This window comes from Fructobacillus papyrifericola (assembly GCF_018437235.1).
Taxonomy (GTDB): Bacteria; Bacillota; Bacilli; order Lactobacillales; family Lactobacillaceae; genus Fructobacillus; species Fructobacillus papyrifericola.
Genome location: NZ_JAAMFJ010000002.1, coordinates 1 through 57,671, shown reverse-complemented (window position 1 = coordinate 57,671; position 57,671 = coordinate 1). Strand labels below are relative to the sequence as shown.

57 protein-coding genes (1 of these 57 running past the window's edge) are annotated in these 57,671 nt (G+C 49.1%); 45 read left to right on the top strand and 12 right to left on the bottom strand.

Annotated elements, in window-relative coordinates:
- Together G6R28_RS03725 and G6R28_RS03720 are read left to right on the top strand one after the other, a co-directional pair.
- Positions 1-71, top strand: the end of a protein-coding gene (locus G6R28_RS03725; protein WP_213792903.1) for a PTS sugar transporter subunit IIC. 1,108 nt of this gene lie to the left of the window's left edge; only the last 71 of its 1,179 coding nucleotides appear in the window; its start codon lies off the left edge, out of view; it ends in the stop codon at positions 69-71.
- Between the two features lie 81 nt (positions 72-152).
- Positions 153-410 (top strand): hypothetical protein, encoded by a 258-nt coding sequence (locus G6R28_RS03720; protein WP_213792902.1) that lies wholly within the window; start codon positions 153-155, stop codon positions 408-410.
- 28 nt (positions 411-438) lie between these two features.
- Here the strand turns inward: G6R28_RS03720 and G6R28_RS03715 are convergent, their stop codons facing one another.
- The 10 genes from G6R28_RS03715 to G6R28_RS03670 form a co-directional block, all read right to left on the bottom strand.
- Complete coding sequence (locus tag G6R28_RS03715; protein ID WP_213792901.1) at positions 439-984, bottom strand: hypothetical protein; 546 nt, start codon at positions 982-984, stop codon at positions 439-441.
- Between the two features lie 21 nt (positions 985-1,005).
- Positions 1,006-1,518, bottom strand: a complete 513-nt coding sequence (locus G6R28_RS03710; protein ID WP_213792900.1) for a shikimate kinase — start codon at positions 1,516-1,518, stop codon at positions 1,006-1,008.
- Positions 1,511-2,371: a prephenate dehydrogenase gene (locus tag G6R28_RS03705; protein ID WP_213792899.1), complete on the bottom strand. Its 861-nt coding sequence runs from the start codon at positions 2,369-2,371 to the stop codon at positions 1,511-1,513. The genes G6R28_RS03710 and G6R28_RS03705 overlap by 8 nt, the downstream gene beginning before the upstream one ends.
- Before the next feature lie 4 nt (positions 2,372-2,375).
- Positions 2,376-3,650, bottom strand: a complete 1,275-nt coding sequence (gene aroA / locus G6R28_RS03700) for a 3-phosphoshikimate 1-carboxyvinyltransferase (protein WP_213792898.1) — start codon at positions 3,648-3,650, stop codon at positions 2,376-2,378.
- 9 nt (positions 3,651-3,659) lie between these two features.
- Positions 3,660-4,829: a chorismate synthase gene (aroC, locus tag G6R28_RS03695; protein WP_213792897.1), complete on the bottom strand. Its 1,170-nt coding sequence runs from the start codon at positions 4,827-4,829 to the stop codon at positions 3,660-3,662.
- Positions 4,830-4,851: 22 nt separating this feature from the next.
- Complete coding sequence (locus tag G6R28_RS03690) at positions 4,852-6,291, bottom strand: MFS transporter (protein WP_213792896.1); 1,440 nt, start codon at positions 6,289-6,291, stop codon at positions 4,852-4,854.
- The gene (gene aroD, locus G6R28_RS03685) at positions 6,291-7,055 is read right to left on the bottom strand and encodes a type I 3-dehydroquinate dehydratase (protein ID WP_213792895.1); all 765 of its coding nucleotides are present in this window, start codon (positions 7,053-7,055) and stop codon (positions 6,291-6,293) included. The genes G6R28_RS03690 and aroD overlap by 1 nt, the downstream gene beginning before the upstream one ends.
- Positions 7,052-7,933: a shikimate dehydrogenase gene (gene aroE, locus G6R28_RS03680; RefSeq protein WP_213792894.1), complete on the bottom strand. Its 882-nt coding sequence runs from the start codon at positions 7,931-7,933 to the stop codon at positions 7,052-7,054. Before aroE ends, aroD begins: the two co-directional genes overlap by 4 nt.
- A gap of 393 nt (positions 7,934-8,326) precedes the next feature.
- A complete protein-coding gene (locus G6R28_RS03675) occupies positions 8,327-9,067 on the bottom strand; it encodes a sulfite exporter TauE/SafE family protein (RefSeq protein WP_213792893.1) in 741 nt (246 codons plus the stop codon).
- Positions 9,068-9,495: 428 nt separating this feature from the next.
- Positions 9,496-10,011, bottom strand: coding sequence for an NUDIX domain-containing protein (locus tag G6R28_RS03670; protein ID WP_213792892.1), 516 nt, complete (start codon positions 10,009-10,011; stop codon positions 9,496-9,498).
- A gap of 141 nt (positions 10,012-10,152) precedes the next feature.
- On the opposite strand from G6R28_RS03670, the gene tgt reads away from it, so the two are divergent.
- From tgt to G6R28_RS03500, 34 genes are all read left to right on the top strand, one after another.
- Positions 10,153-11,370 carry a tRNA guanosine(34) transglycosylase Tgt gene (tgt, locus tag G6R28_RS03665; protein WP_213792891.1) on the top strand — a complete coding sequence of 406 codons (1,218 nt, stop codon included), beginning with the start codon at positions 10,153-10,155 and terminating at the stop codon, positions 11,368-11,370.
- 46 nt (positions 11,371-11,416) lie between these two features.
- Entirely contained in the window at positions 11,417-11,749 is a 333-nt protein-coding gene (gene yajC, locus G6R28_RS03660; RefSeq protein ID WP_213792890.1) for a preprotein translocase subunit YajC, read from the top strand.
- Positions 11,750-11,923: 174 nt separating this feature from the next.
- Positions 11,924-12,109, top strand: a complete 186-nt coding sequence (locus G6R28_RS03655; RefSeq protein ID WP_213792889.1) for a hypothetical protein — start codon at positions 11,924-11,926, stop codon at positions 12,107-12,109.
- A gap of 178 nt (positions 12,110-12,287) precedes the next feature.
- Positions 12,288-14,024 carry an ABC transporter ATP-binding protein gene (locus tag G6R28_RS03650; protein WP_213792888.1) on the top strand — a complete coding sequence of 579 codons (1,737 nt, stop codon included), beginning with the start codon at positions 12,288-12,290 and terminating at the stop codon, positions 14,022-14,024.
- The gene (locus G6R28_RS03645) at positions 14,017-15,789 is read left to right on the top strand and encodes an ABC transporter ATP-binding protein (protein ID WP_213792887.1); all 1,773 of its coding nucleotides are present in this window, start codon (positions 14,017-14,019) and stop codon (positions 15,787-15,789) included. The genes G6R28_RS03650 and G6R28_RS03645 overlap by 8 nt, the downstream gene beginning before the upstream one ends.
- An 82-nt stretch (positions 15,790-15,871) precedes the next feature.
- A complete protein-coding gene (locus tag G6R28_RS03640) occupies positions 15,872-17,107 on the top strand; it encodes a glycosyltransferase family 4 protein (RefSeq protein ID WP_213792886.1) in 1,236 nt (411 codons plus the stop codon).
- Positions 17,108-17,109: 2 nt separating this feature from the next.
- Positions 17,110-18,177 carry an LTA glycolipid anchor biosynthesis glycosyltransferase, IagA/BgsA family gene (locus G6R28_RS03635; RefSeq protein WP_213792885.1) on the top strand — a complete coding sequence of 356 codons (1,068 nt, stop codon included), beginning with the start codon at positions 17,110-17,112 and terminating at the stop codon, positions 18,175-18,177.
- Positions 18,178-18,187: 10 nt separating this feature from the next.
- A complete protein-coding gene (locus tag G6R28_RS03630; protein ID WP_213792884.1) occupies positions 18,188-19,216 on the top strand; it encodes a lysylphosphatidylglycerol synthase transmembrane domain-containing protein in 1,029 nt (342 codons plus the stop codon).
- 1 nt (position 19,217) lies between these two features.
- Complete coding sequence (locus G6R28_RS03625) at positions 19,218-19,472, top strand: DUF1797 family protein (RefSeq protein WP_213792883.1); 255 nt, start codon at positions 19,218-19,220, stop codon at positions 19,470-19,472.
- A gap of 24 nt (positions 19,473-19,496) precedes the next feature.
- Positions 19,497-21,611 (top strand): LTA synthase family protein, encoded by a 2,115-nt coding sequence (locus G6R28_RS03620; protein ID WP_238479332.1) that lies wholly within the window; start codon positions 19,497-19,499, stop codon positions 21,609-21,611.
- A gap of 103 nt (positions 21,612-21,714) precedes the next feature.
- Positions 21,715-23,727 carry an excinuclease ABC subunit UvrB gene (gene uvrB, locus G6R28_RS03615; RefSeq protein WP_213792882.1) on the top strand — a complete coding sequence of 671 codons (2,013 nt, stop codon included), beginning with the start codon at positions 21,715-21,717 and terminating at the stop codon, positions 23,725-23,727.
- 65 nt (positions 23,728-23,792) lie between these two features.
- The gene (uvrA, locus tag G6R28_RS03610; protein ID WP_213792881.1) at positions 23,793-26,669 is read left to right on the top strand and encodes an excinuclease ABC subunit UvrA; all 2,877 of its coding nucleotides are present in this window, start codon (positions 23,793-23,795) and stop codon (positions 26,667-26,669) included.
- 231 nt (positions 26,670-26,900) lie between these two features.
- Positions 26,901-27,593: a KxYKxGKxW signal peptide domain-containing protein gene (locus G6R28_RS03605; protein ID WP_213792880.1), complete on the top strand. Its 693-nt coding sequence runs from the start codon at positions 26,901-26,903 to the stop codon at positions 27,591-27,593.
- 120 nt (positions 27,594-27,713) lie between these two features.
- Complete coding sequence (locus tag G6R28_RS03600) at positions 27,714-31,382, top strand: DUF1542 domain-containing protein (protein ID WP_213792879.1); 3,669 nt, start codon at positions 27,714-27,716, stop codon at positions 31,380-31,382.
- A gap of 304 nt (positions 31,383-31,686) precedes the next feature.
- The gene (locus G6R28_RS03595; protein ID WP_213792878.1) at positions 31,687-33,006 is read left to right on the top strand and encodes an APC family permease; all 1,320 of its coding nucleotides are present in this window, start codon (positions 31,687-31,689) and stop codon (positions 33,004-33,006) included.
- Between the two features lie 138 nt (positions 33,007-33,144).
- Positions 33,145-33,744, top strand: coding sequence for an aggregation-promoting factor C-terminal-like domain-containing protein (locus G6R28_RS03590; protein ID WP_238479330.1), 600 nt, complete (start codon positions 33,145-33,147; stop codon positions 33,742-33,744).
- Between the two features lie 105 nt (positions 33,745-33,849).
- On the top strand, positions 33,850-34,401 hold the full coding sequence (locus G6R28_RS03585) for a YqeG family HAD IIIA-type phosphatase (RefSeq protein WP_213792877.1): 552 nt from the start codon (positions 33,850-33,852) through the stop codon (positions 34,399-34,401).
- Between the two features lie 6 nt (positions 34,402-34,407).
- Positions 34,408-35,571 (top strand): ribosome biogenesis GTPase YqeH, encoded by a 1,164-nt coding sequence (gene yqeH, locus G6R28_RS03580; protein WP_213792876.1) that lies wholly within the window; start codon positions 34,408-34,410, stop codon positions 35,569-35,571.
- Entirely contained in the window at positions 35,571-35,885 is a 315-nt protein-coding gene (yhbY, locus tag G6R28_RS03575; protein ID WP_213792875.1) for a ribosome assembly RNA-binding protein YhbY, read from the top strand. Before yqeH ends, yhbY begins: the two co-directional genes overlap by 1 nt.
- 10 nt (positions 35,886-35,895) lie before the next feature.
- Entirely contained in the window at positions 35,896-36,486 is a 591-nt protein-coding gene (gene yqeK / locus G6R28_RS03570) for a bis(5'-nucleosyl)-tetraphosphatase (symmetrical) YqeK (RefSeq protein ID WP_213792874.1), read from the top strand.
- A gap of 11 nt (positions 36,487-36,497) precedes the next feature.
- A complete protein-coding gene (gene rsfS, locus G6R28_RS03565; protein ID WP_213792873.1) occupies positions 36,498-36,860 on the top strand; it encodes a ribosome silencing factor in 363 nt (120 codons plus the stop codon).
- A gap of 62 nt (positions 36,861-36,922) precedes the next feature.
- Positions 36,923-37,684: a class I SAM-dependent DNA methyltransferase gene (locus G6R28_RS03560; RefSeq protein WP_213792872.1), complete on the top strand. Its 762-nt coding sequence runs from the start codon at positions 36,923-36,925 to the stop codon at positions 37,682-37,684.
- Complete coding sequence (locus G6R28_RS03555) at positions 37,681-38,868, top strand: nucleotidyltransferase (RefSeq protein WP_213792871.1); 1,188 nt, start codon at positions 37,681-37,683, stop codon at positions 38,866-38,868. Before G6R28_RS03560 ends, G6R28_RS03555 begins: the two co-directional genes overlap by 4 nt.
- Positions 38,869-38,871: 3 nt before the next feature.
- Positions 38,872-39,444 (top strand): YceD family protein, encoded by a 573-nt coding sequence (locus tag G6R28_RS03550; RefSeq protein WP_213792870.1) that lies wholly within the window; start codon positions 38,872-38,874, stop codon positions 39,442-39,444.
- A 104-nt stretch (positions 39,445-39,548) separates the two neighbouring features.
- On the top strand, positions 39,549-40,238 hold the full coding sequence (locus tag G6R28_RS03545) for a response regulator transcription factor (RefSeq protein WP_213792869.1): 690 nt from the start codon (positions 39,549-39,551) through the stop codon (positions 40,236-40,238).
- Between the two features lies 1 nt (position 40,239).
- A complete protein-coding gene (locus tag G6R28_RS03540) occupies positions 40,240-41,355 on the top strand; it encodes a sensor histidine kinase (RefSeq protein WP_213792868.1) in 1,116 nt (371 codons plus the stop codon).
- A 75-nt stretch (positions 41,356-41,430) separates the two neighbouring features.
- Positions 41,431-42,384 (top strand): membrane protein insertase YidC, encoded by a 954-nt coding sequence (gene yidC, locus G6R28_RS03535; RefSeq protein WP_213792867.1) that lies wholly within the window; start codon positions 41,431-41,433, stop codon positions 42,382-42,384.
- A 25-nt stretch (positions 42,385-42,409) separates the two neighbouring features.
- Entirely contained in the window at positions 42,410-43,183 is a 774-nt protein-coding gene (locus G6R28_RS03530; protein ID WP_213792866.1) for a TrmH family RNA methyltransferase, read from the top strand.
- Between the two features lie 50 nt (positions 43,184-43,233).
- Positions 43,234-43,470, top strand: coding sequence for a preprotein translocase subunit SecG (gene secG, locus G6R28_RS03525; RefSeq protein ID WP_213792865.1), 237 nt, complete (start codon positions 43,234-43,236; stop codon positions 43,468-43,470).
- A 66-nt stretch (positions 43,471-43,536) separates the two neighbouring features.
- Positions 43,537-45,969: a ribonuclease R gene (rnr, locus tag G6R28_RS03520; protein ID WP_213792864.1), complete on the top strand. Its 2,433-nt coding sequence runs from the start codon at positions 43,537-43,539 to the stop codon at positions 45,967-45,969.
- 22 nt (positions 45,970-45,991) lie between these two features.
- Positions 45,992-46,456, top strand: coding sequence for an SsrA-binding protein SmpB (gene smpB / locus G6R28_RS03515; protein ID WP_213792863.1), 465 nt, complete (start codon positions 45,992-45,994; stop codon positions 46,454-46,456).
- Positions 46,457-46,681: 225 nt separating this feature from the next.
- Complete coding sequence (gene rny, locus G6R28_RS03510) at positions 46,682-48,238, top strand: ribonuclease Y (protein WP_213792862.1); 1,557 nt, start codon at positions 46,682-46,684, stop codon at positions 48,236-48,238.
- Positions 48,239-48,377: 139 nt separating this feature from the next.
- Positions 48,378-48,749 carry a DUF948 domain-containing protein gene (locus G6R28_RS03505; protein ID WP_213792861.1) on the top strand — a complete coding sequence of 124 codons (372 nt, stop codon included), beginning with the start codon at positions 48,378-48,380 and terminating at the stop codon, positions 48,747-48,749.
- 11 nt (positions 48,750-48,760) lie between these two features.
- Positions 48,761-49,060 carry a hypothetical protein gene (locus tag G6R28_RS03500; RefSeq protein ID WP_213792860.1) on the top strand — a complete coding sequence of 100 codons (300 nt, stop codon included), beginning with the start codon at positions 48,761-48,763 and terminating at the stop codon, positions 49,058-49,060.
- A gap of 50 nt (positions 49,061-49,110) precedes the next feature.
- On the opposite strand, the gene rnhC is transcribed toward G6R28_RS03500, so the two are convergent.
- Positions 49,111-50,070 carry a ribonuclease HIII gene (rnhC, locus tag G6R28_RS03495; RefSeq protein ID WP_213792859.1) on the bottom strand — a complete coding sequence of 320 codons (960 nt, stop codon included), beginning with the start codon at positions 50,068-50,070 and terminating at the stop codon, positions 49,111-49,113.
- A gap of 83 nt (positions 50,071-50,153) precedes the next feature.
- On the opposite strand from rnhC, the gene G6R28_RS03490 reads away from it, so the two are divergent.
- From G6R28_RS03490 to G6R28_RS03475, 4 genes are read left to right on the top strand one after another with little or no spacing between them, the layout of a single operon-like run.
- Positions 50,154-50,675, top strand: coding sequence for a CvpA family protein (locus tag G6R28_RS03490; protein WP_213792858.1), 522 nt, complete (start codon positions 50,154-50,156; stop codon positions 50,673-50,675).
- A gap of 13 nt (positions 50,676-50,688) precedes the next feature.
- Positions 50,689-53,085: an endonuclease MutS2 gene (locus G6R28_RS03485; protein WP_213792857.1), complete on the top strand. Its 2,397-nt coding sequence runs from the start codon at positions 50,689-50,691 to the stop codon at positions 53,083-53,085.
- Positions 53,086-53,144: 59 nt separating this feature from the next.
- Entirely contained in the window at positions 53,145-53,495 is a 351-nt protein-coding gene (locus G6R28_RS03480; protein WP_213792856.1) for a hypothetical protein, read from the top strand.
- 9 nt (positions 53,496-53,504) lie between these two features.
- Positions 53,505-54,608 carry a metaphase chromosome protein 1 gene (locus tag G6R28_RS03475; RefSeq protein WP_213792855.1) on the top strand — a complete coding sequence of 368 codons (1,104 nt, stop codon included), beginning with the start codon at positions 53,505-53,507 and terminating at the stop codon, positions 54,606-54,608.
- Positions 54,609-54,661: 53 nt separating this feature from the next.
- Here G6R28_RS03475 and G6R28_RS03470 read toward each other — a convergent pair whose 3' ends face one another.
- Complete coding sequence (locus G6R28_RS03470) at positions 54,662-54,985, bottom strand: hypothetical protein (protein ID WP_213792854.1); 324 nt, start codon at positions 54,983-54,985, stop codon at positions 54,662-54,664.
- 290 nt (positions 54,986-55,275) lie between these two features.
- On the opposite strand from G6R28_RS03470, the gene gmk reads away from it, so the two are divergent.
- From gmk to G6R28_RS03445, 5 genes are read left to right on the top strand one after another with little or no spacing between them, the layout of a single operon-like run.
- Positions 55,276-55,875, top strand: a complete 600-nt coding sequence (gene gmk, locus G6R28_RS03465) for a guanylate kinase (protein ID WP_213792853.1) — start codon at positions 55,276-55,278, stop codon at positions 55,873-55,875.
- Positions 55,876-55,888: 13 nt separating this feature from the next.
- The gene (gene rpoZ, locus G6R28_RS03460) at positions 55,889-56,104 is read left to right on the top strand and encodes a DNA-directed RNA polymerase subunit omega (protein ID WP_213792852.1); all 216 of its coding nucleotides are present in this window, start codon (positions 55,889-55,891) and stop codon (positions 56,102-56,104) included.
- Position 56,105: 1 nt separating this feature from the next.
- Complete coding sequence (locus G6R28_RS03455; RefSeq protein WP_213792851.1) at positions 56,106-56,681, top strand: peptidylprolyl isomerase; 576 nt, start codon at positions 56,106-56,108, stop codon at positions 56,679-56,681.
- 50 nt (positions 56,682-56,731) lie between these two features.
- Complete coding sequence (locus G6R28_RS03450; RefSeq protein WP_213792850.1) at positions 56,732-57,124, top strand: CvfD/Ygs/GSP13 family RNA-binding post-transcriptional regulator; 393 nt, start codon at positions 56,732-56,734, stop codon at positions 57,122-57,124.
- 11 nt (positions 57,125-57,135) lie between these two features.
- Positions 57,136-57,507 (top strand): hypothetical protein, encoded by a 372-nt coding sequence (locus G6R28_RS03445; protein WP_213792849.1) that lies wholly within the window; start codon positions 57,136-57,138, stop codon positions 57,505-57,507.
- The last annotated feature ends 164 nt before the right edge of the window (positions 57,508-57,671 follow it).

Below are 57,671 nucleotides of genomic sequence, written 5' to 3'. Positions count from 1 at the left end.
TCTTGGCTCAGCTTGTCTTCTCAAAGATGCTGAAGCTTTACCAACCAGCTGACTTTAAGCAAGATTTGTAAAATGTCTTTTACGAAAAAGCCGTTCATTGGACGGCTTTTTTTGTTATCATAACCCTTAGTAAAGTCGATTAAGGAGTCACGATGTTTCCACTTTTAAAAACAACCTTATTACGGGGCGCCCGCGTTAGCCGGGTACGTCCAGTACGGTCTGGCCGAACGGGCCGTTCCTATAGCCGTCGCTCCTCTGGTTTTGGTGGTGGCTTTGGCCGTTGGATTGCCCGCGGCCTCTTTTGGAGTTTGGGCTGGCACATTGGCGCAGAATTGGCCTCGTTCTTTGGCTTCTTTGGCCTGCTCATCATCATTATTCTTGTCCTCTGGTTTGTTAGAAGACGCCGTTAAAAAAGCGAACGCGTGAGCGTTCGCTTTTTTACTTGATTTGATAGAGGCACCAGATCATTTCGGGCTGGAAGCGTTCGATAATACGATGGGATGCCTTGAGCTTTACTTCTGCGTTTTGGCTGAAGATAGCGTATTGATAATCACCTTTTAGAAAGGAATCGGCAGCCAGTGGTTTAGCCGGGACGTAGTCAACATCGAGGCTGAGCATATTTTGGCTGGCAAAGTCATCTAGCAGTGCGGTGGTCGTCTTGTGGCTGACGGCTTTGCCATTTTGCACTTCGGTGTTTTCAACTAAGAGCATTTCCATGGTGGGCGCTGCCCAAGTCTTTTGAATGGAAAGCTCTTGCCAGTGGGCATAGTGCTGGCTGGTCCAGCTATCACCAGCAGGGCCCTGATAGCCAACGGGAACTAAGAAGTAGTCACCCTTGTACGTAGCCAGATTGGCATAGACGGAGGAAAAGTCGGGGTGGAGCTGAATGGGAAGGCCCCGATAGTGGGGGTCCTCATCTTGTAAGGTACGGGCTGCTAGGTTCGCGTCGGTTTCCTTGGGACCAAGGGTATGGATAAGAGGCATAAACGATTCCTTTCTGTTTAATCAGACGTTTTTTAGTGCTTCAATAATTTCTTTGGCAATTTCTTTCGGTGTTTTCTGGTCGACTTGGATAATTAAATCAGCTGTCTTACCGTATTTTTCCCGCCGAGAATCTTTTAGGGCAATTAAGTCATCCACGCTTTTATCGGCTAAGATGGGGCGCTTATCCCAGTCTTCACCAGATAGGTTGGCGATGGTGGTTTCATCGGATGGCTGTAACCAAATAACTGGCCGGTCGTGTTGGATTAAAATTTCCTGGTTCACGGCCTGGCAGGCAGTGCCACCCCCGGTTGCTAAAATATTTTCACTGTCTAGTTCAGTAATGAGTTGGTTCGCTTCGATTTTTCGGAAGGCAGCTTCACCCATGTTGGAAAAGAATTCAGGGATCGTTTGACCGATTCGATTTTCAATGACTAAATCCAAATCGGAGAAGGGGATATTCAATTGTTTGGCAAGTTCACGGCCAACGGTTGTTTTACCGGAGCCCATGAAGCCGATTAAAATTGGATTATTCATGTTCTTTCTCCATTTGAATGCGATCTTTTTGGGTTGCACTTAGTTGGTTAAAAAGTTTCTTTTCCTGACCGTTTTCGATATACTTTTTCAACTTTTGTACTTCTTTTTCAAAGTCCGTAATTTCGGCTAGGACCTGGTTCGGGTTCGACAGGAAGATGCTGGTCCACATGGTGGGGTCAGCCTTGGCAATCCGGCTAGCATCCAAGAAGCCAGCAGCTGGCTTTCCCCAGTCAACATCCGATTCTCGCTGGTCCTTTGCCACTGTTTCGGCTAAGGCAAAGGCGAGTAGGTGGGGTAGGTGAGAAGAGCTGGCCACAATGTGGTCGTGGCTCTTGGCATCGACCATTCGAAAGTCAAAGCGTGCTGCGGAAAGTAAGTCTTCGAAATCCTGAACTTCTTCTTGGCTGGTATTTTCTTGAATGAGGAAGTAAGTGTGGTCTACCAAGCGCCCTGGGTTGGCATTTGCTGCACCAGAAAGATGAGAACCGGCCATTGGGTGACCAGCCAAGAAGGCGGTTCCTTTTGCCATCAATGTCTGGGCACTCTTTTCAATCTGGACCTTTGAAGAACCAACGTCGGTGACGACGGCACCAGACTTTAAATCGAGCTTAGCAAGTTCTTCTAGGCGTTGGCAGATGACCGCCACTGGGCTAGCTAAGAAAATCCAGTCGGCCTTTTTGGCACCTTCATCGAAAGCAACGGATGCTTCAACAGTGCCAGACTGTATCATTACCTGAAGGTTTTCGGGATTTGGGTCATGCGCGATGATTTTGACATCTGGCTGACTCTCTTTCATTAATTCCGCAAGGCTGGCGCCGATAAAGCCCAAGCCGTCGATAAAGACTGTGGTCATGTTCTTACTTCCTTAGTAGTTGGTTTAGGTCCTTGGTAAAGTTGGGGTAGGATACCGCCATGCAGTCTTCATCTCGGATGTTGACTGCTTGGTCAGTTAAGAGGCTAGCGACTTTTAAAGTCATGGCAATGCGGTGATCACCGTATGATTCGAGTTGCTTGTCTGCCACATGGAGTGGTTCTGTTGAACCAGTAATGATAAGTCCGTCTGGCTTTTCCTCAATTTGAATGCCAAGCTTTTTGAATTCGGTGGCAATCGCGGCCAAGCGGTCGGATTCCTTAACACGTAATTCAGCTGCACCAGAGATAGTGGAGACACCGTCAGCACGGGCGGCAAGAAGAGCCAGGATTGGTACTTCGTCGACCAGAGCGGGGATGTCTTCTTCGGTGATGTTAAATGGCTTTAAAGGTCCAGCCTGAATGGTTAAGTTAGCCATTGGTTCACCGGCTGTGTCGATTGAATCAATTGTTAAGTCAGCGTCCATCTGTTCTAACAACTTGATGATTCCGGTACGGGTGGGGTTCATCCCAACGGATTCGATGGTAATCTTTGAACCAGGAACGATAGCACCAGCCACCAGGAAGAAGGCGGCTGAGGAGATATCTGAAGGAACAAGCACTTCTTGTCCCTTTAGTGGATAACCAGGGCGAATGTGAATCTTATCCCCAGTTTGTTCGATACTTTCTGGTGAGAAAAGAGCTAACATTCGTTCGCTGTGGTCACGGCAAGGAAGTGGTTCTTCAATCACCGTTTCGTCCTCGGCCGTCAAGGCAGCCAATAAAATGGCGGACTTCACCTGGGCTGAAGCAACGGGTAAACGGTAGTTGATACCGTGTAATGCCTGCCCCTTCACCGTCATTGGCAAATGGCCTTCGGTAGCGGCTAGTTCAGCACCCATTTGGGTCAAAGGCGCGATGACACGGTCCATTGGACGCTTGGACAAGGAGGCGTCACCAATCATGCGGCTTTTAAAGTCCTGCCCGGCCAAAAGCCCGGCTAGTAAGCGGGTTGAAGTGCCAGAGTTCTGCATGTTGAGATCTGCTGAGCTAGCTGACAGACCGTTTAAGCCGACGCCGTGCACGATTAATTCGCCGCCTTGTTCGTCGATTGAAACACCCATTTGACGAAAGGCCTGAAGGGTTGCCAAGCAGTCGTTTGAACGAAGAAAGTTTTTAACGTGAGTGTCGCCTTCTGCAATAGCCCCAAAAATGATGGCACGGTGGGAAATTGATTTGTCACCGGGGACCTGGATGCTTCCTTTTAAAGTCGGGGTTGTCATAGGTGCTCCTTAGAAGTTCTTCAATTCTTCGCGGTAGTCTTGAACCTGCTTTTTCAAGCGGTCGATTTGGGAACCGTCGAAGGTTTCTGTGATGGCCTTGGCCAATTCGATGGCCACCACCGATTCAATCACGATGGAGGCTGGCACAATGGCGGTCGTGTCCGAACGTTCCACCGTTGCCTTCTTGATTTCCTTTGAGTTGATGTCTGCGGACTGTAATGGCTTGTAGAGGGTTGGAATCGGCTTCATGGCTGCCTTAACAATGACGGGCATACCGTTTGTCATACCACCTTCGAAACCACCCAAGTGATCGGAATTACGAGTGAAGCCCTTGCCTTCTTCCCAGTCGATTTCATCCATGACTTGGGAACCTGGGCGAACGGCATTCTCAAAGCCGTCACCGATTTCGCAGCCCTTCATGGCGTTGACGCCGACAACAGCACCAGCGACTTTGGCATCGAGTTTGGTATCCCAAGAGGTGTAGGAACCAAGGCCGGCTGGCAAGTTGGTTGCCACAACTCGGATGACACCGCCGAGAGTGTCACCTTCGCGCTTGGCCTGGTCGATTCGGTCGTGGATTTCTTCGACCTTACTTTGGTCCAAGATGCGGAGGTCGTTTTTTTGGATACCCGCTTCGATTCTGGCAACGTCAGTTGAAAGGTCACCAGCGGCTTGGATACCGCCGATTGATTCAACGTGTCCGACAATCTTGACGTCCAATGCTTCTAAGACCTGCTTACAAATGTTTCCAATGGCCACACGCATGGCGGTTTCACGAGCAGAAGACCGTTCCAAGACGTTGCGCATATCCCGATGGCCGTACTTCATACCACCAACAAGGTCGGCATGGCCGGGCCGTGGACGTGAAACAGCACGCAGCGTGTTCTCAGCGTTTGCAGGCGTGACGGGGTCCATGATTTTGGACCACTGGGCGTGGTCGCGGTTCTTAATCGTTAAGGCAATCGGTGAGCCCAAAGTCACGCCGTGACGAACACCCCCGGTGATGATGACTTGGTCATGTTCAATCTTTTGACGGTTACCACGACCGTAGCCACCCTGACGGGCGGAAAGGGCAGCGTTGATTTCGTCAATGTCTAAGTGAAGGCCGGCGGGAATGCCAGTTAAAATACCAGAAAGTTCTGGTCCGTGTGATTCGCCTGCGGTAATGTAGTTGATCATGATGTTTTCCTCTTTTTTTTGATTAGTTGTCTTGTTTCGATACTTGATAAGCCTTTGATTCATTCATCATGGCCTGCCAGATGGCTTGGTTATATGGAATGAGTGCTTTTTTTTGACTGTTCTTAGCAATCTTATCAAGCACTTTTTGTTCACGGGACAAGTCTTCGACGGCGATGTCGTCTTGCTGCTTGAAGCGGATAACATCTTCGACGGCGGTGAAGCGTTGCTCGGATAAGCGAAGTAGCTGCTTATCAATCCGGTCGATTTCCTTGCGGGCGTCCTTTAGTGACTGCGCTTCCTTTGGAAGAAGGGCGTAGAAAACGATGGCGATGGAAAAGGACATGAGGGCCATGGAAGAATCGGCTAGGATGATGTTGATGTTTGGGTTCTTAATCAACAGTCCGGTAATAATTGGCACCGCGAAGGAGGCCAGCGATCCGAAGATGAAGAAGGTTCCCGTCATCAAGCCTTTGTTCTTAGCTGTTAGCGATAGCAAGCTATTTAAGGCAATTTGCATCAAACCGCCGGCGGCTGAGAAACCGAAGACAAGGGTGGAGATGTTAGCCACTGTTTCGATTGAGCTCATTGACAAAGTCACAATGGATAGGAGTGAAAGGGTGTTCAACAATAGGAAGAGTTCTTTTTTAATGTTGAAGCGGCGAAGTACAGTTACTACTGTAAGAACACCAGTAATGGAACCGATACTGTAGAGGGAGAGTAGGAAGTGGGCCACCGACTTCGAGAAGCCAACGCCCGTTGCGTAGATGGTAATCCACTGGGTGAACCAGATCATCACGGCCATTGATGAGAAACCGTAAAGGAGCAAAGCGGCCATTAGAACGGTCTTGCGAATGCCATGTAGAGCAACTGACTGGCTTGGCTTTTCTTCGACTTTGGCCTGTTGAATCTTCTTGATCGGTAAGGTCCAAATGTTGATAAAGTTCAAAGCTAGGATGGCTGCCGGAACCATGAAGGAAAGACCGAACCAGAGGTTGTTATCAGATAGGTAGAGAACAATCAGTGGAAGGATGAACTCACCGGTTGAGATGAAAGCCTTTAGCAAAACCGTGTTTGAGGTACTCTTCTTGGAGATTTCCTCTAGCAGTGGGTAGGTCGCCGAATCCATGGCGGAGTTTGCAACACCAGCTAGGATGGTTAAGCCGTATGCCATAGCCACCGAGGTGTTGATTGGCGTTAGTACCAAGAATAGGAAGTAAGTGGTAATTCCAATTAATAAGGAAGTCTTACGACCAAAGTGGTCGGAGATGAAACCCATTAGGAGGTAAGCAACCAAACGGCCAATTCCAATTCCAGATAGAACGAAGGAAGCGGCGGTTAAGGTACTCGACCAGTTATGAGCAAGTTGGATCAAATTCTGAGTTAGAATGATCATGCCAAAACCGTGAACCAGGTAGTTGGCGTATAGTCCGGCTCGAAGTCGGTTAGTGACTTGTGTATTCATTAGCTATCTCCTTCTAGGGTGTGTTGAATGCTGCGCAGGTTGTTGATTTCAATTTGACCTGGCGCTGATGCCTGTTCTTTAGTTAAGCACGCAAAGGTAATGGCGGAGTGGGTAATATGATTGGCCACTCGTGTCACGGAACCAAGTTGGCCCATGGCCATGGTAACGATTGGTTCAGGGGATTTGCGAGCAGCCTGCTGACTGAAGGACATGAGCTGAAGAACGTCTTCTGTGGTGTGAGGCATCACGGCGACTTTTAAAACATCGGCCTTTGCTGACTGCATCTTGTTGAAGGTGTTCTCTAGTTGTTCAGTACTGGGCGTGTTGTTAAAGTCGTGGAAAGATGCGATGACAATTTTATCAAGTTGATGGATGGCTTTGACTGCTTCTTCCACGATGCATGCCTCACGGTTGATCTCAACGTCGACCATGTCAACTGGTAACTCGGCCAAGCGTTTCAAGATCCGTTCGTAGTCGGCAGGGCGAATGGTTTGTTCGCCACCCTCTTCCTTTGTTCGATAGGTTGCGATAATTGGTGTTTCAGGGAATGCTTGGCGAATGCTAGAAGAGATTTCCACTAAGGTTGCATCGTCTTGCCACTTTTCCAAGAAGTCCACGCGCCATTCGACAATGTCAGGGTTCGCTTCTTGAATAGTGGGCAGTAACTTTGTGAGTTCATCTGGTGTCACCACTGTGATGGGAATGGCCACCTTGGCTGGGCCACTTCCAACTGCAATGTTTCGTGTATAAACGGCTTCTGTCATTTTTCTTTATCCTTTTCGGCCATGGCCTGTTCTACTAAGTCGATGGGCATTTCTTGTCCCGTCCATAGTTTGAAGGCGGCTGCTCCTTGTTCAACCATCATGCCGAGTCCGTTGTAGACGTTTTTAACGCCTGCTTTCTTGGCAACTTCCATGAGCTTTGTGGTGCGTGGGGCGTAAACGGTGTCGTAAATCACGAGGTCTTCTTTTAACCAACTTGGGTCGTTAACCAATGCCTTGCCTTCCAAAGGCTTCATGCCAACACCAGTGGCATCCACGTAGATGTCAGCCCAGGCAAGTGCTGCCTTGAAGGCTTCCCCGTCTTCTAATGTAAAAGTCGAAGCAACAGCACCAGAGTTTTCGTTAATGCTATCCGCAATTTCTTCGGCTTTTTTTAAATGGCCGTCTTTACGGTTGGCAATACGAATATCGCTGGCGCCTTCAATTGCTGATTGAGCGGCGATTGGAATACCAGCGCCACCGGCACCAACGATTAGCATCTTTTTACCAGCAACATCATGCCCCTTCTTTTTAAGGTCGTTGACGAACCCAACACCGTCCGTTGTGTAACCGGTTAAGACGCCGTCGTCGTTGACCACCGTGTTGACGGCGCCGGTCATCTTAGCTGAGATATCCAACTTGTCTAAATGGGGGATGATGGCCTGCTTGTTCGGCATGGATACGTTTGATCCACGCATGTCCAAAGTACGAATGGCTTTGACACCATCGGCTAACTGATGTCCATCAATGTCGAAGGCTAGGTAAGCGTAGTTTAAGTTCAACGCCTCAAAAGCTGTGTTATGCATGGTTGGTGACATGGAGTGGCGAATTGGGTATGCCATCAAGCCGATTAAAATTGTGTGTCCATCGATTCTTGTCATTGTGTCTTCCTCGTATTTTTTTAAATAAAAAAGGCCGACTAGGAAAACCTAGTCGGCCTAAAAATTGTGTGGAAAAAATTCCGAACAAAATTCATCAATCGCTGACTAGGGGTGCACCTAGTCAGCCGAGTTAAAAATGACTCTTACTACTTAGATGCGAACGTGTCGGCACGTCCGCATCAGATCCGGACGTGCTATCTAAAGTAATAAAAGCCGTAGTAACGGTTCATCATGTTTAAGTTGATTGATTTCATGTTCGGGATTCCTTTCCTGAAGTTGTTTTTATTAAAACATGAAAATGAAGAAATGACAAGTTATTTTTAATCAAATACTCATAAAATATCTTATAAGTTTAAATAAAAGCTGCTAACAAGAAAGTTAGCAGCTTTTTTATTAAAAAATCAAATTTAATCCGAAGTAGATAATCACGAAACCAAGCAAGGGCGAGAGGACCTTGTTCAACTTCTTTTGATCAAACAAGCGGAGGACGAGCGGCGTTAAAATTGAGCCAATCACCCCACCTAACATAAGGAAGAGGCCGGCCGTCCAAGAGATGGGAGATCCGGCAACTAAGTGGCTGATCAAGCCAACCACGGCCAGCACCCAGAGAATGTAGGTCGTTGTACCGGCGGCTTTAACGGCTGGTAGGCCGATGATGGAAAGACCAGCAACCGTTGCCGATCCGCCGGAAAGGCCACCAAAGCCGACCATTAAGCCAGAAATTAGGCCAAAGAGCAGGGCGACTTTGGACTCAGAATTCGTCTTTTTATCCTTTTTCTTAGCAAAGACGTTCTTATACAAAACGATGCAACCCATTATGGTTAAGATGACACCAACGGCATGTTGATAGAGCGCAGCCGGGATGAAACGGGCAAGGTAGGTCCCGATTAAAATGCCGGGGACGGCGGCTAAAATTAAGCGATTACCGACCCGGATTTCGACGTTTTGTAATTTTAACTGGGTTAAGAAACCCGAAAACAGGGCGAAAACGGCGATAAAAAGTGAGGTGGGGACGGCCATCTCGGTTGACATGGCAAGAGAAGAAGTCAAAACGCCGAGGTAAAAGGTGGCCCCACCACCCCCGATTAAGGTAACAAAACAGCCGATTAAAAAGCCGTATAAGACAATGATCATATCAGTACTCGATTCCTAAAAAAGTTGATGATTCCTTTGATAGTGTACCAGTACTTTGTTTCCAGTCAAAACAAAAACGACCGAAGTCGTTTTTGCTGTCAGCGTGACAGTCTGGAATCAAAGCATTGGTTTATTGACTACAGGTAAAATTTTTTAGGAATACGGTGGTGGCGGTGATGAATCCGCTACCGGGATTTCGTTTGGAAAGTCTCCAATTGTTTTGATGCATGGTGTAATCAGATGAAAAGAGAATAATCGAGTTACTGGTAGACAGAAATACTAGGAGCTTGTCACGCTTTTGACACCGTCAGTTTAACATCTTTTTAAAAAATAGCAAGTATTTTAAAAATGTTATACAAATAATTCAGATTAGTCTCTTTTTACCCTCTAAAAAAGTCCAAAAAAAACAGCCGTTCGGCTGCCTTTCCTTAATCTTCTTTTTTGCCCGGTTCGCGCAACCAGGGTTGTTCGTTTTCTTCATTAACGGTCAAGATGCGCTCCAGGGTGTTTTGGGCCGCGGGCACAAACATGGTTGGTCGTGGGTTAACGGGAACGAAGGAAACGGCCAGGGTTTCATCGCCGTCGGCCTTGAGCTTTTCGGCTGTCTGGCCCTCGACGAGCTTGACTTCAAAGCCCATTGAAATCGTTTCTTGCGCATCGCCCCAGGAATTCTTGGGGTTGATGTGGGTGGCCATGCCAAGCATGCGCACAACTTCGACGTCGAGGTTGGTTTCTTCCTTGAATTCACGAACGACGGCCTGCATTGGGGATTCCCCGTATTCTAAAAAGCCACCGGGAAAGCCGTAGCCGATTTTGCTATCGCCACGCTTTTCGAGCAAGATGGCGTCGTGGGCCTCGTTCCAGAGAACACCGAAGGCCGAGTTGAAGATCATGCCTTCGTGGCCGACTTTGGCACGCATGCGCGCAATGTAATTTTCTTCCATGTTTGACATCCTTTCGATTGAAAACATTTTCAAGCTGCGGCTATCATAACGCGGATTTTACGAAGAAACAACTGCTTTGTAGGCGGGCAAAAGTCGGTCCGTGCTACAATATAGAAAGAAAACAAATCAAGTAGGTGCAGTATGAAAGAGCAAAAGCCAGCCGTCTGGTACGAACATCTCCACACAGAAAAACACACCGGGGCCCGTCGTGGGCGCTTGCACACGCCGCACGGAGTCTATGAAACCCCCATGTTCATGCCGGTTGGCACACAGGGGGCCGTTAAGGGCGTGAACACCCGCACCCTAAAGGAAATCGGTTCCCAGTTTATCCTGGCCAACACTTACCACCTCTGGGTCCGGCCTGGCGATGAATTGATTGCCGAAGCCGGGGGCCTGCACAAGTACATGGGTTGGGACCAGGCCATCCTGACGGATTCCGGTGGCTTCCAGGTCTTCTCTTTGTCCGATGCGCGAAAGCTCAAAGAAGAGGGTGTGACTTTTCAAAACCACGTAAACGGCGACAAGATGTTCTTGTCACCGGAAGTGGCCATGCGGATCCAAAATAACCTGGGCTCTGACGTCATGATGCAGTTGGACGAAGCGATTCCTTACTTTGAAACCTATGACTACATCAAAAATTCCATGCAACGGTCCCTGCGTTGGGCCGACCGAGCCCAGCAGTACCACAAGAAAACGGACAGTCAGGCACTCTTTGGGATTGTTCAAGGAGCCGGCTTCCGCGATTTGCGCACGGAATCGGCCCGGGAATTGGTCAAGATGGACCTGCCAGGCTATGCCGTTGGTGGCCTTTCGGTCGGGGAATCCAAAAAGGAAATGAACCGGGTCTTGGATTTTACCATGCCCCTTTTGCCTGAAGACAAGCCCCGTTACTTGATGGGTGTTGCCGCACCGGATTCACTGATTGACGGCGTGATTCGTGGGATTGACATGTTCGACTGTGTCTTGCCAACCCGAATCGGTCGCAAGGGGACGTTGATGACCTCAAAGGGCCGGGTGGTGATTAAAAACTCCCGCTATAAGAAGGACTTTTCACCGATCGATCCGGATCTGACCTATTATTCGGACAACCCGATTCGCAAGAACCAGTTTGGCAACCTGGCCCAGTACGATTTGCCAAACTACAGCCCTTACCAGAACCTTTCCCGTTCCTACTTGCACCACCTCTTTAACGCCAACGAGCGTTTGGGGGCGCAAATCGCTTCCGAACATAACCTGCGCTATCTCTTGCACTTGATGGAGGAAATGCGTCAGGCAATTGAAGAGGACCGCCTCTTGGAATTCCGCGAGAAGGTCTTAGAAGACTACGGCTATAACAAAAAGAACGCCCGCCTTTTCTAAAATCTGGTACAATGTATACAATTAATTAAAAGAAGGAAGTAATCGCATGCAAAGTTTTATTCTCCCCCTTGTCCTTGTTATCGTGATGGTTTGGTGGATGTCACGTACACAAAAGAAGCAACAGGCACGCCAAGCTGAAATGAAGAACCAAATGGTAAAGGGCTCTGACGTCATTACCATTGGTGGCTTGCACGGTAAGGTTGACCGCGTCAACGAAGCCGAAAAGACGGTTGACTTGGATTGCGAAGGCGTTATCTTGACTTTCGAGTTGACGGCCATCCGCTCCGTTAAGAATGCTGAAGCAGCAAAGGCTGATGAAGCAACGAAGCCAGCAGACGAAAAGCCTGCTGAAGAAGCTGAAGAAAAGAAGGAAGACTAAGGTCTTTTGGATTGATGAAAAAGTCCTGCCGGTTGGCGGGGCTTTTTTGTTTTTAGGCATTTTGACGGATTTTGTCTAAGATTGTCTGAAAGGGACAAGGCCGGTCTTTTAGGTGCTATAATGCAGACAGAAAGAAGGCTTTTTGCCAGTCAATCCATCAAAAAGGGGGAGACGATGTTGTCGATTTACTTTCGGGCGCTGACCGCGCTCTTCTTAATCTTAGGTGTTTGTTTTGTGCTGATTTTCTATCCGGAAAGTATGGGGCGGCTCTCCGGCTTAGCGACCATTTGCTTACTGAGCACGGCTGCTTTGCTCTTACTCTGTTCGCTCTTTAGCCGAAGCCGTCAAGAAAAGGAATAAAAGTGGAGCGAATGTTTACATTTGACCATGGACTTTCCTCAATCTTTCCGTAAAATGGTGGTAAATGAAGCGAAAGAAAATGGCGGTGGGCCCTGGCCCCAAAATGACGGTTTAACCGTCTCAAGGACTCTTCCAAAAGAAGAGTCCTTTTTCAAACAATGCCGGATAGGAGTTTTCCATGGGATTATTAATAACGTATGCCAAGCCGTACTGGAAGAAAATAACCGTGGCCGTTGTAGCTGTTACGCTGATGGCCTTTTCGACTTTGGCACAGCCACAGTTTCTAGAAAAAATGATGTCGGCCATCATTCAAAACCAGTCGGATGTGATTTTGAAAAACGGGGCCTTTTTGTTGGGCCTGGCCTTGCTTGGTATCTTAGCCGGGATCACCGGCACGTACTTTGCCTCCCAGGTTTCCCAGGGAGTGGCCGCTGACATCCGCTTGGCCGAATACGAAAAGATTCAGTCCTTTTCACTCGAACAGGTCCAGTCCTATAGTTCAGCTAACCTGGTGGTTCGGTTGACCAACGACATTAACCAGGTTCAGCAGCTGGTCATGCAGAGTCTTCAGATGGTTTTGCGGGTGCCCATCCTCTTTATTGGCGCCATCGTTTTGGCCATTTGGACCCTCCCTTCTCTTTGGTGGGTGGTGCTGTTGATGATTGTCCTGATTGTTCTGTCATCCAAGCGCATCTTTGCCATGATGGGCCGTTACTTCGGTAAAATTCAGCACTTGATTGACCAAAACAACACCTTAGCACAGGAAAACCTGGCTGGCGTGCGCGTGGTGAAGTCCTTTAACCAGCAGGGGCAAGAGGAGCAAAACTTTGCCGAAAACACGGCCCAGTTGACGGCGGTCAACACGAAAATCGGCTATCTTTTCAACCTGATGTTCCCAATTTTCATGTTGATTTCCTACGCGGCCATTGCCTCCGCCCTGCTCTTTATTTCGACTTCGATTAAAGAAGCGCCAGATCAACTGGCTAAAATCACCCCCTTTATTACCTATTTGAACCAAATTTTGATGGCCCTTTTGATGTTGGGGATGATTTCGACCTTTGCCTCCCGTGGCTTCGTCTCATTGAAACGAATCGCGGCCGTGATGGGCGAGGAAACGGCTCAAGCTAACGAAGAAGGGCAAGTAGCGATTGAAAAAGACGCCTTCTTGACCAAGGAACTGGTTGTGGATGGTTTGACTTTTACTTACCCGAAGGCGGAAGAAGCAGTTTTGAAGGACCTGTCCTTTACACTGGCGGCGGGACAGACCTTGGGCATCGTCGGTTCGACGGGATCTGGCAAGTCAACTTTGGCCCTCTTGTTGGCCCGGCTCTACCAGGCCGAAAAGGGCCAGGTCTTAGTTGATGGTCAGGCCATCGAAGACATTGCTGAAAGCGACTGGCATCAGGCGGTCGGTATCGTGATGCAAAAACCAGTCCTCTTTTCTGGAACGATTGAGAAGAACTTGAGGATGGGTAATCCAGAGGCTAGTCAAGCAGATTTGGAGGCGGCTGTTTCGGCTGCCCAGGCCGCCGACTTTGTCTTTACCTACCCAGATGGCTTGGAACACGAAATTTCAGAGCGTTCGGCCAACCTTTCCGGTGGGCAAAAGCAGCGCCTATCCCTGGCCCGAGCCCTTGTCAAAAAGCCCCGGCTTTTGATTTTAGATGATGCGACGTCGGCCCTGGACGCCCGTTCTGAAAAGCGGGTTCAAGAAGTCTTGGAGAAGGACTTTGGTCAAACGACAAAGGTCATCATTGCCGAAAAAATTGCCTCCATTATCCATGCCGACCGGATTCTCGTTCTTGATGAGGGTCGGATTGTTGGTTCGGGAAGCCACCAGGAACTCCTAGAAGAGAGTTCCTTCTACCAAGAAATTTACCAAAGTCAGAAGGGAAAGGAGGGCGACCATGAATAAGCTAAAACAAGCCGTTGACTACTTTGTGCGCTACCTGAAGCCCTACTGGAAGGGGCTGCTCTTTGCGGCCGTCTTCACTCTGGCCGGCACTTACGCCCAGATTAAGGCCCCGCTCTACTTAGGGGATGCCGTCTCGGGTCTGACCAAGTACTTGACGGCCTCCTTTACGCCAGGGGCCCACGCCTCTCTGCAGGACTTTTACAAGGCCTTGGTGGGGATGGTGATCTTTTACTTGCTGTCCGAAATTGGCCTGGTGCTATCCGGCCTTGTAATCTCACGGATCTCCTCGGATTCTGTTGGCGAAATGCGCCTCGGCCTCTTTGCCAACCTGCAAAGAAAGACCATTCGCTACTTTGACTCCCATCAGGACGGCAAGATTTTGTCTTTGTTCACCTCGGATTTGGATAACGTCTTCAACGCCATGAACTCGGCCGTCTTTCAGATTTTCTCCCAGGGCGTGCTCTTTTTAGGCATCATCTGGATGATGTTAGAAAAGTCACTGACCATGGCCCTGGTGACCATGGCTCTTTCACCATTCGCCGTTATCGTGGCCCTTTCTATCGTTAACAAGGCCCGTAAGCAAATTGAAAGGCAGCAGCAGGCAACCGGTGATCTAAACGGCTACATTAACGAGCAACTCTCCGGTCAAGCCGTACTCTTGGCCGAAGGTCGGCAGCAGGCTTCCGTGGAAGCCTTTGGACCATTCAACGAAGAAGTACGCAAGGCCAGCCAGAAGGGCCAGTTCTTTTCCGGCCTCTTATCACCTTTGATGCAGGGCTTCTCCTTGTTGAACCTGGCCATCGTGATTTTCTTTGGTTCCTGGCTGGTTCTACACAACGGGATGGACAAGGCGGCTGGCCTTTCTTTGATCGTGGTCTTTGTGACCTATTCGCAGCAATACTTCCAGCCAATTTCACAGTTGACAGCCATTTATAATCCATTACAGTTGGCCATTACCGGTGCCAACCGGATTCGGGATGTGGAAGAGAAGCCAAACGAAGTTAATGGCGGAAAAAAGCAGGCCGGTCCCTTGAAAGAGGGCGTGGTTTTGTCCCACGTCGACTTTGCCTACCAGCCAGCTCGTCCAATCTTAAAGGATGTCTCCATTGACGTGAAAAAGGAGCAGATGGTGGCCCTAGTTGGGCCAACGGGTTCTGGTAAGACGACGGTGATGAATTTGCTGAACCGTTTCTATGATTTGAACGGTGGGAAGATCACCTATGATGGCACACCCTTGCAGGACTTTGACCTGACCTCCTTGCGTAACCGGGTTGGCATTGTGCTGCAGGAATCCGTGGTTTTTTCCAAGTCAATTCGGGAAAACATTGCCTTTGGAAAGCCCGAAGCAAGTTTGGAAGAGGTGAAAGAGGCGGCCAAGCAGGCCAACATTCACGACTTTATCATGAGCCTGCCGGATGGCTATGATACGAAGGTGACGGGGGCGGACAACCTCTTTTCAACCGGTCAAAAACAGTTGCTGTCGATTGCTCGGACGATTTTGACTAATCCCGACCTGCTCATCTTGGATGAGGCGACGGCCAACGTTGATACGGTGACCGAAGAAAGGATTCAGGCGGCCATGGAAAACGTCATGCGGGACCGGACCTCATTTGTGATTGCCCACCGGCTGAAGACAATTTTGTCAGCTGACCAGATTGTTGTTTTGAAGGATGGTCAGGTGATTGAGAAGGGCTCACACGCCCAACTAATCGCTGAAAAAGGCTTCTATTCCGAGCTTTATTACAACCAAATGGTCTTTGATTAACCCGGTCCTTTTTGGCTGAAAGGGGCAAAAATGGTATAATGTTATCATTATGCTTAGTGCGATTTAGCAATGGGGGCAAACCATGAAAATTGGCTTATTCACGGATACCTACTTTCCACAGGTTTCTGGAGTAGCAACGTCCATTCAAACCTTGAAAGACGCCCTGGAAGAACAGGGCCACGAGGTCTACATTTTTACAACGACGGATCCAAAAGTCGACAAGCACACGAAAGAGGAACGGATATACCGTTTCTCTTCTTTACCTTACTTTGGCTTTAAGGACCGGCGTCTGACTTTTCGTGGCTTGATTCAAGCCGTCGAGATTGCTCGGGAACTGGACTTGGACATCGTCCACACCCAAACCGAATTCTCGCTTGGCTTGATTGGGAAGTATGTGGCCCGGCGTCTGAAGATTCCAGCCATTCACACTTACCACACTATGTACGAGGATTACACCCACTACGTGGCCCGGGGCATGCTTTTGAAGCCTTCCGCCGTTTCCCACTTGGTCAAGGCTTACCTCAAGTCGATGAACGGCTGCATTGCACCTTCCGAACGGGTGAAGGAGAGCCTGCTTTCTTATGGTGTTGACGACATTCCCATTCCGGTGATTCCAACCGGTGTGGCCGTCAAGGAACTGGGCGCTGGCAAGGAAGACTTGCACGCCAAACTAGGGATTGAACCGGGCACACCGGTTGCCCTTTCACTTGGCCGTTTGGCCTTTGAAAAGAACATCGCGATGACGATTTCGGCCTTTTCCGAAATCTTGGAAACGATTCCAAATGCCCGGCTCATCATTGCCGGGGATGGACCAGCCAAAAAGTCCCTGCAGGAACAAGTCGAAGATTTGGAGTTGCAGGATTCGATTACCTTCGTTGGCATGGTTGACCACGATCAGGTGGCGGATTACTACCGCCTGGCCACCGTCTTTGTTTCTTCATCGGATTCCGAAACGCAGGGGCTGACTTTTATTGAAGCTTTGGCATCAAACCGGCCCTTTGTGGCCATCCACTCGCCCTACTTGGATCAATTAGTAACGGATCCGGCAATTGGCGAACTGGTTGATGACTACGATGCCTTTCGGGACGCCTTGGCGGCCTATTTGATTCGTCCGCTGACAGAAAAGGACGAAAAGGTCCGCAAGGCAGCCGTGAAAAACGTCGATGCCACGACCTTTGCCAAGCGGGTCATGGCCTTCTACGAAGAAGTGATTGGCGATTATCAGCAAAACGAAGAAGAGGATGACTCCGATCAGTTGAACGACGAGGAAATCGGCTACATCAAACGACTCTTACGAAACCCATTTAGGAGAAATTGACTTTGAAAGTCCTTTTATACTTTGAAAATCAAAAATGGATTGCCCAGTCGGGAATCGGCCGTGCTTTGCGCCTGCAACAGGCCGCACTGGGACCGGTGGCTGACGTCACCGTGACGACCGACCCCAAGTGCCGCGATTACGATGTCTTGCATATCAACACCTACGGGGTGAACTCGATGCACATGGTCAAAAAGGCGCAGAAGATGGGCAAGAAAGTCGTCTATCACGCCCACTCCACTTATGAAGATTTCAGAAATTCCTTCTTTGGTTCCAACCTTTTGGCACCGCTCTACAAGAAGTATTTGGTGGCACTCTACAGTCAAGCCGATGCCCTGATTACACCAACCCCTTATTCCAAGTCACTCTTGGAAAATTACGGCTTAACACAGCCGATTTACCCGGTTTCAAACGGGATTGATATTAGCAAGTACGAACCCGACGAGAAGCGGATTCAAGCATACAAGGAATACTTTGATATTAAGGAAAACCAGCAGGTTGTCATGGCCGTTGGCCTCTTCTTTGAGCGCAAGGGTCTCTTTGACTTTATCGAGCTGGCCAAGCGCCACCCAGAAATCACCTTTATTTGGTTTGGCCACACGAATCTGGCCATTGTGCCCGCCAAGGTTCGGGAAGCCATCGAACACCATCCAGAAAACTTGATTTTCCCTGGTTACATTACCGGTGACATTATTAAAGGTGCCTATGCGGGCGCCGACCTCTTCTTGTATCCTTCTTTTGAAGAAACGGAAGGGATTGTTGTCTTGGAGGCGCTAGCTTCCAAGCAAAATCTGCTGGTTCGCGATATTCCGGTTTACGATGGCTGGTTGGTTGATCAAGAAAACTGCTACAAGGCAGAAGATCTCGAAGACTTTGACCAGCAAATGATGGCCATTTTGGCTGGTAATCGGCCCGATTTGACGGAAGCCGGTTATGAGGTTGCCAAGGGCCGTGACCTTCACCAAGTAGGGGAGGTGCTGAGCCAGGTCTATCGGGCAACCTTGGACGAAAAGGCCCTGCCTTTTAACGAGAATGGCACGGTGGCCCTGCGCCTGACCGACCAAAACGCTTAAGGAGCAGTTTATGTCACGTCGAAATCAGTTATCGGCTCTGGTTGTGCTCTTCACAACCGGCCTGGTGATTTACTACTTGGTTAACGAACTTTCTGGTCGCGGGAAGCAGTTGGAAGCCGCTTTAAAAGTCCTTGACTGGCGTTTCTTGTTGGTTGGTTTTTTCATGATGATTACTTCTCTAATTTTAGAAGCCTTTGCTACGCATGCTTTGTTGAGCAAAAAAGATCGTGAAGAAACTTCCTGGGGGACCCTGATTCGAGTGCCTCTGATGAACCAGTTGGGGGTTGGTATCACGCCCTTTGCAACCGGCGGTCAACCGGCCCAGCTCTATGGGCTAACTCGGGGAAAGATGCCGGCTTCTAGGGCCCTTTCCGTCATTTTGATGAAGTTTTTGGTTTATCAAATCGTGGTCGTGCTGTTCTTTGTGGTCGGCTACTTTGCTGCCGAGAACTTTATTTACCAAAACGTGAACCCGGCCTTTGCCACTTTCATTCCCTTTGCCATTGCCATTCACGCCTTTGTCATCATCGGTATTTTATTGGTGATGTTTTGGCCAGCTTTGTCCTTGAAAGTCGTGGACCTTGGTGCTAAATTAGTCTCAGGACTTTACAAAGGGGAAAGCCTTTCACAAGTTAAAGAAGGGGCCAAGCAGAAGATTTTGAGCTTCCACGAGGAGTCTAAGCGGGTTATCCGTTCTGGTCGGGCGCTGCTCGTTGCAACCATCTATACCGGATTACAGCTCGTTGCTCTCTACGTCGTGCCCTACTTTGTGATTCGGGCCTTCGGTTACGCCTCGGTCAATCCCTGGTTGATTATCGCCATGAACATCATGATTGTCATGGTGATTTCGCTCTTCCCAATTCCGGGTGGGGTCGGCGGTGCCGAACTGTCCTTCCAGTTGCTCTTTACCCCCTTTGTTAAGAATCCGGCGACGCTGGTCTTAGTCATTTTGATTTGGCGTTTGATAACTTACTACTTCGGTCTCTTTGCCGGCATTTTGGCCTACGTCATCCCGGTAAGGAAAGCAAAAGAAGGGTGATATGTCAGAAGAGAAGAGTCAACTACAAGGTATCTTAAAGCGGTTGTTTGCCATGGAAAAGGCAAAGGACGGTCGTTTCCAAAAACGGCGCTTTGATCTATACGGCCTGGAATTGCTCCAGGTAACCTACGATCAGGAAAACCAGGATTGGGACATTTTGGACCACCGCTTAAAAAAGCACTACCACTTCGATAACGTCGATTTGGTGGCCATTGAAATTTACGATTTACTTCGTGACGTACAGCTGACCTTTTAGGTCAGTTTTTGTGAGGATTGAAAGATGTTACAACGATTCATGGATGCGGTGAAGAAGGGCTTGACTTGGTCGAGCATTAAAAAGTCTGGTTCCTGTTGGACCAGCCTAACGGGCTTTTTCATCTTAAACTTGATTCTCGTTTGGTTGAAAACCTACCTGAATTACTTCTTTAACTTCGCGCTTGGGGCTTCTGGTCCAGTCCAGCTGTTCTTGCTGGCCTTAAACCCCATCCCAACGGCCATTATCTTACTGGGGATTGCCCTCTACTTCCGTGGCCGCTTAGCCTACTTCCTCGTTTGGCTCTTTAACTTGATTCAAACGATTTGGCTCTTTTCAAACATGCTTTATTACCGTGAATTCTCGGACTTTCTTTCCTTTGGAATTCTTGGTTCCGGTTCGTCAACGGGGAATAACTTGGGCAAGTCGATTGCCGCCATTATTAGGCCAACGGATTTTTTGGTTTACGTGGACTTGGTGGTTTTGGCCATCTGCCTGCTCTTTAAATTTTGGCCAATCGACAAGAAGGGGCTGGCCAAGCGCTACGCCTTCTTGACGACCTGCCTGGGTGTGGCCTTGATGTTTGTAGACTTTGGCATTGCCTCGGTCGACCGTTCGGGTTTGCTGACGCGTTCCTTTGATAACAACTACATTGTTAAGTATCTGGGTCTAAACGAATACGCGGCCTTTAACGCCTTTCAAACCAAAAAGCAGTCGGATTCCCGTAAGGACGCGACGGCTAAGGATTTGAAGACAGTTCAGAACTTTATTAATCAAAACAATATTCCAGCCAACGCTTCCTACTACGGAACTCTGAAGGGTAAGAACGTGATTGTGATTCACCTGGAGTCCTTCCAGCAGTTCTTGATTGATTACAAGGTCGACGGCCAGGAAGTCACACCAAACCTGAACGCCTTCTACCACGACCAGAACACACTTTCCTTTGACAACTTCTACAACCAGGTTGGCCAGGGAAAGACTTCCGATGCCGAAATGATGCAGGAGAACTCGCTCTACGGTCTGTCAACGGGATCGGCCATGACCAAGTACGGTACGTCAAACACCTTTGAGGCCATGCCGGGCATCCTTGGTCAGCAGGGCTACACGTCAGCTGCCTTCCACGGGGATGTGTCGACTTTCTGGAACCGAAACAACACTTACAAGTCCTTTGGCTACAACTACTTCTTCTCCAAGAATTACTTTCCGAACGCCGACAAGGCCAACTATTCAGTTGGTTACGGTTTGAAGGATAAGATTTTCTTGAAGGACTCGGCTCAGTACCTGGAGCAGTTGCCTCAGCCATTCTATGCAAAGTTGATCACGGTTACCAACCACTACCCATACACCTTGGATAAGGAGAACGCGACTTTCCCAGCCACGCAGACTGGTGATTCGACGGTCGACGGCTACGTTCAAACGGCCCACTATTTGGATGAGGCCTTTGGCGAACTGATGAACTACATGAAGAAGACTGGTTTGTACGATAACTCGACCTTCGTCTTGTACGGTGATCACTACGGTATTTCCGAAAACCACCAGCCGGCAATTGCCAAGTTGCTCGGCAAGGATTCGGTCAACAACTACGATTTGGCCAACTTCCAGAAGGTGCCGTTCATGATTCACAGCAACGGTCTGCAGGGTGGCATTAACCACACCTACGGTGGTGAAATCGACATGATGCCAACCTTGCTGCACCTACTAGGCGTTTCAACGGATGGCATGACCATCTTTGGTCACGACTTGCTTTCCCAGCAAAACCAGCAAACGGTTGTCTTCCGTAATGGCGACTGGGTCACGCCGACCTATACGAAGTATCGCAACGACTATTACGACACACAGACTGGTCAGAAGCTGTCGATGCAGTCTAACCCGGCTTTGAAGGCTACGGCTAAGCGTGTTCAGGCCTATGCCGACAAGTCCCTGTCCTACTCTGACAAAGTCATCACCGGTGACTTGTTGCGCTTCGACAAGACCCGCTTGAACGCTTACACGGTCGACAAGTCTTCTTACGATTACCAGAAGGCCTCGGCTTTGAAGAGCTTAAAGCAGAATCAAAAGTCAAACCCAACGTCACTGTTGGCTAAAAACAACTACCAGAGCACGGTTGGTGACTACCAAACCGACGCACCGGAATTAAAGTAGTTTTAGACAAAACAATTAAAAAGCGAGCAGATGTGTGATATAGAACATCTGTTCGTTTTTTGTTATACTAACACTAAGTGTTTAACGGAATCGGGAGGCAAAAATGGTTGAACCAAAGCGAAATGATGAACAGTTCCAGGTGGTTTCAAAATATGCGCCGACCGGTGATCAGCCAAAGGCCATCGACCACTTGGTCAAGGGCTTGAAGGACGGTGAGAAGGAGCAAATCCTCCTTGGTGCAACGGGGACGGGAAAGACTTTTACCATCTCCAACGTGATTGCTAAAAACAATAAGCCGACCCTGGTCCTGTCCCACAACAAGACTCTGGCCGGTCAACTCTATTCGGAGCTAAAGGAATTCTTCCCAAACAACGCGGTCGAATACTTTGTTTCCTACTATGACTACTACCAGCCCGAGGCCTACGTACCATCGTCTGATACCTTTATTGAAAAGGACTCGGCCATTAACGATGAAATCGATCAGCTCCGTAACTCGGCGACGGCTTCCTTGTTTGAGCGCAACGATACGATTGTGGTTGCTTCGGTTTCCTCAATCTTTGGTTTGGGTGATCCCCACCAGTATAAGAGTCACGTGATCTCCTTGCGGGTAGGCAACGAATACGGACGCAACCAGCTGATGCACGACTTGGTTGACGTGCAGTTTGCTAGAAACGACATCGACTTTCAGCGTGGAACCTTCCGGGTGCGTGGGGATGTCATTGAAATCTTCCCATCGTCACAGGACGAGTTGGCCCTGCGGGTGGAATTCTTTGGCGATGAGATTGACCGAATTCGCCAAATCAACGCCCTGACCGGGCAAGTCGTAGCCGAAAAGGACTACGTCGCCGTCTACCCAGCCAAGCACTTCATGACCGATGACGAGCGGATGAAGGAAGCCCTGGTCGGTATTCGTGAAGAAATGGACGGTCGCTTAAAGGAGCTGGAGGCCGATGGTAAATTGCTGGAAGCCCAACGGCTCCGCCAGCGAACGGAATACGACTTGGCCATGCTCCAGGAAATGGGCTTCACACCGGGAATCGAAAACTATTCCCGCTGGATGGACGGCCGTAAGGAGGGGGAGGCACCCTTTACCTTGCTGGACTTCTTCCCGGATGACTTTTTGATTGTTGTTGACGAAAGTCACGTGACGATGCCCCAGGTTCGCGGGATGTACAATGGCGATCGAGCCCGCAAGCAGACGCTGGTCGATTATGGTTTCCGCCTGCCATCGGCTCTGGACAACCGGCCCTTGCAGCTGCCGGAGTTTGAAGACCGCGTCAACCAGATTATCTACATGTCCGCCACGCCGGGTGACTACGAACTGGAGCGGGTACCAAAGAAGGACCTGGTTGAACAGATCATTCGTCCGACCGGTCTGCTAGACCCTGAAGTTGAGGTTCGTCCGGTCATGGGCCAGATTGATGATTTGGTCGGTGAAATCAACAAGCGAATCGAAAATGATGAGCGAGTCTTTATCACGACCTTAACCAAGCGCATGTCGGAAGACTTAACGGACTATTTGAAGGACGTTGGTATCAAAGTCGCCTACCTGCACTCGGACATCAAGACCCTGGAGCGAACCAAGATTATTCGTGAGCTTCGTTTGGGCAAGTACGACGTGCTGGTCGGGATCAACCTGCTCCGTGAGGGAATTGACGTGCCGGAAACTTCTCTGGTGGCCATTTTGGATGCCGACAAGGAAGGTTTCTTGCGTAACCCCCGTTCCTTGATTCAGACGATTGGGCGTGCCGCCCGTAACGCGAACGGTCACGTGATTTTGTACGCTGATACGGTAACCAAGTCGATGAAGTGGGCCATGGATGAAACGGCCCGACGTCGTGAGATTCAGATGGCCTACAACAAGGAACACGGCATCACGCCAAAGACCATCAAGAAGGATATTCGCGACTTGATTTCGTCAACGAAGACGGTCGAGGCGGACAGCTCGGTGGACATGACCGAGGTCGACTTTGCTGACTTGCCAAAGTCGGATCAGACCGATATTCTAGAGAATCTGGCCGCCCAAATGCGGGCCGCCGCCAAGGACTTGGACTTTGAAACCGCCGCCAAGGTTCGCGATAACATTATGAAATTGAAAAAGCAGGCTGGTCGCTAAGACCGCCCGCTCAAGAATCGAAGGATGGGAACAAAACACCGTTCCCGTCTCCAGTAGAGGAAGCAATGGCAAAGAATAAAATTGAAATTCGGGGTGCACGCGCCCACAACTTAAAAAACATTGACGTCGACATTCCAAAGGATTCGTTGACAGTCGTGACCGGTCTATCTGGTTCTGGAAAGTCCTCCTTGGCCTTCGATACGCTCTATGCGGAAGGGCAACGGCGCTATGTCGAGTCCCTTTCAGCCTATGCTCGGCAATTCTTAGGTCAGATGGATAAGCCAGACGTTGATTCGATTGACGGCCTTTCACCGGCTATTTCCATCGATCAGAAGACGACTTCGAACAACCCCCGTTCAACGGTTGGAACGGTGACCGAAATCGCAGATTACTTCCGTCTGCTCTTTGCACGTGTGGGAAAGCCGGATGACCCGGCTGACGGCACCAAAATCATGCAGACCATCGATCAGATGGTCGACTACGTGCAAAAGACTTTGGCAGACGGTACTCGCCTCCAGGTCTTTGCCCCGGTCATTGAGCACAAGAAGGGGACCCACCAAAAGACTTTTGAAAAGATGCAAAAGCAGGGTTACCTCCGTGCCAAAGTTGATGGCGAAATCATCGAACTCGACGGCCCCGACGAAGTCAACCTCGACCGCAACAAGTTCCACGACATCTCGGTCATGGTTGACCGAGTGGTTTTGCGGGACGGTTCGCGTTCGCGACTGTTCGATTCCATCGAGGCTGCCACTGGTTTGGCTAACGGTCTAGTCGTGTTGGAGCCAGTCGCACGGGAAGGTGAGGAGGCCGCAGATCCAATTCGGATGTCGGACCACTATCTGGGTGACTTGAAGGACTTTCGTCCGGGTCGCTTGGAACCCCGCCTCTTTTCCTTTAACGCACCCGACGGGGCCTGCCCAGTTTGTCAGGGCTTGGGTTCGAATCAGGAAGTCGACATTGACTTGGTTATTCCAGATGATACGTTGACGCTTCGTCAGGGAGCAATCGCCCCTTGGAATCCAATTTCATCGAATTATTACCCAGCGCTCTTGGAGCAGTTCTGTGAGCAATTCAAGATTGACTTGGACACGCCCTTTAAGGAATTGAAGAAGGACCAGCAAGAACTGATTCTCTATGGTTCGGGCGACAAGAACTTCCACTTCCATTTCAATTCCGACTTTGGTGGCGTTCGCGATGTTGACCAACCTTTCGAAGGGGTTATGAACAATATCGCCCGCCGTTTCAAGGAAACGAACTCCGACTTTACCCGTGATGTCATGGCCCAGTACATGACCAAGTTGACTTGTCCGGCCTGTCACGGCTACCGGCTGAACAAGGCGGCCTTGTCCATCAAAGTCGCTGGCAAAAATATCGGTGACGTGGCTAACCTGCCAGTTAACGACGAAATTGATTACTTTAACAACATCTCACTTGGTCAACAAGACGATGAGATTGCCAAGCCAATCCTGAAGGAAATCAAGGACCGCCTGGGCTTCCTCCAGTCCGTTGGCTTGGACTATTTGACTTTGTCACGGTCCGCTGCGACCCTGTCTGGAGGAGAATCCCAGCGGATTCGCTTGGCCACGCAAATCGGGGCCAACCTGTCCGGTGTGCTCTACGTCTTGGATGAGCCATCGATTGGACTGCACCAGCGTGACAACGATAAGCTGCTGGCCTCCATGCAGGCCATGCGGGATTTGGGCAACACTCTGGTCGTCGTTGAACACGACGAAGACACGATGAATGCGGCCGATTATTTGATTGACGTTGGGCCGGGCGCAGGTTCCCTTGGTGGTAAGATCATGGCGGCCGGTACACCGGCTGAAGTGATGGCCAATCCGAAGTCACTGACTGGTCAGTACCTGTCTGGGAAGAAGTTTATTCCGGTGCCAAAGTCCCGTCGCAAGGGCAATGGTGAGGAAATCATCATTCGTGGAGCCAAGGAAAACAACTTGAAGAACGTGACGGCCAAGTTCCCACTTGGTAAGTTCGTGGCTGTGACTGGCGTTTCTGGTTCGGGAAAGTCGACGTTGGTCAACACCATCTTGAAGCGTGTCTTGAAGCAGAAGCTAAACAAGAACTCGAACAAACCCGGTGCCTACCGCAAGGTTGAGGGAATCGAAAATGTCGAACAAGTGGTTGACATCGACCAGTCGCCAATCGGACGGACACCCCGTTCGAACCCAGCAACCTATACCGGTGTCTTTGATGACATTCGCGAACTCTTCGCCCAAACCAATGAAGCCAAGTTGCGTGGTTATGCCAAGGGCCGTTTCTCCTTTAACACCAAGGGTGGCCGTTGTGAAAACTGTCGCGGTGACGGGGTCATCAAGATTGAGATGAACTTCCTGCCCGATGTTTACGTGGCCTGTGAGGTTTGTCATGGCACGCGTTACAACTCCGAGACTTTGGAAGTGACCTATAAGGGGAAGACGATTTCTGACGTCTTGAACATGACGGCCGAAGATGCCTTGGACTTCTTTGCACCAATTCCAAAGATCGCCCGTCGCTTGCAAACGATTGTGGACGTCGGCTTGGGCTACGTCAAGTTGGGCCAGTCCGCGACGACTTTGTCAGGTGGGGAAGCACAGCGGATGAAGCTGGCTTCCGAACTGCACCGACGCACAAATGGTAAGACAATTTACATCCTAGACGAGCCAACGACTGGTTTGCACACCGACGATATCGAGCGCCTGCTGCTTGTCTTGAACCGGTTGGTTGACAACGGCAACACCGTGACCGTCATTGAGCACAACCTGGATGTAATCAAGTCCGCTGACTGGATCATCGACCTTGGTCCTGAGGGTGGTGCCGGCGGTGGTCAAATCATCGCCACGGGTACCCCAGAAAAAGTCGCCAAGAACACGGAGTCCTATACAGCCAAGTACCTGAAGCAAATCATGGAACGTGACATTGCCCGGGAAAAGGCGGAAAAGAAGTAAAAGATGTTTAAAAGCAGCAACCGATGAGGTTGCTGCTTTTTTGTTGTTTTTTATTTAAAACGTACGGAAAAAGCTTTTTATTTTCAATTGATGTCTAGAAAGTATAATAAAAATTATATTCTGTAATACATTTGTAATATAAGTAAAAGTAACGTATAATAGTATTATTGTATATTTAAAAATTCGCAAATTATAAAAATAAATTTTATATAAATAGAAAATAGGTATTAAATGGTTAAAAAAGAACGTTACAAAATGTATAAATCTGGTAAAAATTGGATTTTTGCTGGAATTATTGGTGTTGCTTTAGGAGCTGCAGCGGCGGATGTTGCAGAGAACATTCATCTTGATTTCTTCCCAGCAGCCATTCATGCGAATGCAGCGGTAAATGAAAAAACTACCAATGGATTAACTGTTAGCGAATGGAAAGAAACAAATAATACTTGGTATAAGAGATATGAAAATAGTTCGAAAAATTTGATTGGTTATGATACAGAAAAGAAGTGGAAAAATTCGACAGCAATAATAGATGATACTCTGGCGAAAAATGTAACGTTTGATTTTAAGAGTATTGAGCCCACTTCAGATGGAAACTATAACGTTACCTTAGTTTTCAATACCAAAACAATTGATACGGATGGTAGAAAAAGATTTTCATATTTTGATGTTCTCTTGTCGGATTCTCTAAATAAAAAACAAAAATCAGTTTCGGCAAGTATGAGCGATGGTACTACGAATGTAAATACAGCATTGAGTAGCATGAATGATAAGAATGGGGTTCCTTATCTTCATGCCTATATTAATACTGGTAAAGTCGTTGGTGGTGAAGCCACCTTGACCATTAAATTAGAAGCGGTGAAAATGTTAAGCACTGATTCGATTAGTGCCATGTACAGTTCAGATACTGATCTAGGAACTGGTTAACGGCCAATTTGGTCAACGGCTAAGTATATTTCAGGAAGTGCTTTTGCTGATCGATATAATGCTGCTTTGCTTGACCATTTGAAGAAAAAATCAACAACGTCACTGAATAACGCAGATTCATTGTCAGAATCACAAAAAAATGACTTTTCCAATCAGATCAATAATGTGACAACTTCAGATGATTTTGTTAATGATTTAGCAAAAATTGATCAGAACGTGGTGCAGGCAAACAATGATGCAAAATCTGCAAAAGCTGCTGCCGACGCAGCCCGTTCTGCTGCTCTTGTAAAAATTAACAATGAGGAATCTGCAAAAAAAGCAGCGGTTGAAAGCCTTTCCATTGATGACAAAGAGCAGAAGCTGAAAGACATTGAGAATGCTGCTCAAACGGCGCGCGATGGAATTAATAATGCCGGAACGGTCGAAGAAATCAATACCGATGTAACCAATGGGATTTCAGCCATTGATCTTGTCGCTGATAAAGCTGCGGCTAAGGATGCGATTGAATCAGAAAAAACAAATCAAATTAACGCCGTTCAAGATTTGACTGTCATTGATTCAACGACTTTGGCAAAGTTGATTGAAGACATTAAGACTTCAGCAACCACTGCCGAAACGAACATTGAAGCGCAAAATTCTTCTGATGATGTGGCAACTCAGAAGGACAATGGCATTTCTGCCATTGATTTAATTGCCGAAAAGATTAAGGCAATGGATGCGGTTGCGAAGGATTCAAATGCGAAGGCTCAGGCCATTGAGGCCATGACCTTGACTGATGAAGAAAAGGCTTCCTTCACAAACGCTGTGAAGGAAGCGGCCCAATCAGCTCAAACGCAGATTAACAATGCGCAGTTGGTATTAACTGTTAATAATGCGCAAAGTGACGCTATTTCCACAATTGAGGCGCAATACGATAATGCAGTAGCCCTCGGTGGTGCTCGCGATAAGGCCATTGCGGCGATTAAAGAACAGCTAGCTACTTCGCAAGCGGCTGTTGATAAGATGACAAATCTTACTGATCAGGAAGCAGCTAAAACATCATTGGAAACTGCGGCTAATTCAGCGATTGATGCAATTAAAAACGCAACCAATGTTGATGATGCCATTGAAAATGCTAAGAATACTGGAATTGCAAATATCCAGCTCGGTCAAACGAAGCTTCAAGCAGAAAATGACATTCTGGCGTATGCGACACAGCAGACCAGTGAGACTGGTGCGCTTGGTAAAGTCGATGGCTTGACTGATAATCAAAAAAATAAGATTATTTCAGAAGTAAAAGCGTTAGCGACTACCTCTATTAATGACATCAATTCTGAAACAACTACCAGCACGGAAGTTGCTGAAAAAGTAACGGTGGCAAAGCAGAAAATTGATGACCTTATTAAAAATGCTGGCGCTTTGGATACAGCTAAAAATACTGCTAAGGCAGCGATTGATCAAGCTGCTGATCAGGCAGTTACCAATCTTGCTGGTCAGAACCTGACATCAGATGAAGTCACAGCCATGACCAATCTCATCAATAAAGATCGCGATGCAGCCAAGGAAAATGTTGATAATGCAACGGATGCCGACAAGATTTCAGGTCTGCAAACAGCTGGTGAAAATCAAATTAAGGTAGACGCAGCTAAGGCAGCAGCGACCGCTGTTATTAATGATGCCGTGAATACGGCAGAAAACGATCAGTTGAGTAAGATCACTGATGAAACGGCAAAAACGAATGCTCAAGCGGCAATTGCATCTGATGCAGCAACTGCAAAGCAGAACATTCTTGACGCTGACAACACAAATGATATTCAAACAGTTACCGAATCTGGGAAAGAAACGGTTGAAGCTGCCCGTGATGCCGGATCAAAGCAGATTGATTTAACGGCGACAAAGGATGCTGCTAAGGCAGCGATTGATCAAGCTGCTGATCAGGCAGTTGCCAATCTTGCTGGTCAGAACTTGACTGAGCAAGAAGTAAAAGACATGACGGCCTTGATTAACAATGATCGTAATGCGGCCAAGGAAAATGTTGATAATGCAACGGATGCCGACAAGATTTCCGGTTTGCAAACAGCTGGTGAAGACCAAATTAAGGTGGACGCAGCTAAGGCAGCAGCGACCGCTGTTATTAATGATGCCGTGAAGACGGCAGAAAACGATCAGTTGAGTAAGATCACTGATAAAACGGCAAAAACGAATGCTCAAGCGGCAATTGCATCTGATGCAGCAACTGCAAAGCAGAACATTCTTGACGCTGACAACACAAATGATATTCAAACAGTTACCGAATCTGGAAAAGAAACGGTTGAAGCTGCCCGTGATGCCGGATCAAAGCAGATTGATTTAACGGCGACAAAGGATGCTGCTAAGGCAGCGATTGATCAAGCTGCTGATCAGGCAGTTGCCAATCTTGCTGGTCAGAACTTGACTGAGCAAGAAGTAAAAGACATGACGGCCTTGATTAACAATGATCGTAATGCGGCCAAGGAAAATGTTGATAATGCAACGGATGCCGACAAGATTTCCGGTTTGCAAACAGCAGGTGAAAACCAAATTCAATTGGATGCTGCTAAGGCTTCAGCAACTTCTACAATCAATAATTCTGTTAAGAATTCTGAGACGACTGTTGATGGATTGTCCGACATTGATAAAGAAGCTACTAAGTTAACAATTGAAAGCGCTGCTAAAACAGCAAAGCAAAACATTTTGGATGCTACTTCTACCACGACAGTAACAAATGCTGAAACTGCCGGTGCGGGAACAGTTGAGGCAGCAACTCAAGATGGGCAGACGGAAATTGCAAAGTCTGCTGCTAACGCAGCTATTGACAATGCTTCGGCTGAAACAGCTGCCAAAACAAAGGCTGATAATAGTCTTTCCAATGATGATAAGACGAAACAGTCAAATAATGTAACCTCTGATACAGCGGATGCCAAGCGCAATGTTACTATTGCTTCCGATTCTGCTTCCGCTACGGATGCTGGGACAACTGGTGTAGATAAAATTACGAAAGACTACACTACCGGAACACCATTAGCAGATCAAAAGAAGACGGCAGCGGATGCGATCGACGACGAAGCGACGACGGTGAAGAACGCCATTGACGCGGACAAGACGTTGAGTGGTGACCAAAAGACGGCCCAAAAGGCGGCGGTTGATAAGGACGCCCAAACGGCCAAGGACAACATCACGAATGCGACAAGCAGTGATGACGTGACGGCAGCAAAGGCTGCTGGCCTCCAGAAGATTGATGGTGAGCACGTGTCGGATGATCTTGACCAACGAAAAGAGTTGGCAAAGTCAGAATTGAGAAAGACTGCTGCCGAAGTGCAGAATTCAATCAACAACGACGCTAACTTGTCTGTGGATGAGAAAGAAAAGCAGACTGCTGTCTTGAATGAAAAGGTCAGAAAAGCTCTCGCAGCTATCGACCAGTCGGATGATTTCGATACTTTGAGGGGAATTTTGTTGAATGGTAAGCAGGAAGTTATTTCTTCCTATGTCGTAGGTTCTGTACGGCCGTTTGTCGCACAGCCAGTTCTTCAGACACCGCTACAAATTGTTTCTTCACCTGCGCTCATGCAAGAAGCTTCTACACCAAAGGAATTACCCGCAACAAAGTCTGGTGAAAAGCAGACGAAAAAATCAAAGCCAACTAAGAAATCTGTTAAGTCAAAGGAACCGGATTATCGTTTCTGGATGACTCTCGGAGTAGTTGGCGTGTCAGCACCAAGTTTCTTCTTCTTTGTTTTGGCAAAGCGTCGGAAAAAAGATGAAGAGGAAAATGATAACCAGTACATGTAATACGGTCTAGTTTTGTATCATTTTTTGCTAAGTCCCTCTAGGTATTTATACCTGGAGGGACTTTTTTGTCTTCGATATGCTTAATTTTGGGTGCTAAGTGGATACTTTATTCGAAAAAAGCGCTTTCTCGAATAAAAACGTACGGAACGGTGCCCATAAACTTTTGAAAACATCATTTATTTGATTGGCAAGACTAAGATATTCTTATTCCCCCAAATGCCCTTTCAAACCTTTTCCACCCCCAAGATTAAAAACATGTTAAAATACTATTTATTGAAATCAATATAAAAAAGGAGGTCGAATAATGGAAAAAGAAGAACTAAACCGGGGGTTTGGTCTCTGGTCCTCACTCGCTTTGGTAATTGGGACAATCATTGGTTCCGGGATTTTCTTTAAGCAGGGTTCGGTCCTACAAACGGCCGGTTCGACCTCGCTTGCTCTACTGGCCTGGTTGGCTGGTGGTATCTTGACTTTGACGGCGGGTATGACCGTTGCCGAAGTTGGTTCACAAATGACGGAAACGGGTGGCATTTACATCTACCTGACCAAGCTCTATGGCAAGACAATCGGTTACTTGGCCGGTTGGATGCAGGTGGTCTTTTACGGACCAGCCATGATGGGGGCGATTGCAGCATACCTTGGTCTGCTCTTTACGTCACTCTTCGGCTTTAATACGGCTTGGTCTGTGCCAGCTGGAATGCTTGGCCTCGGAATTATTGGCTTGATTAACTCAGTGCCAAACCGCGCGTCAGCTTCCTTCCAGGTTTTGACGACCTCGATTAAGTTGCTGCCGATTGTTGCCCTGACGATTTTTGGTCTCTTCTTTGGCAAGGAAGACGCTCTGTCCCAGACCGTTTCAACCACCATGCAAACGGCTGGGGGTGGCTTCGGTGTCGCCGTTTTGGCCACGCTCTTTGCCTATGATGGGTGGGTGACGCTCGCCAATATTTCTGGTGAAATCAAGAATCCTCAGAAGACCCTGCCAAAGGCGATTATTTATGGGATTTTGATCGTCATTGTCGCCTTTGTTGGCGTTTCGTACGGCACTTACCGGGCTCTTCCAGCCGACAAAATTGTTGCCCTCGGTTCGAGCGCGACGGTTCACGTGGCCGAGCAGGCCTTTGGCCTTTGGGGTGGACGCTTGCTGTCCGTTGCCATCTTGATTTCGCTGATGGGTACCCTGAACGGTAAAGTCGTATCCTTCCCACGTGTGCTCTACGCCATGGCGAAGAAGGGCGACTTTCCCTTTGCTAAGACCTTTGCGAAGTTGAATCAGAAGTCAAAGACGCCAAACGCCGCCATCTGGTTGATGATTGGCATTGGCTACGTCATGATGTGGGTTACGGATCCAAATAAGCTGACGGACTACGCCGTTTTCATTACCTTCCTCTTTTATATTCTGGCCTTCATCGGTGCCTTTATCCTGCGCCGACGGGATCCAGAGGGGAAGAACCGGGACTTTTCAATGCCCCTTTACCCATTCATTCCGATCGTTGCCATTGTCGGTTCCATCTACGTGGAAGTGTCGGAATTATCCAACGATTTGCAAGGAGTGTTGATTTCCGTTATAATCGTATTATTGGGTTGGCCAGTATATCACTGGTTGAATAAGAAAAATAGATAAAGAACACCACACAAACGCCCGCTCAACGCGGTTGTTTCACGGAAAGACAACGGAGGTTTGATTACTTATTTCTTTGATTAAAATGATGAAATTCTCACTTTAATCTTCAGATAATCTCTATCGGGAATAATGTAAGACATGATGTTTAATAAAATTTTACTTACTAGTGTTGCAGTTGTCGGTCTCGCATTGACCGCTGTTAACTCACAATTTAATAGTTCTAAATCCACGACTGACCAAGCTGCTAAGGTTGCTGGCTCCGTTAATGGTAAGACTGTCAAAACGGCGGTTTCATCATTGGATAACATTAAGAGCATTGAACTTTCAGCAGTCAGTCAAGAAGCCGCCGCCGATACTGATGCGTCTACTACAGACACGTCAGCTGACGACACTTCCAGCCAAGCAGCTTCAGCTGCTACGACTGCGGTAAGCACCCAATCAAGTACTGCAACGACTTCTACGGCATCTTCTGCCGCAACGACTACCACTACTTCTGATGCTTCCGGGGATATCAACTGGTTAATCCAACGTGAATCCAGCGGAAATGTCAACGCATCGAACGGTTCTTTCTACGGAATCGGTCAATTGTCTGAATCAGCCTATGCAACTTATGCAGCTGGTCAAGACTACCGTGGTAATTACGCTGTCCAATTGCAAGCCATGCAAGGTTACATTGCGGCTCGCTATGGATCAGTAGCAAACGCCATCGCGCATTTCCAATCAAACGGTTGGTACTAAACCAATTGTTTGTCGGATGGAAGGCCCCTTTTGGGGTCTTTTTTTGTCCCAGAAAGCCAGTTATTTCGTGTATAATAAGACGTAAATAATGAAGTGAGAAAAAGCATGGTCCTAAACTTTTTAAAGCCAACTTACTGTGTTAAATCCGTTTACGATTTATCCGTTCCCGAATTGAAAAAGCACAATATCAAAGCCGTGTTGACCGACTTGGATAACACGCTTTTAGCCTGGAATAATCCACAGGGGACCCCTGAGTTGCACGAATGGTTGAAGGAGACCAAGGCGGCCGGTATCGAGGTGATTGTTGTGTCAAACAACACCTGGGAGCGTGTTCAAAAGGCGGTTGGTGACCTGGACGTTGATTACACGGCCTGGTCCTTGAAGCCGCTGCCACGGGGCATTTTAAAAGTCCTGCGCGAACGGGACTTGAAAAAGGACGAAGTCCTGATGGTTGGCGACCAAATGCTGACCGACGTCTGGGCCTCCCACTTAGCCGGTGTGCCCTCCGTTTTGGTGGAGCGCTTGATTGAATCGGACATGTGGCAGACTTGGGTCAACCGGTTCATTGAAAACCAAGCAAAGAAAATGATTTATAAAAAGAAGGGCCTGGTCTTTTACGATTCGTTGACAGAGGCCGCTCAAGCAAAGGAAGACTAAGCCTATATGGTAGAAAAAGAAGCAACGATGGCCACAAAAGAAGAGGTGCAAGAAGCCTTAGAAGAAGGGCTTTACTGCATTGGCTGTGGAGCCAAGATGCAAACAACTGATAAGGAAGAGGTTGGTTTTCTCCCCATGTCAGCTTTGCAAAAGCAGCTGGAATCCGAGCAGTTGCTCTGCCAGCGCTGCTTCCGCTTGCGCCACTACAACGAAATCCAACCGGTTTCTTTGACTGACGACGACTTTATCAAGCTCTTGCACCAGGTTTCGGAAGCCAAGGCCTTGATTGTCTATGTTTTGGATCTCTTTGACTTTTCCGGTTCGACGATTCCGGGCCTGCCCCGTTTCGTTGGTTCCGACAATCCCATCTTTGTGGTCGGCAACAAGGTTGATTTGTTGCCCAAGTCCTTGAAGCCAAACAAGATTAAGGACTGGGTCCGTGGTCAGTTGAAGGAGCAGGGGATTAAGCCCGTTGACGTTGCTTTGACCTCTGCTGCTCACCCGGCCAATTTGGACGACATTCTATCGACCATCGATGAGTTACGCGCCGGTCGAGACGTTTACGTCGTTGGGACGACCAACGTTGGTAAGTCAACCTTGATTAACCAAATCATCAAGTCCAAGACCGGTGTTCAGGAGTTGATCACAACCTCCCGTTTCCCAGGCACGACCCTTGACCAGATTGCCATTCCCTTAGACGATGGCAAGGCTTTGATTGATACGCCTGGAATTATCAAGGCCGATCAGTACGCCCACCAGGTTTCAGACAAGGACTTGAAGTACGTCCTGCCGAAAAACGAGATTAAAGCCCGGACTTATCAACTGAATCCGGAACAAACCATTTTCATTGGTGGTTTGGCACGCTTTGACTTGCTGGCTGGTGTTGGCGATCAGAAGACCTCAGCGACTTTCTACTTTGAAAACAACTTGAACCTGCACCGGACCAAGATGGCCGGGGCCGATGACTTTTACGAGAAGCACCAGGGAAGCTTGTTAGCACCCGTGCCAAAGGATCAGTCTGCCAAGCTCGTGGGTCACGAATTCAAGACCAAGACGGCTGCTGATTTGGTGTTTGCCGGTCTTGGTTTCATTACTCTGCCAGCCGGTGTGACCGTTAAGGGATACGCACCAGCAGGCGTTGCCGTATTTTTGAGAAAGGCCATGATTTAATGCAATTAACTGGTAAACAAAAACGATACTTGCGTTCGCAAGCCAATACTTTGAGCCCAATCTTTTCAATCGGAAAGGCCGGCGCTTCAGAAGAGTGGTTAGCCGAAGTTGAAAAGGCCTTGGCCAAGCGTGAACTGATCAAGGTGAACGTGCAACAGGGCTCCGAGCTTTCTGCCAAGGAACTGGCGGCCTTTATCGAGGCCAAGTCCAATATCACGGTTGCCCAGGTAATCGGGAAGACGGTTCTTCTTTACGAAGAAGCCAAGGACGAAAAGTACGTGAAGTACTCCTTAGAAATTAACAAACTCGCTTAAGGGGGCAGACATGACAGCAGAAAATGAGCAAGCACTTGCAGTTTACAAGGAAAAAGTGGCAGCACATCTGTCCAAACACCGCTATGAACACTGCCTGCGGGTCTCGGACTATGCCGTCAAGTTAGCCAAGCAAAACGGCGTGGACGTGAAAGAGGCGGCTTTAGCCGGCCTGGTGCACGACTATGCCAAGGAACGCAGCGCGGCCGACTTTTTAGAAAAGATTGACCAGGCCAAGCTACCGGCATCCTTAAAAAAGTGGGGGAATCCCATTTGGCACGGGGTTGTTGGGGCCGAATTCGTCAAAGACGAACTGGGCATTAAGGACCCAGCCATTTTGCAGGCCATTCGCCTGCACACAACGGGGGGCGGTCATGAGGAAATGACCACCCTTGATAAAGTCATTTTCATGGCCGACTACCTTGAGACCGGCCGGGACTTTCCCGGTGTTGAAGAGGCCCGTTCTTTGACGGACCAGTCCTTGGGCCAAGGGGTTTTCTACCAGTTGGCCCACACCTTGTCCTACCTAGCAAGTAAAGAACAAGTGATTTATCCAAAGACGTTTGATGCCTACAATGACTGGGCAGCTTATTTACAAAAGTAAAAGGAGATTTTATGGTCCAAGAAAGCAAGGAATTGTTGAAGACGGTTTTAGAAGCCATCGATAACAAGCGTGGTGAAGACGTGACAGCCTTAGACATGCAAGGTGTTTCCCTCTTGGCTGACTACTTCGTTTTGGCATCGGCTAGCTCGACCCGTCAGGTCCAAGCGATTGCCCGCGAAGTGAAGGAAGAAGTTGTTGCAGCCGGTTATCCAATCGACCACATCGAAGGCTTTGAAAAAGCCCAGTGGGTTGTTTTGGACTTGGGTGACGTGATTGTGCACGTCTTCGATGAAGAATCCCGTGACTTTTACCACTTGGATAAGCTCTGGTACGATGCCAAATCACTGGACTTGTCCGACTACGTAAGCGAGTAAAAAAGAGGGCCATTTGGGTGCGTTTAACCCGGATGGCCCTTTCGACGTGAAAGGAGGCCAGCATGGCCAAAGAAGAACAGCCTTACCAAACTTTTGCCGAACTCTATGACGAGCTCTTTGACGGGCAGTTATACGAGGACTGGGCCAAGCTTGTCAAAGACCGGATTGCTCCGGGAAAGCTGCTTGACTTGGGCGGTGGGGCCGGCCGGTTGGCCGTTTTATTGGCCCAGACTGGCTACCAGGTCGACTTGCTCGATTTGTCGGCACCGATGCTTGGTTTAGCCCAGGACCATGCGGCTGCAGCGGCTGTTGACTTGCGCTTGTTGCAGGCTGACATTCGCGACTTTTCCGACTGGGAGGAACGCTATCCGGCCATTGTATCCTTTGCTGACACGTTGAACTACCTGCCAAGCAAGGAGGACTTCCTTTTCGGAATTCAACAGGCCTACGAGCATTTGGAAGAGGGCGGAACCTTCCTCTTTGATGTCATCACACCAAAGATGGTCAACGAGGACTACGCGGACTTTTACTACAACAACGACGAGGATCCGGAAAAGATTTTCATGTGGACGGCCTTTTTTGGCGAGGAAGAGAATTCGGTTGACCACGACTTGAAGTTCTTCTTATACGACGAGGGGCTGGACGCCTTTAAGCTGGTCCGCGAGGTCCATCACGAGCAAACCTACGACATGGCCGACTACTTAGCCATGTTGAAAGAAGTTGGCTTTACAAACATTCAGGTCGGGGCCGACTTTTTCAAGAAGGAAGCCAGTGCAGAAGATAGTCGCTGGTTCTTCCAGTGTCAAAAAGGAGCAAAGTCATGAAGGCAGTCGGAATCATTGCCGAATACAATCCCTTCCATAACGGCCATGCCTACCACCTGCAGGAAGCCAAACGGGTGACCGGGGCGGATGCTGCTGTCGTCGTCATGTCCGGAAATTTTGTGCAGCGGGGCGAACCAGCAATCTTGGACAAGTGGGAACGGACCAAGTTAGCCCTGCACAACGGGGCCGACCTGATGGTCGAACTGCCGGTCTTTTCGGTCGTTCAGCCGGGTCATCTCTTTGCCGAGGGGGCCGTCAAAATTCTGGCGGCACTCGGAGTTGAGGAGCTGGTTTTTGGCTCTGAACACCCAGAAATTGACTTTATGGACTTGGCCAAGCAGGCCGAAGCCATTCAAACAGAGGATAAAAAAGCGGATAAGGCCCAGACCTATGCAGCGGCCTATGCGGCAGAACTAGAGGAACAGACCGGTTTTAAACTGGAAGATCCAAACGATATTCTGGCCTTCTCCTATGCCAAGGCGGTGTTGAAGCTGGGTCTTTCGATGAAACTGCATCCGATTGCCCGTAAGGAAGCCGCTTATCACGATCAGACCATTGACGAGGACCAAGAAATCGCCTCGGCTTCCTCCATCCGCCTGGCCCTTCACAAGGGCAAGTGGGAGAAGGTTGAACGGGTCGTTCCAAAAGACACCTTAGAGGCACTGAAGGAAAAGCCCAATACGCTAGCCTTTGAAGGAATCTTTTTCAACCTACTTCGCTATCGCTTGCTCACAGATACGGTGGGGCAGTTGGGACAGGTTTACCAGATGGCCGAAGGCCTGGAGCACCGCTTGGTCGGTGTGGCCACGGCCAAGGAAGCGCCGCAATCTTACCAGTCCTTCATCAAGGCGGTTAAGTCAAAGCGCTACACCTTCGCCCGGATGCAACGGACCATGCTTTACACGCTCTTAAACATTAAAGTCGACCAGATGCAAGCGGCCATGGCCGATTCTTACATTCGTTTGCTCGGCTTTACCGACCAGGGTCAGGCCTACCTATCTGAAGTCAAGCGCAAGGCCCGCCTGCCCATCATTTCCCGGGTGGACCAAGGCCTCGCTAAGGCCAACCTCCGCCTGGACTACAAGGCCGGCTTGATTTGGCAGCTACTGGCCGAGCAGAGTAACAGTCAGAACCAACAGGACCTGACCAGACGACCCATCCACTACATACGAGAAGAGGACTAAGTCATGAAATTTCCAAAACAACAGTTGCAAAAGCACCGTAACGAACCATTAAAGTTTGACGAAACACTCGATTTGAATCCACTGATCAAGGAACGTTTTGCCGATTTGATTTTGACGGCTGAACCCATCAAGGTGACGGGCTCTGTCCAGATGGATGATCAGGATGACTATTTGCTGCAGGCGACTTTGCACGCAGACTTGGTCCTGCCTTCTTCCCGGTCACTGTCACCCGTTTCTTGGTCAACTGATTTGACGCTTGACGAAACCTACGTGGAGGATCCAAAGAAAATCGACCAATTCGACGAAGATGCGGCCGTTTTCCCCCTGACCAATAACGTCGTTGACCTGGATCAGGCGGTTTTGGACAACCTGGTTTCCGCTCTACCTCTGCAAGTCTTGACTGAGGAAGAAGCTGCCGGTGCTCCCTTGCCAGAGGGCAAGGACTGGCAGGTCATTTCCGAAGCAGAGTTTTTGCAGGAGCACCCCGACGAAGCAGCCGAAGGTGATCAAGTCGCCGAAAAAGAAGCCAAACTGGATCCCCGTTTGGCAAAATTAGACGAATTCTTTAAAAAATGAGATAATGTTTAAACCTATGGTAAAATACCATTAAAAGAAATTCATTTAAAAGGGCGGTAAACGATTTTGACTCGTTTACGAACATTCGCCCAGCGGAGAAGATTATGAGCCGAATTTTAATTGTAGAAGATGAAGAAAACTTGGCCAAGTTTGTCAAGCTCGAACTGGAGCACGAAGGCTACCAAATTGAGACGGTCCTAAACGGCCGCGAGGGACTCGACCGCGCCTTGGCCGAAGACTTTGACTTGATTTTGTTGGACTTGATGCTGCCCGAATTAAACGGTTTCGAAGTCGCCCGCCGCTTGCGTGAAGTCAAGAAGACGCCAATCATCATGATGACGGCTCGTGACTCGGTTATCGACCGGGTCTCTGGTCTGGATTACGGAGCCGACGATTACGTTGTTAAGCCCTTTGCCATCGAAGAATTGCTGGCCCGGGTTCGTTCACTGATGCGTCGAATTGACATTGAAAAGGCACCGACCGGTTCTTCTTTGAATGTCATCAACTTTAAGAACCTGACTTTGGAAAAGGAAAACCGCACGGTTCGCCGCGATGATCAAATCATCTCCTTGACCAAGCGCGAATACGACCTTTTGTTGATCCTGCTTGAAAACATCGACGTGGTGCAAGCCCGCGAAAAGTTGTTGAAGAAGGTTTGGGGCTACGACACCAAGATCGAAACGAACGTTGTTGACGTTTACATTCGATACTTGCGCAACAAGTTGGATGATCCGGAATCAAAGACTTCCTATATCCAAACGGTCCGTGGTACGGGCTACGTGATGCGGAGCTGAAATGGCTGAACAGAAGCAAAACAATTCAAAACACTCACTGTTGACGACGAGTCAGGCCATCTTGACCCTTGGTTTAGCGGTGGGTTTTTTACTAATCGCCTGCGGCATCATACTCGGTTTGATGGTCATTCAGGGGCCTGATTTGTCCAAGGCCGTCTTTTCGGCCATTGGTCACTGGTGGTGGTCCTTTTTGGCCTTTGCCGCCATTGGGATTTTTCTGCTGGCCTTCTTACTGGCCCAGTTTTTCGTTTGGCCCGTGAAAAAGATTACCAAAGTCATGCTCGCCTTCGAAGAGGACCCGCTGACAGAAGAACGGGTGGAATCCCTGCACTACAACCAGGAGCTCGATAACCTGGGCAAAGTCATGAACGAGACGATGGGCCAGGTGCAAAACCTGGTGCACTCCCAGCAGGACTTTGTCTCAGACGTCTCCCACGAATTGCGGACACCGGTGGCCATTGTGAAGGGGCACTTAAACCTCCTCGAGCGCTGGGGGAAGGACGACCCGGAGGTCTTGGAAGACTCCCTGTCGTCATCACTTGCCGAAATCAAGCGCATGGAAGTCTTGGTCAACGAAATGCTCGAACTGACGCGAGCAGAAAAGCTGACGGTCAACGCCGACCAGGTTCAGACACAGGTTTGGCCGGTGGTCGAACGGGTCTATCACGACTTTCAAATTCTGCACCCCGACTTTGTTTGGACCTTTGATAACGGCCTGGATAAGGCCGCCCAAGTCGCCATCCGTCCCGACCACTTGGAGCAGCTGTTAATCATCTTGCTGGATAACGCCCTCAAGTACTCAACGGAGCGAAAGGAAGTCCACCTGGCCTTAGCCAAGGCCGGTTCCTGGGTTGAAATTGGTGTTCAGGACTTTGGCCAGGGGATTGCGGCAGAAGACTTGGACCGGATTTTCGATCGCTTCTACCGGGTCGATAAGGCCCGCGTGCACCAACCGGGTGGAAACGGCCTTGGCCTATCCATCGTCAAAAAGATGGTGGCGGCTTATGGCGGCCAGGTCCAAGTCGAATCGGCCCTCGGGTCCGGTTCCTCTTTCCGGTTGCGTTTTCCCTTGACTTTGCAAAGGGTGGCAGACGATTCTAAAGAAGACGAAAAGTGACCCAGTCCAAGCTGAATCTTGCTATAATTGGTTGGGATTACGAAGACATGAATACAAAGCTTTTTAGGAGCCAACATGAAATTATTGAAACGCTACGCCACGATTCTGGTGGTGCTCTTTGACATTTACCTCTTTACTGGTGGCTACGGTGTGCACGGTCGCATCTATGCATTGGTTTCAAAGCCAATCGCCAAGATTCTGCTGCAGATTGCGGATGCCGTTGGTGGCGTGAACGCCATTGGTTGGGCCATCATCATTTTGACGGCCATCGTTCGGTTGATTTTGCTGCCAATCATGGTCAGCCAGTCAAAGAAAACGACCATTTCACAACTGAAGATGCAAAAGCTCCGTCCGGAGTTTGAAAAAGTCCAAGCAGCGGTTAAGACGGCTAAGACGCCTGCTGAACAGCAGGCTGCTTCGATGGCCTCAATGGCTCTCTACCGGGAAAACAACATTTCATTAACTGGTGGGGTGTCCTGGTTGACCATGGCCATTCAGATGCCAATCTTCTCCGGACTCTACTTGGCCATCATGCACGCCAAGGGCTTGAAGTCGGCCAGCTTCCTTGGCTTTGACTTGTCCTCACCACAGATTCTCTTTTCCGTCTTGGTCTTGGTTATCTACCTCTGGCAGGCCTACTTGACGCAATTGCACGTCCCAGCTGCTCAAAAGAAGCAAACCGGCGCTTTGATGTGGTTCATGCCCATCATGATTGCCGGCTTTACCTTTGTTTCATCTGGGGCACTTGGCCTCTACTTCATCGTTGGTGGAGTCTTTGTGGTGGCTCAGGCCTTCATTACGCACTTGATGTACGCCGGCTTGAAGAAGCAGGTTGAAGAAGACTTTACCATCTTGAAAACGGCCGATGATTTGCTGAAGCCGACAGGAGACAACGGTCAAAGCGCCGAAAACTTCGTTAACCAAACGACAAGGCGCGTGCGCCCAGAAGACTTGCGTCCACGCGATGTGACGGATGAAAAACCACGGGAAGGCCGCAACGCTGGCAAGCAGAACCGTCCAAACGACTAAGTAGTCGAATTGAAAAGGAAGTATTATGGAACGCATTTTATCAAAGCAAAATAACAAGGTGAAAGCCTGGGCCAAGTTGGCCACGAAGAAGGGCCGCCTTGAACAAAAGACTTACCTCTTGGACGGCTGGCACTTGGTGCAAGAAGCTATTAACGCCAAGGCCAAGTTCCACGCCATCATGGCAACTGAAGAACAGATGCAAGAGCACTTGGCCGACGTGCCGCACGGTGTGCCCGCCTTTGAAATTTCAAAGGAAGTCGCCGCCCACATCGCCGGCTCAAAGACGCCTCAGGGGATCTTTGCCGAAGTGACTTTGCCTGAAAAGACATTCAACCCTAGCTACGTCCACGACGGCCTCTGGCTCTTCTTGGATGCCATTCAAGATCCCGGTAACGTGGGGACTTTGGTTCGTACGGCCGATGCTGCCGGCTTTAAGGGCGTTGTCCTCGGAACTGGAACCGCTGACCTCTACGCGCCCAAAGTCGTGCGGGCCATGCAGGGTTCAAACTTCCACTTGGAAGTCTTGCAGGGTGACTTGAACGACTGGATTGCGGCCTTTAAGGAAAACGACTTGCCCGTTTATGGTTCTGAGTTGAACGAAGAGGCCAAGCCATACCAAGACATTCATGGTCTCTCAGCCGGAGCACTCATTGTTGGAAACGAAGGCCAGGGCTTGAATCCTGAATTAGCCAAGCAAACGACGGCCAACCTCTACATTCCGCTGCTCGGGTCGGCCGAATCATTGAACGTTGCCGTTGCTGGTGGGGTTCTGATGTTCCGCCTGTCCCTTGGAAATTAAGGGGAACTTTGCTATACTAAAGAGTATGAATTGCGAGTGGAGGCGTCCTTGTGACTAATATTTTAACCATTCTCTTGCTGGTTGTTGGCTTTTTACTGATTGTTTCAGTCATGATGCAGCCAAGTAAGCAACAAGATGCACTGTCAGCTCTGTCTGGCGGCGCAACCGATCTATTTACCGAACGAAAGTCCCGCGGCTTTGAGGCCATCATGCGTCGAATTACGACGGTTCTTGGTGCGCTTTGGTTCATCATTGCACTCGTCTTGATGTACTTAGCCGCTCATTAATTAATAAGGTCAGTTTACTTTTTTGTAGACTGATTTTTTATTAGCATTTTTTAGAAAGAAACATACATGGAAACAAAGCAAGTAAAAGAACAGTTGGAAGGCTTTTTGAAGGCCAATCCGAAACAGGCCTTTTCCGCCCAAAACTTGGCGGACGGCCTCCGCTTGGAGGGCGCTGCCGGCTACCGTCAGGTACTCGGTGTCTTAGAAAACCTCGCCGATAACCAAATCGTTAAAAAAGTCGACCAGGATTCTTATCAGTTCCAGGGCCAAAAGGGCGACATCGTCGGCGAATTCAAGGCCAATGATAAGGGCTTTGGCTTTGTCCGCTACGACGAAAACCTGCCGGACTACTTTATCGGACCGGATAACACCCTACATGCCATGCAGGGCGACACGGTCCGCGTCTCAATGGTCAAGCCGGCACAGTCGGCCGACCGCGGTCCCGAAGGAAAAGTCGAAGAAATTCTCGAACACGCCTATACCCGTGTCGTTGGGATTTACTCGTCCAACACGCCCTTTGAAGGAACCGTTGGCCAAATTCGCTTAACGGATAAGAAGGCCGGTTCCTACCAAGTGATTGTCGATGCCTCGACTGCCGATGAAGAGCTCCACGACGGCCAGGTTGTCGTAGCTGAAATTCAATCCTATGCCGACGCCGTTCACCCCAAGCAGCTGATTGCCACGGTGACTGAAGTGCTCGGCTTTGAAAACGAACCCGGCATGGACATCATGCAAATCGTTGAAAACAAGAAGGTGCCAAACCGCTTCCCAGACGCTGTGATGAAGGAAGCCGACGCCATTCCAAACGAAGTGCTGAAGTCCGAATGGGAAGGCCGTCAAGACATTACGGATCAGCCTTTGGTCACCATTGACGGAGCTGATACGAAGGATATTGATGACGCCGTTGTGGCCTGGAAGTTAGAAAACGGAAACTACCACCTCGGGGTCCACATCGCCGACGTTTCCCACTATGTCCGTCCGGGAACGGCCATCGATGAAGAGGCCTATAACCGTGGCACTTCGGTTTACTTAACGGACCGCGTGATTCCGATGCTACCTCAGAAGCTGTCAAACGGCATTGCTTCTCTGAACCCCAACGTCACTCGCTTGGCCATGTCCGTTGAAATGGAAATTAACCAACAGGGTGAAGTGGTTAAGCACCGCTTGGAGCAATCTGTCATCGAATCCCACGCCCGGATGACCTATGACAAAGTCAACCAGATTCTTGCTGGTAACGAAGAAGCTCGCAAAGAATACACCGGCCTGGCCGACATGTTTGACACGATGGGCGACTTGCACCAGATTTTGGCCAAGAAGCGTGAAAAGCGCGGGGCCATCGAATTCGATGCACCCGAAGGGTCCATCATCGTCGACGATCAGGGGAAGGCCATTGACGTGGTTGTCCGCGAACGAGGCACTGCGGAACGGATGATTGAATCCTTCATGCTGGCTGCCAACGAAACGGTCGCCGAACATTTTGATAAGAAGAAGGTTCCATTCCTTTACCGGATTCACGAAACGCCGGATGAGGAACGGGCGCAGTCCTTCTTTGAATTCGCCAAGGCATTGGGCCACCCGGTTAAGGGAGATCCAGCCAACGTGACGCCAATGATGCTTCAGACTTTGATGAAGAAGGTCAAGGACGATCCGGCCGAACAAATGATTTCAACGATGATGCTGCGGGCCATGAAGCAGGCTAAGTATTCACCGGAACCACTGGGCCACTTTGGTCTGGGTGCTAAGTACTATACGCACTTCACTTCGCCAATCCGTCGTTACCCTGACTTGACGGTTCACCGCTTGATCAAGTGGTACACCAAGAATGGCTATGGCGTCGAAGCACAGGAAAAGTACGCCTCATCGCTGGCTCAAATCGGAGTTGATACTTCCACTCGTGAACGCCGGGCCATCGATGCAGAACGCTTGGTCGACGCCATGAAGAAGGCGGAGTACATGGAAGACAAAGTCGGTAACGAATACGAAGGCGTGGTTAACGCGGCTTTGAAGTTCGGCCTCTTTGTCTCCTTGGATAACACCGTTGAAGGTTTGGTGCACATCTCGAACCTGACCGATGACCACTATGACTACGACGAAAAGCACGCGGCTTTGATCGGCCGTTCCAAGCACCACATCTTCCAGATTGGCCAAAAGGTCAAGGTGAAGGTCATCCGTGCTTCTAAGAAGGATTCGACCGTCGACTTTATGCTGGTCAATCCAGAAGAGGCCCCAACGACCGATATTAAAGTCCCTCAACCAAGCCGTGGTCAATTCGGCCGCGATAAGCGGGACAAGAGCCGTGGCCGTGGGAACGGCGGTAACCGAAAAGGTGGCAATGACCGTAACCGTGGTCGCTCTGACCGGCAGGGAAAACATGACGGCCCAAGAAAGGAACGTGGTCAGTCCGGCCAGGGCCGTTCTGAAAGCAATCAAAAGAGGGGCCAGCAGGCGGCCAAGTCCGGTCAAACCCACAAGCACCCCTTCCAAATGAAGCAGAAGTAAGCCGTTAGCGAAAGGAGCTGCCATGGCAAAGAAAAAAACGATTCAAAACGATGCTTTGGCAACCAATCGCAAAGCGCGCTTTAATTACAGCATTGAGGAAACGGTGGAGGCTGGAATTGTCTTAACCGGAACCGAAATCAAATCGGTTCGGGCCGGCCAAATTACCATTGGGGATGGCTTTGTGACCATTCACGACGGCCAGGCCTACTTAACCAATGTCCACATTGCCAACTACGAGCAGGGGAACCAGTTCAACGTTGAGCCGACCCGCTCCCGCATTCTCCTGTTGCACAAGCGACAGATTCAGCACTTGGCTGTCTTGGCTAAGGAGAGCGGGGTGACCATCGTGCCCCTCAAGGTCTACTTAAAGAAGGGCTTTGCTAAAGTCTTAATCGGCGTTGGTCGTGGAAAGAAACAGTACGATAAGCGGCAGTCAATTAAGAAGCGTGATGTCGAACGGGACTTGAAGCGCCAGTTTAAAAATTAAGTGAGAAGAAGCACGGATATAAGGTGCTTCTTTTTTATTTCTAAATAAGAGAGCTGGGCAAAGAAAAATTTTCCGCTGCAGAGAAGGGGCAGAAGGGGCCATCTAGGCGACTTTTAGCGGAGTGAAAACCCGGTTTCAAAAGCGCTTTCAATTGACCGCCGAGGCTTCTTTGTCTATACTAGACATGTGAATTGTATTTAGATTCATGACTGAAAGGAAAAGAATATGCTGACATTGATTATTTCAGCACTCTTTGCTCTTTTAATCGGCTTAGCTGGTGGTTATCTAGGTAAAAAGGTCCTTGACCAAATTCGCCTAGATAACGCTAAGCAGGTTGCAACAAACATTTTAAAACAAGCACAAGACGAAGCAAAAAGCATTAAGAAATCCGCTGAAGTCGATGCCAAGGGCTACGCCCAGGAGTATCGTCACCAGGTTGAGCAGTTGCTTGCCGACCGACAAAAGCGGGTGGAAGGCCAGGAATCACGGTTGCAAGACCGGATTGATACCCTGGATAAGAAAGACGCCACGTTAAACGAACGCGATGCTTCTTTGATTAAAAAAGAAACAAAGCTGCAGAATCGTTTGGACTCCGCGGCCGAAAAGGAAGAAGCGGCTTCACAAAAGCTTTCGGAACAAGAAGCCAAGCTGGAAGAAATTGGTCAAATGACCAAGGACCAGGCCCAGGACGTGATTTTGTCCGAATCCAAGGCCCAACTTGAAAAAGAACGGGCTGCTTTGATCCAAGAGTACGAACAAGACGCTAAAAACGAGGGTGAGAAGCGGGCCCGCAACTTGATTGTTGACGCCATCCAACGCTCGGCTGCCGATACGGTATCCGACGTGACGGTTTCGGTTGTGAACCTGCCAAGTGAGGACATGAAAGGCCGGATTATCGGTCGTGAAGGCCGCAACATCCGGACCATTGAATCACTGACTGGTATTGATTTGATCATCGATGATACGCCAGAATCAGTGGTTCTATCCGGCTTTGATCCACTCCGTCGTCAAATCGCGAAGAACGCCTTAGAGGCCTTGATTCAAGATGGTCGGATTAACCCGGCTAAAATTGAAGAAGCGGTTGAAAAGGCCCGTCGCCAAATGGACGAAAACATTCGCCAAAAGGGTGAGGAAGCCGTTTTCGAACTTGGTATTCGTGGTTTGCACCCCGACTTAATCAAGTTGGTGGGACGCATGAATTACCGAACTTCTTATGGACAAAACGTCTTACAACACTCTTTGGAAGTCGCCAAGCTGACCGGCTTGATGGCTGCCGAATTTAAAATGGATGTCGCGCAAGCAAAGCGTGCAGGGCTCTTACACGATATTGGAAAAGCAGTCGACGCCGAAGTCGAAGGTTCTCACGTTGAACTCGGTGTTCGAATCGCTGAAAAGTATCATGAAAAGCCAAACATTGTAAACGCCATCGCTGCCCACCACGGCGATGTTGAAGCAACATCACCACTTGCTGAACTGGTGACGGCTGCGGATGCCATTTCCGCTGCCCGCCCAGGTGCCCGTTCCGAATCGCTTGAAAACTACGTTCAACGATTGACGGATCTGGAACACATTGCAAGTGATTATCAAGGCGTGAAAACCGCTTACGCCATTCAGGCTGGCCGTGAGGTCCGCGTGATGGTGGAGCCTGACCAGGTTTCTGATATTCAGGCAACGGTTCTCGCTCACGATATTAAGGCACAGGTCGAAGATCAGCTCGAATATCCTGGACACGTCAAGGTGACGGTTGTTCGGGAAACAAGGGCCATCGATTACGCCCGTTAAAAAAAGCCCTCCGGGGCTTTTTTATTTTGAAAGCGGCAGGTGCCTGTCAACGAATTGTTGGAATTCGGCTTTTCCTGGTAATTCGCTCATATTTTGTTACAATAGAAATGATTTCAATAAATATTTGATTGGAGAGATTATGACGGTAGGACAGATTTCACTATTAATTTTCGCCTTGGCCTTCTTGCTTCTTGTGTTGGCTTTGTCGATTTTCTTGCTTCGCTTGACGCGTTCCGTTTCCGTTTTGACAACGGATTTGGACACGGTGGTTCGTTCATCAAACGAGTTGATTGCCAATACCAATTTATTGGTTGACGACGTAAACGATAAGATGGCAACGCTGAACGTGACGGTGCAGGCTGCAGCTGACTTGTCCGAAACGATTTCTGACTTAAACCAATCGGTTCGTAAGACCTCAACCTCCGTTTCTGGTTTTGGAACGGCTACTAAGACGGGCTTTGCCCTTGTTTTGTCAAAGCTCTTTAAAAAGTCTTCAAAGAAGACGAAGTGAAAGGATCAATCATGAAAGCATCAGCAAAGGTATTGGCTGGCTTCCTCTTTGCCATGGGAGCTTCGGCCGCATACAAGTTGGCACAGTCAGAACGTGACCAGGAAAACTTGAAAAAGAAGTTAAACGATGTTCAAAGTCAAGTGCAAGACATGGTGGAAAAGGCTTCATCGGCTGTTGCACCATACTTGGAACAGGCCAAGGCATCTTACAGTTCTTCAAAGGAAGCTCTGTCGGATTCTGTGGCCGCACACGAAGACGACGATCAAGAAGACATCGAACTTGAAGAAAAAGATCTCGATTTGAACAAGTAAAAAAGCACCACACAGTCTGAATTGATTGTGTGGCGCTTTTTCTTTTGACTTTAATGAAGAAGGGCTTGGGCCTTTTTTGTATTGGCGAAGTGTAGCTTGGCAAAGTGCCGCAGGTCCTTGCCCTGGTTTAGAAGGCAGGCGGCCGTTTTGTCGGCCTCTTTTCCCGCCCCGATAGGCAGAGGCATGCCCGCCTCCTGGCTCAGCTCATCCATGCTCTTTAATTCAACGTAGCGGGCGAGAACTGAAGCAGCAGCGACGGCCACGTGCTCGCTTTCCCCCTTGGTAATGAAGTAGGTAGCAACATCGGGCCGAACCTGCCGGTTTTTTGACAGGTAGCGGTAGTAGGAAGAACCCTGAACGAATTGGTCGACCAGAATGGCGTCCGGTTTTTGGCCATCGGTCAGCTTAGCGAGGACTTGGTTGTGGGTGAAGTTGTGGGAGAGGGCCTTCATGGCCACGACGTTTTGCCCGCTTTCTTGTTTCTGGTTATAAAAGTCGGGCGTCAGGTTAACGATGTGGTAGGGCAGGTTCTCAATGATATAGGGGGCCAACTTCTTGATTTTATCGTCGGTCAGGGTTTTTGAATCGGCAAAGCCCAGCTTTCGCAATTCGGCCACCTTGTCACGGGGAACGTAGACGGCCGCCGTTGTCAAGGGGCCAAAGTAGGCTCCGGCGCCAACTTCATCGGAGCCAATCACGCCCCAGTCGGCAAAGCCAGCCGGAAGAGCCGTCCTTGGCTTCTTTCCGCTCGGCCGCTGCGGGTTGGCCCTTTCTGCTGACAGGCCAGTGGCAGTCGGTTTTGCCAGCAGGTACTGCTTGAAACGGACCGCCTCTTGATCAGGTTCCTTGCCCTGAATCAGGAGCTTGCCAGAACGGTAGGCGGTGATAGTTTGCCCGTTTTGCTTGGCCTGGAAGAGACTGTTGGCAGGAGCGGGTCGAACCAGGGCGTCCGCGTATGTTTGTTTGGCTTTTTTTAAGCCTTCTTTTGTCAGTAAAATCACAGTTTGCATGCCTTAATTATAGCAGTTTTAATGGTATAATTGAGGGTATTAACGGCAAGCAAACGCTTGCCGACTTTTTCAGGAGGACGCCCATGGTACTCATGTGGATTGGTATTTTATTCTTAGTTCTGATGGTTCATTCGGGCTATCGGACCGGTCTCGTGACCAGCCTGGCGAAAATCGTCCTTTGGGGCTTGGTCTTATATGTGGCAACGGTGCTTTCAAAGCCTTTGTCGACCGTCTTTTCCGGCTGGATTTCCGGCCAGTTTGCCAGACCTTCGGTGCCAAGTTCTTGGGCTAACTCCGGTTCGACTTTCCTGGCTTCCGGCATCGCCTTTGCCGTGATTATGGCGCTCGGGACTTTTGTTGGGCACTTCTTACTGCGTTCCGTTCACTTTGTTCGCCGGATTCCCTTCCTGGGCAAAGTCGACGGCCTCCTCGGTGCCCTCTTATCCCTGGCCCTGGGCTTGGTCCTGGCCTTCTTTGCTTTGGAAATCCTTTCAGTCATTCCAAACGCCTGGTTGCAGGGACAGTTTACTGAAAACCAGTACTTAAACCACTACATCGATCAATTCCCCATCATTTCTAACAAAATTTATCAATGGTGGCTCTAAAGCTTGAGGTATTATGAATCAAAAAGTTCTTCAAACACTCGAATATGAAAAGGTAAAACAGGAATTACTGCCCTTTATTCAAACGGCCCAGGGTGAGAAACTAGTCGCTGCCTTACAACCATCTTCTTCCTTCGATGAAGTCAGTGAATGGTTGCAGGAAACGGCCGAAGCCGCCATGGTGGAGCGGCTGCACGGCGGCTTGTCCCTGCCCAATTTGGAAGATATCGAAGAGCAGGCCCGCCGTTTGCAAATCGAAGCTTCTCTAAACGGCAGTGAAATCGTTGCCCTTGCCAAAGTCTTACAAGCAACGGCAGCCATTGCCCACTTCTTTGAGCGCATTCAAGAAGACGATTTAAAGGGTTCGCTGCCCCGCTTACAGGCAAAAGTCGAGCAACTGATTCTTCTGCTTGAACTGACCAAAAAGGTGCAGGAAACCGTTGATGATCAAGGTCGGGTCCTTGATTCGGCTTCCTCTGCCTTGGCTTCCTTCCGCCGGCAAATGGCCGGTAAGGAAGCGGCCATTCGGGAGCGCCTTGCCAACTACACCCGGGGCAAGTCCGCCCGCTACCTGTCTGAGACCATCGTGACCAAGCGGGCCGACCGTTATGTGCTCCCTGTCAAAGTCGAGTACCGTCACCAGGTGCCAGGAATTGTTCACGACCAAAGTCAGTCGGGCCAGACCTACTACATCGAGCCACAGGCCGTCGTCGAGTTGGCCAATGACTTGTCTGAAGTCCGTGTTTTGGCCTTAGCCGAAGAAGACCGGGTACTTTCAGAACTGTCGGTTCTTTTGGCTGAACATGAAGAAGACTTGCGTCAAAACGCAGCGGTTCTGGGACAGCTGGACTTTATCAATGCTAAGGCCCGCTTGGCCAAGGCCCAAAATGCCATGGCGCCGGAGTTATCGAAGGAGAAGGCGGTCGCCTTGCACCAAGCCTGGCATCCACTGATTGGAGAAGCCAAGTCCGTTAAAAACGATATTTCTTTGGGTGAGGATTTTGAAACGTTGATTATCACCGGGCCAAACACCGGTGGTAAGACGATTACCATCAAGACTCTGGGCCTTTTGCAACTCTTAGCACAGTCCGGACTCTTCATTACGGTTGGCCGTCCGTCAACGGTGACGGTCTTTGACGATATCTTTGCAGACATTGGCGACGAGCAGTCGATTGAGCAGAACCTCTCGACTTTTTCATCGCACATGGAAAACATCAAGGGCATTTTGGAAAAGACCAATGAAAACAGCCTAGTGATTTTCGATGAATTGGGTGCGGGAACGGATCCGTCCGAAGGTGCCGCCTTGGCCATGGCCATTTTGGATAAGACCAAGGCCTTAGGGGCGCGGACCATTGCCACGACCCACTATCCCGAACTAAAGCTTTACGGTAACGAACGGCCAGGAACGGAAAACGCTTCCATGGTCTTTGATGTGGAGACACTTAAGCCAACTTACCAGCTCTTGATTGGTGTGCCGGGGCAGTCCAACGCCTTGGCCATTGCCGCTCGTTTGGGCTTTGACCAAGCAGTTTTGGCAGATGCCAAGACCATGGTGAACCCGGAAGACCAGCAATTAAACGACATGATTAAGGACCTGGTTGAACAGCGCCAGGCCGTTAAGGCAGAACGGGCGCAGTTGAACGCTGACCAAGAGGCGGCCAAGGTCGCAAAAGAAAAGCTGGATGAAGAGCAGCTGAAGCTCGAAAAGGACCAGGCCAAAGTCATGCTGGACGCCAAGCGAAAGGCAAACGAACTGGTTTCAAAAACCCGCAACGAAGCCGAAAAGCTGATTAAGGAAATTCGTTCGGAACGTCTGAACGGGGGCAGTTCTGCCCAAAAGCTCTCCGAGCAGGATTTGCAAAAGCAAAAGCAGGCGATTGCCGCCTTGCAGCAGTCCGATAAGCTGGAGAAGAACAAGGTCTTGCAGAAGGCCAAGCGGGTTAAGGAACTCCACGCCGGCGACGAAGTCCTGGTTTCTTCCTATAACCAGCAGGGGACTTTGGTTAAAAAGCACAAGAACGGCCAGTGGGAAGTCCAGATGGGTATCTTGAAGATGCTGGTCGATGAAGACGACTTGACCAAGACCGAGGCAACGGCCAAGGCCCAGCAGGAAAAGAAGAAGCGGCAAAAAGTCGCCAAAACGGCCGCCCGTTCTGGTAACACCGGCCGCGTTCAAGCCAAGCTAGACCTGCGTGGCGTGCGTTATGAAGCAGCCTTAACCGACTTGGACCGATACTTAGACTCCGTTGTCCTAGCCAACCTTTCCTCCGTTGAAATCATTCACGGAAAGGGATCTGGTGCTCTTCGTCAGGGCGTGACGCAGTTCTTGCGTTCCGATCGACGGGTCAAGGAATTCCACTTTGCTTCGGCCAACGCCGGAGGCGATGGGGCAACCATCGTGACGCTAAAATAAATTTTTAACGAATTGTTTGTTCAATTCGAAATGACTGGGCTTTGCCCAAAAGGAGCCGTATGGCAGAAAAGAAATACCCAGCGGGTCAATACTTGTCCGCATTGTTTGGCTACGCCCGTGACTTTAACTACAACCACTTGGTCTTTGAAGTGAACCGTTTCAAGGTATTGGTATCCTTGCAGCGCCGTTCAAACACTTACGGCAACGCCGACCTCTTTTATGGTTCAGCGGAACCAAAGGCCTTTGCGCCCGTTCTCTCCGCCATTAACCAGGCAATTGAAATTGCTGAATTGGAGGGCGACCGCCAGGCAACGGTCAAGACGCCGGACTTGACGCGCAAAGACCAAATTTTTCAATTCAAGATGAAGGAATTCGGTCACGGCAAGTACCTGCTTGACCTCAGTATTTAAGGAGTTTTCATGAAACAAGGAAAGTCAGCTCAGATTAAAAAGTTTAAGAAGCAAAAGAGCTTGCAAAAGTTCCAGGAAAAGACCAAGTTATCCCCATTTGATTACAACGACTTTGCCGGCTTCCTGCGGGCCCGTTTCTTCTTGACCAAGCAGCACAGTTACCAGAAGGAAACCTTTGAAGTCGCTTCCTTCTTCTTGGATGACTTGATTGCCACGATGGTCCAGCAGAACTTTTCGGACTTTACATCGGACAAGCCGGTCATTGTGAAGCTCAACGAAGTGATGCAGGCCACCTTGGTGCAGTCAGCTGATCGTGACTGGCGCTACTTCATCTTGCTCATGCCCGTTTTGTATGACATTCAGGCCTTCTTGGCCAAGGAAGCCTCCGTTTCGGATCGCTTCTCCGTTCAAACGACTTCCTTTGATCCAAACTTCTGGCGGATGATTATCCGAACGGTGCTTGCGGTCAACTACTTCCGCTTCCAGGGGCAAGACGTTGCCAAAGTCATGGCGGCGGGGAATGCCATCGATGACTTGCAGTTTAAGTTCTTGAACCAAAACGAGCAGGATGACGACTTTGATTTGAAGGCAATTGAAGAGGTTTACAAGGGCTTAGCTGTAACGGAACCAAAGCTTTCCGGCAAAGTCGTCGAGCCCAAGAAGGAAAAGTTGTCTGCCCAAGCAGTGGCAGACGAGCTGGCCTTTGGAAAGCGGATGGTGGACACCTTCCAAAAGACTGCCATCAAGGACCTTGTTTCCGAACAGGAAGTGCAGCTGCTTTTGGCCTTCCACAAGGGCTTGGCTCAGAAGTACCAGGTCACGCACCGGGAATGGACCAATGACCTGTTGACGACTTTTGCCAAAGAAGACCTCATGGATTACTGGCAACCGGAATGGGACTCCTTGGATGGATTGGGTGGTGAAATTGCGCGCTACGTGAAGTTCTTGGACCAAAAGAAGGCAATTGATACGGTTCGGATTGCTGAATTGGAAGCTTCGGGACTCGACCACTACGTTGACATTCGGGCAGTCAATAAGTTACTGGCCCAGTTAAAAGATGATCGTTTGGAAGCCTTGTTAGAAGAACCAAAGCGTGAAGCTGAAAAGAAGTAAACAAAAAGACCCTTGGTCCAAGAGGAAAGGACCGAGGGTCTTTTTGTATTTGTTTAGCCGATGTGACGAAGAAGGGCGGGTGTCAGCTGGTGGCAGCGGTTGCTCATTTGATCGTCAATGAGTAGGGCACCGGCCTTGTCTTGGAAGAGCACACCGAAAAAGTCCTGGATGCGTTCTTGATCAAAGCCGTAGTTCATCTGGACGGCGACTGGTTGGCCGTTGTTGATGGCCTCTTCTAAGCGCGTGATCAACACGGTGCTGTTTTGTTGTTCTTTTAATGGGACCACTTCGAAGTGCTCCTTGACCTTTGTCCAGCTCTCCTTGAGCTGTTGAAAGAAATTGACTTGTGGTTGGGCTGAAAGCTTAACTTGCATCATGCCGCCTCCTCTTTATCTGTTGACTTTAGTATACGAACAACTGTTCGAAAAAGCAAACCTTTTTCTTTCTTAAATTTGTCTAAAGAGTTGATAAATACCTTTATAACAGCGTTTTATCCACATCCGTAAAGAAGGGAACAGCCATTCTCTTTTCGCTTTTTGTTCGCCTTTTAAAAATCACGAGCAGGAAGGCGGGCCTAAGAAGGGCTAGGCAATAGTCAGAATTGAATTTTAGTCCATTTCCTGGTAAGATACCTTTATTAGATACTAGAGATGATAAGAGGACGAACATGACTGAACGGGGTTTGTTAATCGTGTTATCAGGGCCATCTGGCGTTGGTAAGGGAACGGTTCGAAAGGCGATTTTTGAAGACGATGGCGTTGACTTCCGTTACTCCATCTCAGCAACGACAAGAAAGCCCCGAACAGGGGAAGAAGACGGCAAGGATTACTTCTTTGTCTCCCGTGAGGACTTTGAAGAAAAGATTCAGGCCGGTGACATGCTGGAATACGCTGAGTACGTTGGTAACTATTACGGTACGCCACGTTCCTTCATAGAAGAAACCCTCGCTTCTGGCAAGGATGTCTTCTTGGAAATCGATGTCCAAGGCGCCTTGCAAGTCAAGGCCAAGATGCCTGAAGGTGTCTACATCTTCTTGACGCCACCAGACATCAAGAACCTGCGAATGCGCTTGGAGGGACGGGGAACGGATTCCGCCGAAGTAATCGAAAAGCGTGTTGCCGCTGCCAAAGATGAATTGAAGAAGATGATCAACTACAACTACGCCGTTGAAAACGACGTTGTTGAAAAAGCCGTTGATCGCATCAAGGCCATTATCACAGCCGAACGCCTGCGCGTTTCCCGTGTGATTGACCAAATTACGGAATAAAGAGGAGAGAGCCATGTTACTTTACCCATCAGTTGATAAGTTGCTTGAAAAAGTCGATTCACGTTACAAGTTGATTGCCCTTGCATCAAAGCGAGCCCGTGAATTGGACGCCGGCATGCCAGCAACACAGGTTAAGTTTGACTCCGTGAAGACGGTTGGACAAGCATTGGAAGAAATCGAAGCTGGCGACGTGGTGATTAACCCCGTTGTGCAAGACACTGAGGATTAAGATGAGCGACTTTCCACAATTGGCCCTTGGCCCAGACGATGTAAAAGCAACGTTGAAGACAAACTATGGTGATATCGCCCTGGCGCTTTTTCCAGAACAGGCACCCAAGGCGGTCGAGAATTTCCTGACCCACGCCAAGCAGGGTGACTACGACAAGGTGATTTTCCACCGGGTCATCAACGACTTTATGATTCAGACGGGTGATCCCGAAGGAACTGGTCGTGGCGGTCAAAGTATTTGGGGCAAGCCCTTTGAAGATGAGTTTTCAAAGGAACTCTTCAACATTCGCGGCGCCCTTTCAATGGCTAACGCCGGTCCAAACACAAACGGGTCGCAGTTCTTCATTGTTCAAAACAAGCACTTTCCAAAGCAAATGAAGCCTTACTTGGGCCGCTATGCAGAAGAAATTGCCAATGTTTATCAAGAAGAGGGCGGAACGCCTTGGCTAGATGGTAAGCACACCGTCTTTGGTCAGGTTGTGGCTGGCATGGATGTTGTCGATAAGATTGCTGCTGCTAAAGCCGATCGTGGCGATCGACCAGTAAAAGACATTGTGATTGAGCAAGTAGTCCTCTAGCCTCTGGCGGGGACTTTTTTATTAACATTTACAATAGAAGGAGTTGGCCAATGACTTATCAAATCGGTCAAAAAGTCACGGGAACCGTAACGGGCATTCAGCCATACGGGGCCTTCGTGAAGTTAGATGAAACGACCCAGGGGTTGATTCATATTTCGGAGTTAAAGTCCGGCGTTGTGAAGAACCTTTCCGATGAACTGTCAGTGGGGCAGCAGGTGTCAGCGATTATTTTAGACATCGACCAGTATAGTCAAAAGATTTCCCTTTCCGTTCGTCAATTGAGCCTGATGGCCCTGGTTGATACGCCAATCATCAAAAACACGAACGTGAAACGACGCTTTTGGACAAACTATCACCTGGACTTCGGCTTTGAACCAATCGCCTTGGCGATGCCGGGTTGGTTAAAGGAAGCAACCAAGCGTTTAGGAATTGAGAATCAGTAGAGGAGAATGCGATGACTGTCGTAGCTGCAACTGTAATTGCTTATGATCACGACTTGCCCTATTTCTTAGTTGAAAACAAGAATGGAAAAGATGAGTTCTTGGCTGTCAAAGTCCATCAACACCATGAAGAAACTTCCTTGGGGATGATTCTGAAGTCCTTTGCAGCTTTGGGCGTCAAAGACTTTGATTCCTGGCGTCTGGGTGAGTTGGCGACAATTGAGTTGCCGGGGGAAGAACAAGCACCGCTCTATTCCTTTCACGTCACCGACTTTGCAAAAGTCGAAAAGGACTTGCCCAAAACGCTTTCCTTTAAGACGGGTGATGAGATTCAGCAGCTGCTGACGACGATTCAACCATCGACTTTTACAGCCTTTGACGAATAGAAGAGGGCCAGTTGCTTCTAAACGTTCGAATTCATCGATAAAAAAGGCGTTATGAAACGCTAAACCCTATTCTTCTTTCGGCTTTAGAAAATTGATTCAACTTCTTCCAAAAAACCATTGACCAACCCCCAAGCAGCCGGTATACTAATTATTGTTCCTTGCGA

Excerpts from the sequence above, each read along its gene's own strand:
- G6R28_RS03720 (WP_213792902.1), top strand. The coding sequence starts at position 153 with ATGTTTCCACTTTTAAAAACAACCTTATTACGGGGCGCCCGCGTTAGC.
- G6R28_RS03715 (WP_213792901.1), bottom strand. The coding sequence starts at position 984 with ATGCCTCTTATCCATACCCTTGGTCCCAAGGAAACCGACGCGAACCTA.
- G6R28_RS03710 (WP_213792900.1), bottom strand. The coding sequence starts at position 1,518 with ATGAATAATCCAATTTTAATCGGCTTCATGGGCTCCGGTAAAACAACC.
- G6R28_RS03705 (WP_213792899.1), bottom strand. The coding sequence starts at position 2,371 with ATGACCACAGTCTTTATCGACGGCTTGGGCTTTATCGGCGCCAGCCTT.
- aroA (WP_213792898.1), bottom strand. The coding sequence starts at position 3,650 with ATGACAACCCCGACTTTAAAAGGAAGCATCCAGGTCCCCGGTGACAAA.
- aroC (WP_213792897.1), bottom strand. The coding sequence starts at position 4,829 with ATGATCAACTACATTACCGCAGGCGAATCACACGGACCAGAACTTTCT.
- G6R28_RS03690 (WP_213792896.1), bottom strand. The coding sequence starts at position 6,291 with ATGAATACACAAGTCACTAACCGACTTCGAGCCGGACTATACGCCAAC.
- aroD (WP_213792895.1), bottom strand. The coding sequence starts at position 7,055 with ATGACAGAAGCCGTTTATACACGAAACATTGCAGTTGGAAGTGGCCCA.
- aroE (WP_213792894.1), bottom strand. The coding sequence starts at position 7,933 with ATGACAAGAATCGATGGACACACAATTTTAATCGGCTTGATGGCATAC.
- G6R28_RS03675 (WP_213792893.1), bottom strand. The coding sequence starts at position 9,067 with ATGATCATTGTCTTATACGGCTTTTTAATCGGCTGTTTTGTTACCTTA.
- G6R28_RS03670 (WP_213792892.1), bottom strand. The coding sequence starts at position 10,011 with ATGGAAGAAAATTACATTGCGCGCATGCGTGCCAAAGTCGGCCACGAA.
- tgt (WP_213792891.1), top strand. The coding sequence starts at position 10,153 with ATGAAAGAGCAAAAGCCAGCCGTCTGGTACGAACATCTCCACACAGAA.
- yajC (WP_213792890.1), top strand. The coding sequence starts at position 11,417 with ATGCAAAGTTTTATTCTCCCCCTTGTCCTTGTTATCGTGATGGTTTGG.
- G6R28_RS03655 (WP_213792889.1), top strand. The coding sequence starts at position 11,924 with ATGTTGTCGATTTACTTTCGGGCGCTGACCGCGCTCTTCTTAATCTTA.
- G6R28_RS03650 (WP_213792888.1), top strand. The coding sequence starts at position 12,288 with ATGGGATTATTAATAACGTATGCCAAGCCGTACTGGAAGAAAATAACC.
- G6R28_RS03645 (WP_213792887.1), top strand. The coding sequence starts at position 14,017 with ATGAATAAGCTAAAACAAGCCGTTGACTACTTTGTGCGCTACCTGAAG.
- G6R28_RS03640 (WP_213792886.1), top strand. The coding sequence starts at position 15,872 with ATGAAAATTGGCTTATTCACGGATACCTACTTTCCACAGGTTTCTGGA.
- G6R28_RS03630 (WP_213792884.1), top strand. The coding sequence starts at position 18,188 with ATGTCACGTCGAAATCAGTTATCGGCTCTGGTTGTGCTCTTCACAACC.
- G6R28_RS03625 (WP_213792883.1), top strand. The coding sequence starts at position 19,218 with ATGTCAGAAGAGAAGAGTCAACTACAAGGTATCTTAAAGCGGTTGTTT.
- G6R28_RS03620 (WP_238479332.1), top strand. The coding sequence starts at position 19,497 with ATGTTACAACGATTCATGGATGCGGTGAAGAAGGGCTTGACTTGGTCG.
- uvrB (WP_213792882.1), top strand. The coding sequence starts at position 21,715 with ATGGTTGAACCAAAGCGAAATGATGAACAGTTCCAGGTGGTTTCAAAA.
- uvrA (WP_213792881.1), top strand. The coding sequence starts at position 23,793 with ATGGCAAAGAATAAAATTGAAATTCGGGGTGCACGCGCCCACAACTTA.
- G6R28_RS03605 (WP_213792880.1), top strand. The coding sequence starts at position 26,901 with ATGGTTAAAAAAGAACGTTACAAAATGTATAAATCTGGTAAAAATTGG.
- G6R28_RS03595 (WP_213792878.1), top strand. The coding sequence starts at position 31,687 with ATGGAAAAAGAAGAACTAAACCGGGGGTTTGGTCTCTGGTCCTCACTC.
- G6R28_RS03590 (WP_238479330.1), top strand. The coding sequence starts at position 33,145 with ATGATGTTTAATAAAATTTTACTTACTAGTGTTGCAGTTGTCGGTCTC.
- G6R28_RS03585 (WP_213792877.1), top strand. The coding sequence starts at position 33,850 with ATGGTCCTAAACTTTTTAAAGCCAACTTACTGTGTTAAATCCGTTTAC.
- yqeH (WP_213792876.1), top strand. The coding sequence starts at position 34,408 with ATGGTAGAAAAAGAAGCAACGATGGCCACAAAAGAAGAGGTGCAAGAA.
- yhbY (WP_213792875.1), top strand. The coding sequence starts at position 35,571 with ATGCAATTAACTGGTAAACAAAAACGATACTTGCGTTCGCAAGCCAAT.
- yqeK (WP_213792874.1), top strand. The coding sequence starts at position 35,896 with ATGACAGCAGAAAATGAGCAAGCACTTGCAGTTTACAAGGAAAAAGTG.
- rsfS (WP_213792873.1), top strand. The coding sequence starts at position 36,498 with ATGGTCCAAGAAAGCAAGGAATTGTTGAAGACGGTTTTAGAAGCCATC.
- G6R28_RS03560 (WP_213792872.1), top strand. The coding sequence starts at position 36,923 with ATGGCCAAAGAAGAACAGCCTTACCAAACTTTTGCCGAACTCTATGAC.
- G6R28_RS03555 (WP_213792871.1), top strand. The coding sequence starts at position 37,681 with ATGAAGGCAGTCGGAATCATTGCCGAATACAATCCCTTCCATAACGGC.
- G6R28_RS03550 (WP_213792870.1), top strand. The coding sequence starts at position 38,872 with ATGAAATTTCCAAAACAACAGTTGCAAAAGCACCGTAACGAACCATTA.
- G6R28_RS03545 (WP_213792869.1), top strand. The coding sequence starts at position 39,549 with ATGAGCCGAATTTTAATTGTAGAAGATGAAGAAAACTTGGCCAAGTTT.
- G6R28_RS03540 (WP_213792868.1), top strand. The coding sequence starts at position 40,240 with ATGGCTGAACAGAAGCAAAACAATTCAAAACACTCACTGTTGACGACG.
- yidC (WP_213792867.1), top strand. The coding sequence starts at position 41,431 with ATGAAATTATTGAAACGCTACGCCACGATTCTGGTGGTGCTCTTTGAC.
- G6R28_RS03530 (WP_213792866.1), top strand. The coding sequence starts at position 42,410 with ATGGAACGCATTTTATCAAAGCAAAATAACAAGGTGAAAGCCTGGGCC.
- rnr (WP_213792864.1), top strand. The coding sequence starts at position 43,537 with ATGGAAACAAAGCAAGTAAAAGAACAGTTGGAAGGCTTTTTGAAGGCC.
- smpB (WP_213792863.1), top strand. The coding sequence starts at position 45,992 with ATGGCAAAGAAAAAAACGATTCAAAACGATGCTTTGGCAACCAATCGC.
- rny (WP_213792862.1), top strand. The coding sequence starts at position 46,682 with ATGCTGACATTGATTATTTCAGCACTCTTTGCTCTTTTAATCGGCTTA.
- G6R28_RS03505 (WP_213792861.1), top strand. The coding sequence starts at position 48,378 with ATGACGGTAGGACAGATTTCACTATTAATTTTCGCCTTGGCCTTCTTG.
- G6R28_RS03500 (WP_213792860.1), top strand. The coding sequence starts at position 48,761 with ATGAAAGCATCAGCAAAGGTATTGGCTGGCTTCCTCTTTGCCATGGGA.
- rnhC (WP_213792859.1), bottom strand. The coding sequence starts at position 50,070 with ATGCAAACTGTGATTTTACTGACAAAAGAAGGCTTAAAAAAAGCCAAA.
- G6R28_RS03490 (WP_213792858.1), top strand. The coding sequence starts at position 50,154 with ATGGTACTCATGTGGATTGGTATTTTATTCTTAGTTCTGATGGTTCAT.
- G6R28_RS03485 (WP_213792857.1), top strand. The coding sequence starts at position 50,689 with ATGAATCAAAAAGTTCTTCAAACACTCGAATATGAAAAGGTAAAACAG.
- G6R28_RS03480 (WP_213792856.1), top strand. The coding sequence starts at position 53,145 with ATGGCAGAAAAGAAATACCCAGCGGGTCAATACTTGTCCGCATTGTTT.
- G6R28_RS03475 (WP_213792855.1), top strand. The coding sequence starts at position 53,505 with ATGAAACAAGGAAAGTCAGCTCAGATTAAAAAGTTTAAGAAGCAAAAG.
- G6R28_RS03470 (WP_213792854.1), bottom strand. The coding sequence starts at position 54,985 with ATGATGCAAGTTAAGCTTTCAGCCCAACCACAAGTCAATTTCTTTCAA.
- gmk (WP_213792853.1), top strand. The coding sequence starts at position 55,276 with ATGACTGAACGGGGTTTGTTAATCGTGTTATCAGGGCCATCTGGCGTT.
- rpoZ (WP_213792852.1), top strand. The coding sequence starts at position 55,889 with ATGTTACTTTACCCATCAGTTGATAAGTTGCTTGAAAAAGTCGATTCA.
- G6R28_RS03455 (WP_213792851.1), top strand. The coding sequence starts at position 56,106 with ATGAGCGACTTTCCACAATTGGCCCTTGGCCCAGACGATGTAAAAGCA.
- G6R28_RS03450 (WP_213792850.1), top strand. The coding sequence starts at position 56,732 with ATGACTTATCAAATCGGTCAAAAAGTCACGGGAACCGTAACGGGCATT.
- G6R28_RS03445 (WP_213792849.1), top strand. The coding sequence starts at position 57,136 with ATGACTGTCGTAGCTGCAACTGTAATTGCTTATGATCACGACTTGCCC.